This window comes from Paenibacillus radicibacter (genome assembly GCF_024721995.1).
In the GTDB taxonomy this organism is placed as follows: domain Bacteria; phylum Bacillota; class Bacilli; order Paenibacillales; family NBRC-103111; genus Paenibacillus_AM; species Paenibacillus_AM radicibacter.
Genome location: NZ_JANQBC010000002.1, coordinates 346,028 through 402,237 on the forward strand (window position 1 = coordinate 346,028; position 56,210 = coordinate 402,237).

Consider the following 56,210-nt stretch of genomic DNA (forward strand, 5'->3'; position numbering starts at 1 on the left):
TCTCATCTTTGACTTCGTCACATTCATATAAATTTGTGTAGATGAAATATCTAAATGCCCTAACATTTCCTGAACGGATCTTAGATCAGCACCATTCTCCAGCAAATGATAGGCAAATGAATGCCGTAGTGTATGTGGTGTAATTTCACTCTGTATGTATGTTGATTTTGCGTAACCTTTAATAATTTTCCAAAAACCTTGACGAGTCAATCTTGTCCCCAGATGTCCAAAGAATAATGCCTTATCTGGTTTGTCTGATTTCATTAACAGGGGTCTAATTTCTTGTATGTACGTATGTAATCGTTCTTGAGCAAGTCTAGTAAGCGGAATAATTCGCTCTCGATCTCCTCTGCCAACACAGCGTATAGCACCCATGGATAGATGAAGATTGTCCGTATTTAGTGCAATTAGTTCTGAAACACGCATGCCTGCCGCATATAGAAGCTCTAGCATGGTGCTGTCTCGATAACCGCTTGATGAACTAATATCCGGTGCATTTAACAACAGTTCCACTTCTTCAACGGTAAGTACTTGCGGAGCCTTCTTAACGGGTTTAGGCATTTCGATCTGAAAAGTAGGGTCCCGCTCCACATCATGATGCTCAATCAGATATTGATACAACGCTCGCACTGAAACCATCATTCGAAGCAGAGTGGCTGGGGCTTTCTTCTGTTTACGAAGTTCCCGCATGAAACCTGCAATATGTGAACGCGACACGGCCGCGAACGATTCTACAAATTGCAGCTCCAAATACTCTTTAAACTTTCGAAGATCTCGCTCATAAGACTGTAAAGTATTCGTCGCCAGCGTACGACGTGTCCCCATATGGTGTAAAAAAGAAGTAATATGCTCCTGCACAATTCAGCCTCCTATCCTAACCCCCATACCAATAGAAAAGTCGCAATGTCTCGGACATCGAATCCCCTTCTTGCACTACGCCACGATGCTGAAACACCTTCACTGCATTACCGTTTGGATGACGATACTTGTCCAATGGTTCAATCCAGCCTGATATGATCGTCATCACATGATACAGTAAATAGGTAAGAAAAACAAACATCATAATAAACTTCGCACGACCGATCCATTTCCGAATTGAGAATATCATAGGCACGTCCCTCCCTACGACTGTTGTATGACAGATTAGACAGGATTATGACCTTAATTCCATAACACACAAAAAAGAACAGCGCTTTCGCACTGTTCTTAAATAAACATGTATATACACATTAATTTACCCTTGTAATGCTTCAGCCAAGCGAATATAAGGCATATTCATAGCTTCGGCCACTGCATTGTATGTCACATGACCATTGTACGTATTTACACCAAGTCCTAGAGGACCATTCACTTGAATCGCACGAACCGCACCTTTAGCTGCTATTTCAAGTGCATACGGAAGTGTCGCATTCGTTAAGGCGAGTGTTGAAGTACGAGGTACAGCACCTGGCATATTTGCAACCGCATAATGCAAGACATCATGAACAACATAGGTTGGGTTATTATGTGTTGTCACCCGATCCACCGTTTCAATCGTTCCACCTTGATCTACCGCAACGTCTACGATAACCGATCCCGGTTTCATCGTCTTCACCATCGCTTCGGTAACAAGCTTCGGCGCTCTGGCACCTGGAATTAAGACTGCACCAATAAGTAAATCTGCCTTTTGCACAGCTGCTGCGATGTTGTAGGGATTAGACATCACTGTCTGTACTCTTCCACCAAAAATATCATCGATGTAGCGCATCCGATCCACACTTCGCTCAAGCATCGTCACATTCGCCCCAAGACCAACTGCCATCTTCGCGGCATTCGTTCCGACGATACCACCACCTAAGATAACAACATCAGCTGGCGATACACCAGGCACACCACCTAGAAGCACACCGCTGCCACCGTAATATTTTTCTAAAAATTGAGCGCCAACTTGCACACTCATACGGCCAGCGACTTCACTCATCGGCGTAAGTAGGGGTAATCCGCCATTAGGTAATTGAATGGTCTCATAAGCGATACCCGTTACCTTTTGGCGTACCAAATGATCAGCCAAGTCTCCAGCTGCAGCAAGGTGTAGATATGTAAACATGATCAAGTCCGGACGAAAATATCCGTACTCCTCTGGCAAGGGCTCTTTAACCTTCATCACCATCTCAGCTCCGCCCCACACTTCACCAGCGGTTGCTAGAAGCTCTGCACCTTCTGCTACATAGTCTGCATCTGTAAATCCACTGCCAGCTCCAGCACCTTGTTCAACAATTACACGATGACCAGCTGCTCGCATCATCCCTGCGCCACCAGGTGTTAATGCTACACGATTCTCGTTGTTTTTGATTTCTTTAGGTATTCCAATGATCATATTCAAGCCTCCTAGAATTTATCAGACTTATCTACTATACTCTTGGTTACCATTTTTTCACAATCGTAATCATAAAAATAATAAAAAAACCTTCCCTGGGATTAACTCACCGTGGAAGGCTTTTCGGAATCATGGTTGGAAGGAGCTTCTTGCTGAGCCTTTGTCGAACATCGCTTACAAATACCTTGAAAATCTAAACGATGATCAAGTACTTGGAATTGAAATTCATGCAATAAACGCTCTTCAAGCGGAGTCAGCCAATCATCTTTAATTTCATCTACAGATCCGCATTGGACACAGATCAAGTGATGGTGATGATGATGACTGCTATCGCCACGTAGGTCGTAACGAGCTACGCCATCGCCAAAATTCATTTTTTCTAAAACATGCAATTCACTAAGTAATTCTAAAGTCCGGTAGACCGTTGCAAGCCCGATTTCAGGTGCTTTATCTCGTACAAGCATGAATACATCTTCAGCACTCAGATGATCATCTTCATTCTCTAGCAGCACTCGAACCGTTGCCTCGCGCTGCGGAGTCAGCTTATATCCTTGAGATTGTAGCTGCTGCTTGATCTGCTCAATTCTTGCTTCCATACTCCGCCTCCTTAAGTAGCGGCTAATGCTATAACATCGCTAATTTCATTATAGAAGGTGCATCCTGCGAAAGTCAAACATTTGCTTCACAATAAGCCCTACGAACCATTATTTACAATGTATTCAGCATCGGTGTCACCCAGCGCATCAGATAAGGAGATACAAAGCCTTCATATAAGGAAACTAAGGTGACGATTAGGCAACTCGTAACAGCAATTGATGTAAACTTCATGAGTGGCTGCATCACATTGCCTCGACTAGTAAGCAGCCTATTTTTCACCATATAGATAGCAAATGAAATAGCAGAGACCGAACACACGATTAACATGGGTACTACGATCATATTTTGCGGTGCAACGGAGACAAGAGCGAACAAGATGCCTTTCCAAGACAACTGCCCTGCTAAATAACCGACTGTGAAGCCGATCATGACTCCTTTTAGAAAATCCAGAATAAGCAGTAGTGGTATACCTACAATGGACAGCCCTAATACCCAGATCAACACGATCCATTTGAGGTGCATCGTCAGCACGGATATGAACACGTTCTGACCTTCTAAATTCAGACTACCATCATTAATCGAATTAAAGAAGGACGATAAATAATTCATCATCTCTTGCTTCTGCTCCAAAGACAGCGCATTAACCGTCACCGTACCAAAAACTATCCCCATGACAAACAGCACACCGACAAAAATATAAAGGGACAAATGTTCTTTCAAATACGATTTCCAAGTCGGACTCTTCATTCTACCACCCCCAAGGGACATGCCTTTATAGACAAGCTTATGAAGAGGAAGAACAATCTATGACTTTAGAATCTTGCCGTACGTCCCGCCACCGCCTGCATCTACTTCAAGTTTGCCAAGTCTCGCCAGGGTAATATAGCTTGCAATTTCATCCCCTACAACTTGGGCTAAAGCTTCACCTGGAGCCTTATGCAGAACGTTCATCTCTGTGCCAAAATGATCTAACAACTGCTCCAACTTCTTCGGGCCAAGCCCCGGTAAAAACTCCAGAGGTACTTGATAGTGATATTTAGGACGATGAACTGGTAAATACGATTCCTTACGATCCGCGATCTCCATCACTCGATCCATTACACCTCGAATGACTTTACGACTACCGCATGACGCACAATTGTCTACTAGCCACTGCGGATCATCTAGAATTGTCTGGCAGTTCCCACAATAAGTACGATGATATTTACCCAGACGCGGATTGAGTCCGTAGTTGCCAATTACACCACGACCCTCTTCTCGCATCAGTGCACGGCGCAATTCTTCGAAAGATGGCTCTTTCATCGTAATCTGATTGTATTCACGACCGATTTTGGCCAAGGAATGAGCATCTGAGTTCGTTAAGAACGTGTATTCATCTAGTTCACTGATCATACCTGCCATGGCAGAGTCCGCGCTTAAACCAAGTTCGACAGCAGCGATCCCTGATGGATTGAGTAATGCAGACATATGATCGGTACATGCTCCATACAACCCCTTATGCGGTGTGAAAATGTGAGCAGGAACCATGATGCCACCTCGACTCAGTACTTCTTCTTGCAACTCAGCGGCTGTTACATAAATACGCTGTGAACTTAGCTCGATGTTCTTCAAGTGCTTCCTCATCCATGCTGTAAAATCTTGAATCGTCGTGAGATTTGGAAAATAGGCTAACAAATGTGCTGCCTTCATCCCCAGATCTCGCACCTCGATCTCGCTGCCAAGAATGATCGTCGTATCCTGATAACGAATACCGCCGCCCGCTACCTCTTCCATCTCACCTTTATCTAAATAGGCAATAATGTCCTGCTGAACGGATGGGGAATGACAATCAATAATCCCAACCATCTCAATTCCTTTGCGTGCAGATGCTTCATGGGCAATATTGTGGAACGTTAAGTTGTTGGAGCCGCTAATCTTAACCGCTTGTCCAGATTCAGATCTGCCAATATGAATGTGTAAATCTGCGAAAATAGACTTCATCTACTCGAACGATCCTGTAAGTTTATATACCTGCCACGCATAGACAGCTGTAATCGTCTTCGCATCCGAAATGCGTCCTTCACGAATGTATTGCTTCGCTTCTTCTAGTGTAATAGCTTCACAATCTACGAACTCATCCTCATCCAAGTTGACGCTGCCTACTGTGAGTTGATCCGCAACATAGAGATGCAAGATTTCATCAGCAAAGCCTGGTGACGTGTAGAAGGAGCTTAAGTGGCTGACAGATTCCGTTACATAGCCCGTTTCTTCTTGTAATTCACGAATCGCTGCGATATGCGGCTCTTCACCTGGATCAAGTTTACCCGCAGGAATTTCAACCTGACTCTTCTCCAGCGGTTTACGGAATTGTTCCACCACGATCATCTTATTATTATGAATCGCAAGGACTGCAACAGCACCTGGATGCTTCACGATCTCTCGCTTAGCTGTCTCCCCATTTGGTAAGCGTACGTCATCAACTTGCAAGGAGATAATTCTTCCTTTAAAAATGTGCTCCGTATGTAACGTCACTTCTTCGTATTTATGGATGTTTTTCGTCATATACTAAACCTCTTTTCACAAAATAAGGATAACTTACGAAAGTTCTGCATACATCTTTATTATAACAAAGTTATCGATAGAGATGAGGGAACCTTGATGAAAACGTACGTAAGTGAGACAAGCCTTCGAATTGTCGGCAAGAGCTGGCAAGTTCGTCATCGGCTGCGTAGTATGTTAGATCCTAACCGGCCGAATCTGACTGTTGCTGAATACTTAATGAAACGGACGAAAGCGACAGGTCGTGTACAAAAGTTGGATCGCTCCTGAGAACAAACACTTCGTTTCTCGAATCACAATCGGTAAACAAAACGCACCTGCGATAATTTGAACGTTGACGTTCATTTTACCAACAGATGCGTTTTTTGCTAGGACAAGCCTCGCTTATTTTTTAAGAAGAGTTGCTTCCTTCACGATTTCCACAACCACTTCTGTTACTTTTACAAGATCAGAAATTGCGATTCTTTCTTCCGTTGTATGAATATCCAAGTAACCAACAGATAAATTGATTGTCGGGATGCCCATACCGTTGAAGATGTTCGCGTCGCTTCCTCCACCAGAGTGGAATGTGCTTGGCTCACAACCAACGTTACGAAGTGCACGGCTTGTTAATTCAACAACTGGTGCTGAATCTTCATGCATGAACGCCGGGTAAGCAATGAATGAATTAAATTCACAACGCGCACCATTCTCTTCAGCAGCCGTCTCACATGCAGTACGCATTGCTTCCACTTGTGCAGTCAATTTGTGTTGAACGATCGAGCGAGCTTCTGCCTTAATGGATACGAAGTCACATACAACGTTCAAAGGACCTTTACCTGAGAATGAACCGATGTTCGCAGTAGTCTCGCTATCAAGACGACCAAGCGGCATACGAGCTACAGCTTTAGCTGCAACTTGAATCGCGGAGATCCCCTTCTCAGGGCTAACACCTGCGTGAGCTGTCTTGCCATAGAAATTGATGTCAATCTCTGCACGGGAAGGTGCTGCTGTTGCAATGCCGCCGATGTCGCCATTGGAGTCTAGTGCAAATCCATACTCTGCATCAATGGATTTCGCATCCATCGCACGTGCACCGATAAGACCTAGCTCCTCCCCCACTGTGATCACGAATTGAAGCTGACCGTGTGGGATGTTGTTTTCTTTAAGTACGCGAATCGCTTCGAACATAGCAACAATACCTGCTTTGTCGTCCGCACCTAAGATTGTTGTACCATCAGAGCGGATCACACCGTCTTCACCGATTTGTGGCTTGATGCCTTGACCTGGTGCTACTGTATCCATATGGGAAGTAAAGAAAATTGCTGGAACACCTTCCGTATTAGCAGGTAATGTGCATACTAAGTTACCGGAACCATGTCCTGTTTGTGCAGCTGTATCATCTTCAACCACTGTTAGACCAAGTGCTGTAAACTTTTCAGTTAGCACCTTGCTAATCGTGCTTTCATTCTGTGATTCACTATCTACTTGTACCAATTCAACAAATTCTTGTACTAAACGATCCTGATTTATCATAAAAACTTTCCTCCAATGCTCGATATGTCTTACAATAGTATACATGACCCAAGCCTAACATTTCTAATTTTCGTTAAGGAGTTGTTATACATGAAACCAAAACGCCAGAAAATGTGGTTCAAAATCGTCGTTTATATCATGCTAATCAGCATGCTGCTTTCCACCGTTGTAATGTCTCTAAACTTTGTGTTTTAGTAAAGCGACGTTTCGGTATTGAAGCTTTCCAAGTTCTCTTTGACACGCTGTAAGAAGCGTCCACAGATGACGCCGTCAAGGATACGATGATCCAAGGACAAGCATAGATTAACCATGGAACGCACCGCGATCATATCGTTAATCACAACCGGCTTCTTCACAATCGATTCGAAAGTAATAATCGCAGCTTGCGGATAGTTAATGATCGGCTGCGATAGAATCGAACCGAAGGAGCCTGTGTTGTTGATTGTGAAAGTTCCACCTTGCATGTCGCTGAGTGAAAGCTTGCCAGCACGTGCTTTTTTCGTTAATTCGTCAATCTCGCGAGCAAGACCTGCGATATTCTTCTGGTCAGCCTTCTTAATGACTGGCGTAGACACAGAGTCCTCCGTACCAACCGCAAGCGATAAGTTAATATCGCGCTTCACGATAATTTTATCTGCACCCCACATCGAGTTCATAATCGGATAATCCTTAATCGCACCTACAACTGCTTTCAGTAAGAATGCCAAGTAAGTCAAATTCACGCCTTCTTTACGCATGAACTCATCCTTCACCTTGTTACGAAGCACGACTAGATTCGTCACGTCGACTTCAATCATCGTCCAAGCATGCGGAATTTCAGATACGGATTGTCTCATACGAGAAGCAATCGTATTACGAATTGGTGTTACATCAATGACGTACTCACCACGTCCTTCAATCGCATGACCTTCCACTTCAATGTTCGGAAGCGGTGGATATTGCGACAAGTGAATGCCTGTTGAACGCACATCCATTTGAGTTGTAGTCGGTTGTTGCATTGGTGCAACTTGTGGACTCACAGCAGGTGTCGGAGTTACAACAGGTGCAGGTGTTGCAGCTTTACCCGCTCCACCGCTTGCAACGAATTGCTCCACATCTTTGCGTGTAATTCTTCCGCCGATACCAGTTCCCACGATCATATTCAGATCAACACGATGCTCAGCCGCTAACTTCTGAACCGCAGGAGAATAGCGATGACGCATGCTTTGATCACCTGTTAGCTCAATTGGTGCAGCTGTAGATGGTGTCGATGTAGAAGATTGAACAGAGCTTCCTGCACTTGGAGTAGAAACAGTTTCAAATGCACCATCTCCCACCTCTTCCGTCTCGATCATACAAATCGCTTGCCCAACAGCAGCTGTCTCACCGTCTGGAACAAGAATTTGAACAAGTTTACCCGTTACAGGAGAGGGCATCTCCGTATTCACTTTATCTGTAAACAATTCGCAAATGACATCGTATTGCTCGACCTGATCTCCTGGTTGCTTGAGCCACTTTCCGATCTGAGCAGAGACCAATGTTTCTGCCAAGTGGGGAACAGTGACTTCGATCAATTTTTTACTCATTTTCGAACCTCCAAACGTATGCCAGTCGTCCCTGTCCCTCAAGGCGAGGCGGAGGCATATCGATTTATCACATTTATTAGAATAAGGCCAACTTGCGCATAGCTTCTTTCAACTTATCTACGTTTAACATGAAGAACTTCTCCATCGGTGGGTTCATCCCAACTGCTGGTACATCCGGTCCACATACACGCATAATCGGTGCATCCAGATCAAACATGAGCTCTTCACTAATAATCGCAGCTACTTCAGCGCCAACGCCGCCAGTCTTGTTATCTTCATGCGTAATTAGTACCTTCCCTGTCTTCGCAGCTGCTTCAATAATCGCTTCACGATCTAGCGGCTGAATTGTCCGCAAATCAAGAATATGCGTCGAGATCCCTTCTTTCGCAAGATCTTCAGCAGCTTGCAGGGCATAATGAATCGGAAGACCATAACCAATCACCGTTACATCTGTTCCTTCACGCTTCACATCCGCTTTACCAATCGGCACGATGTAATCTTCTTCAGGCACATCAGCCGTTAGAGACAAGTACGCTTTCTTATGTTCAAAATAAAGCACTGGATCTTCGTCGCGAATCGCAGCTTTCATAAGTCCCTTCGCATCATATGGATTGGAAGGTGCAACAATCTTAATTCCCGGTGTACCAAAGAATACGGATTCTGGACATTGGGAGTGGTAAAGTCCACCGCCGCCAGTCGCACCATAAGGTGCACGAATAACGACTGGACAATTCCAATCATTATTGGAACGATAGCGAATACGAGCTGCTTCACTAAGAATCTGATTCGTCGCTGGGAAAATAAAGTCCGCGAACTGGATCTCAGCTACTGGACGCATGCCATGCATGGCCGCTCCAATTGCTACCCCAACAATCGCAGATTCAGCCAGTGGTGTGTCCAAGATGCGATCTTCACCGAATTGGTCACGCAAGTCTTTGGTTGCGTTGTTCACGCCGCCCTTACCTACGTCTTCGCCAAGCAGGAATACATTGTCATCACGCATCATTTCTTCTTTCATTGCAGAACGGATCGCTTCCAAATAAGTAATCACTGCCATGACTAGACCTCCTCCCGATCACCGTAAACATATTTCAACGTATCTTCTGGGGATGGGTAAGGTGCCTTGTCCGCATAATTCGTCGCGTCATTCAGAAGTTGCTTACATTCTTCAGCAAAGCTTGCTTCCTGCTCCTCACTCCATAAACCACAGTCGATTAGATAAGCTTTATATTTAGGCAAACCATCCTTAGCACGGTTCTCCTCAACCTCTTCCTTCGTCCGATAAAGCAGATCATTATCTGAAGTGGAGTGTGGAGAAATTCGATACATGACAGCCTCAACAAGTGTTGGACCTTCACCGCGAAGTGCGCGTTCGTGAGCTTCTTTTACCACACGGTACACTTCAAGCGGGTCATTGCCATCTACACTAACGCCAGGGAAACCGTAACCTAGAGCACGGTCTGCAATTTTACCACCGACTTGCTTATGGTAAGGAATGGAGATCGCGTACTGATTATTTTCACACATGAAAATGACTGGCAGCTTGTGTACACCTGCGAAGTTACATCCTTCATGGAAATCCCCTTGGTTACTGGAACCTTCTCCGAATGTTACGAAAGATACTGTACCTTCATTTTTCATTTTGGAAGCTAAGGCAAATCCAACGGCATGCGGCACCTGAGTCGTAACCGGTGAAGAACCTGTTACGATGCGCAGCTTACGATGGCCGAAGTGACCCGGCATCTGACGACCGCCAGAGTTCGGATCTTCTGCCTTGGCAAATACGGACAACATCAATTCTTTCATTGTCATCCCTACGGACAACACGAAAGCATAGTCGCGGTAATACGGTAAGAAATAATCTTTATCGCGATTCATCGCAAATGCAGCACCTACTTGTGCTGCCTCTTGACCGATACCAGATACGTGGAACGCAATCTTACCTGCACGCTGCAGGAGCAATGAGCGCTCATCAAACTTTCGAGCTAATAACATGTATTTGTACATTTCAACGGCTTGATCATCGGATAATCCAAGCGAACGATGTTTGGTCAATTGACCGATAGACATGGGCAATCCCTCCACATTCTTATTACCTGGTACTAAGACTTGACTCTATTAGTATATTATAATCCAGAAACTTCATGAATACAATTCAAGTGCTTTTAGATTCCGATTGCTTGTCCATCCACCGCCATCATCGCTTCACCTAGTGCTTCAGAGAGGGTTGGATGCGGGTGAATCATGGCTCCAACTTCCCACGGAGTAGCATTAAGCCAATCTGCAAGCGCCGCTTCACCAATAAGCTCTGTCGCATGTGGTCCAATCATATGCACACCTAAGATGTCATTCGTATCTTTATCCGCGATTACTTTAACAAAACCATCCAGCTCCCCATATACATGCGCTTTACCTGCACCCATGAACGGGAATTTACCGATCTTAACACTTCGACCTTGCTCTCTTGCTTGGCTTTCGTTCCACCCGATAGATGCAATCTCTGGACGTGTATACGTACACTTCGCTACACGGTGCGGCTGAATTGGATGTACTTCTTTTCCACAAATATGATCAACAGCAGCGATACCTTCGTGTCCAGCAACATGTGCCAGCTGCAATCCACCAATAACATCACCTACAGCATAAATATGCGGCTCTGCCGTCTGCATAAATTCATTTACAACAATGGCTCCGCGTTCCACCTTCACACCTGTATTATCGAGTCCAAATCCTTCAACATTCGGTTTACGTCCAACAGATACGAGTACTTTCTCTGCTTGTAAAATAACCTTCTCTGCACCTTGCTCAGCTTGCAGCGATATGGCACCATTGTCTTTAAGCAGCGATTCCGGCAATACCTTCGCACCTGTAACCACCTTTACACCACGTTTCACAAGTAGACGCTGCAATTCACGAGAAATATCTTCGTCTTCAGCTGCAACAAGACGATTCTCATACTCCACAATCGTCACTTCCACACCAAAGTCATTGAGCAAAGAAGCCCATTCAACCCCAATGACACCTCCACCCACGATCAACATGGATGTAGGCAATTCATTTAGCCCCATCGCCTCATCACTTGTGAGTACGAATTCGCCATCTGCTTCAAGCCCTGGTAATGTACGCGGCGTTGAACCAGTCGCAATAATAAGCTGCTGCGGCACAAGCACTTCAATCTCGCCATCTGGCAATTCCACCGATACATCTCCTGCACGTGGTGAGAAGATTGAAGCCCCCATAATGCGCCCATTTCCATGGTACACGTCAATTTTATTTTTACGCATCAACATTTGAACCCCTTGATGTAGCTGGTTCACGATACTGTTCTTGCGATCTTGTACTTTATCAAAATGCAGTTCCGCGCGTTCTAGCATGATCCCATAACGCTCACTGTCTTTAATCGTTGCGTAAATTTCCGCTGAACGTAAAAAAGCCTTGCTCGGAATACACCCTGCATGAAGGCACGTCCCGCCAAGCTTGTCCTTTTCAACAATTGCCACCTTCTTGCCCTGCTGTGCTGCACGAATCGCAGCTGTATAACCGCCGATTCCTCCACCAAGTACGACAATATCATAAGGTTTATTACCACTCATACAAACTACCTCCCGTAAATTCGATTGGTTCTATTTCGACCATCCTATTTACTTATTATGTAAGATTTCAATTTTCTAGCTCTATTGTACTCCTTTTCACCTATAGAAATATAGTCATAACTTCATCCAAATAGACAGCTATGCGAATAGACGGTATGATAGAGACATAGCTAATTACACTGAAATTTAAGTCAAATCTGACGTTATTTAAGGAGAAATATGAAACTAACTTTTACACGAATTATAGCCATTATCTTGCTTGTTGTTCCCGGCATTGGTGCAGCTTACGGCTTTCTTGCCATGAAGGATGCTTTCTTTGCCCAGTTTGAACCGACTATTGGTCATATATTATGGGGGAAACTCTTCATTGGTTTCGTGTTATTTCTTGCAGGTGTTGCCTTTATTGGAGGCTGGACATTCTTCCGTGATCGCAAACGCAACTATGTTGCTCCAAGGTTTAAAGCTAAGCGTAAACAACCCTAATACCCCTATTCTGCCCATAAGAACCGCTTGAAATCCAAGACTTTTCCTCTATGAAAAAGGATAAAAGCTCACTTCCAGTTGAATCAGTACGCCTTCATCTATATAATATACACATGTGCGCTTTTCGAAGTGAGTAATAATGACGGGCCACCGCCCGAGGAGGATAATGAAATCTATGGCATACCAACCAATCGTTGTTGAAGCGACTAAAGTAAGTGACAATCCGAAGAATGGATTATTCGAAATCACGGTTGTTCTTAAAGACCGTAACCACTGCCGCGTATTCTTTGAGCGTGATGCAGTAACTGGTGCTCCAAGACCTACTGACATCAACCGTCTATACAAAGAGCCTTGCTACGTATGTAAGAAAGACTTCCAATGCGACTGCATGGATAGCTTCCTACAAACAATTGGTGCTCAAGCATTAACAATGGTGGGCATGTAAGTACTCGATGTTCAAGTAAAAAACCGTCAGGATCACATTACGTGAGCTTGACGGTTTCTTTATTTTCGAGATATGGAATGATTTTATAGAGATGAAGATGAATTCACTTTCAGCCAAGCACGATCATATCTCCATTCCACTTCAACAGGTGATCGGAAAAAATCAGTTAAAGCGCCGCTTGTCAGCACGTCCCTCGTTAAGCCTGACTGATATACTTCGCCTTCTCTAATCAATAATGTTTTTGTAAAATCCGGTGTGATCTCCTCAATATGGTGCGTCACATAGATCAAGTTCGGTGCATCTTTCTCATTAAGTAAATCATGAATACTAGAGAGCAACTGCTCACGTGAGAATACATCCAGCCCGTTACATGGCTCGTCTAAGATAAGGAGTCTTGGTGACGCCATAAGTGCTCTTGCAATTAATAGCTTCTGCTTCTCCCCTTGCGAACAAGTCTGATACTGTCGATCCACGAGATGATCCACACGCAATTGTTTCATTAGCGACAACGCTTGCTCCATATCTGCCTCAGTCGGATTTTCATAAAGCCCAATTGTCGCAAACTTTCCACTAAGTACGATTTGCTGCGTTTTATCTGACATGTAAAGTCGTTCTTGCAGGGAAGAGCTTACCCATCCTATACTTTTGCGAAGCTCACGTAAATCAATCGTACCGAAGCGATCCCCGAATACACTGACATGCCCTTCCGTTGGCCACATATAGCCATTGATCATATTGAGCAGCGTCGTCTTACCCGACCCATTCAGCCCGAGAATCGCCCAGTGCTCACCTTCTTCTACCTGCCAATTAACATGCTTCAACAACAACTTCTGATCCCGTCTCCAAGACACATTCTGAACATCGACGACGAGTCCCATCTCCATCTCCTCCAATCCTAAAAGTTGCACAATCTTCAGACATTCTGCTATGCTTTGTTTTCCTACCACCATGACTTGCAGGAGTCTTAACCACAATGATAAATATTTTCAGACAATTGAGCAATAAGGATATTGATGAACGAGACATACGTCTTTTTACACGAAAAATAAAACAAACCATTCAAAGTGGCAACGAGCAATATCGCAAAGAAAACGGCTGTATGCACCCAGTGACGAAACCGAAGTGGAAATAGTTCCTTGCAAAAAAGGGAATATGTTAGATGTATGGAATAGATTTATGGAATATGATAAATTCCAACTCTTCTGATGCCAGGAGGTACTTATGAACTTAGCTAACAAAATTACATTAATTCGCATTGGCTTCATTCCGCTGTTCATGTACTGTTTCAACCCTTTTCCAAAAATCGCAATTCTGCTGTTCTTACTTGCTTCTGCTACAGACCGATTGGATGGATATATCGCACGTAAATATAATCAAGTTACGAACCTAGGAAAATTGCTTGATCCACTTGCAGACAAGCTGCTAATCTCCGTTGCCCTCATTCTTATGGTGGGCAATCATCAAGTTACAGCATGGGCTGCCTTTGTAATTATTGGACGTGAAATTCTAATTACTGCTATCCGAATGCTGGCTTCAGCCAAAGGTGTCGCCCTTCAAGCCGATAATTGGGGCAAAATCAAGCTTGTCCTGCAGGTCGCTGCAATCGCTGCAGTTATGATTGGAGAGCATATGTTACCAATTATTCAAACTTATTATATCGACGACATCCTTATGCTGCTTGCTGTCGGGCTTACGATCTATTCAGGCTATAATTATATTCGTAATAATTACAAAATGTTGGGGTTGTATTATGAGTAAAAAAGAAATGCTCGATACGTTTACGAAGCAACTGGAATTTATCGATGTACGCAGCCGCGATGAAGTTCATCGCCTTGGTTTATGGCATCAGACGTTTCACTGCTGGTTGTTACAGCAAGAAATGGGAAAGAACTATATCCTTTTTCAAAAAAGATATGCGTATAAGAAAGATTACCCTGGATTCCTTGACATCACGGCTGCCGGACACTTGGAAGCAGGTGAGAAACCACTAGATGGCATTCGTGAACTGCATGAAGAATTAGGTATTGAATTAGAAGTTGAAGAATTAATATCCGTAGGTATCATCCCTTGTCTACTAAGCACTGAAACGATCATCGACAATGAATTTGGTCATGTCTATCTCGTCGATTACTCGAAACGTACAGAGCCTTTCCAACTTCAATCAGATGAGGTCGAGTCCATCATTCGCGTGGAATTCGAAAAGTTTCGCTCGCTTCGTCAAGGCTATTCCGAGGTGATAGTCGGCAGCGATCTGACAACAGGTATTGCCGGGCAAGAAGTTAGGCTAACGTGGGCTGACTTTCTCCCTCATTCAGAATCCTATTACGAGAGTGTCGAGCGAGAATTCGAGCAATTTTTCAATGCCAAGCAAAAGTTGACACACGAAAAATAATGGAGCATGATTAGGGACATACCCTTATAAAGAGAGAGGTTTTCTTTTGCAAATCGAGCATACGCAGCATAATCAACTAGCATGGAATCAAGGTGTTTACCAAGCATGGCTGAATCGCTTTGGTTCTCCACAAGAAATTGCAGTTAAAATCAAACAAAATCCATCCGCACGACTTGGATCACTCGCAAAGCATTTTGGCGATGTGCAAGGTGCGAAAATTATAAATCTAATGGGCTCACACGGTATGAAAGCCGTTGCGCTTGCTCATCTTGGTGCTGATGTGACAGTCGCCGACTTCTCGGAAGGCAATGCACAGTATGCCAATGAATTAGCAGAGGCAGCCGGAGTCCCGCTTCGTTATCTTGTTACTGATGTGCTGAACATGGCAGAAGAAGAGCTCACAGGTGCTTATGATTTTGTATTCCTAGAGCTTGGCATTCTTCACTACTTTACGGATCTCACACCGTTATTCGAGGTCATTGCAAAGCTACTAAAAGCTGGTGGGCGCTTGATTCTTCAGGACTTCCATCCGGTATCTACGAAATTGATCAACTCCAGAGGTACAACAGCGAATATTCGCAAACACAAAGTAAGTGGCAATTACTTCGATATTTCCATCGAAGAAACGGACATTTCTTTCTACAAATTCCTCCCGGAGGAATATCGGGAACAAGCGCAGAAAGTGCGCTTACGCAAATGGACTTTAGGTGAAATTGTGACTTCTGTTGCGAGCAGCGGATTGTTCATTCAGGTGTTGGAAGAAGAAGCGAACAGTTCGTCAGAAGTGTTCGACAAGGAGATTCCGAAGACATTCGTAATTGTTGCAAAGAAAATATAAGATGATGGGATGACCCTCTTCAATGTGAAGGGGGTTATCTTTTCTTTTACAAGGAGGTAAATGATCATGAGTGTAGCTGTAATAGAAACAGAGCGATTAATCTTACGATCGTATACAACGCAAGACGCAGAAATGGCCTATACCTTCCTATCTGACCCCATTACAATGAGCTTCTGGTCGAATCCACTAAACCGTGAGCAAGCTCTTAATTGGGTGAATCGCAGTATGGAGCAAGAACGAGAATATGGATATGGACGTTGGTTAGTCTTATTAAAGGAAACGGGTACTGTAATTGGAGACTGTGGGCTGCTGCGATCTGAGATCAACGGTCAATTGGAAAATGATCTTGGCTACATCCTCCACCATTCGTACTGGAAACAAGGCTATGCTGTAGAAGCGGCTCAAGCTTGTCTCAATTATGGACTGAGTCCACTCAAACTGGATTCCATTTGCACGAACATGCCCTTTGATCACACCGCATCTAGACGCGTTTCTGAGAAGATTGGTATGGAGTTCGAACTAGCGTTCATCAACAAGAAGAATCGGGATATACGCACGTTGTTATATCGCAAAATAAACCAAGCCTAGTGAATCACTACGATTTACTGGGTTTTTCTTTTTTTCATCGATATGTGCGAATGAACCCTTTCTTTCACACAATCTCATAATCTACTCCTTACATATTCTATAACAATCAAGAATTAAAGGAGGAATACGAGATTGAAAAACAAACCAGATCATAAATTGCTAAGCTCGTTAGTAGCTAAAAAAGGGTTGCTTGGCAAAGGGAAAAAAATGAAGCTGATTCGCACAAGCTCCTCGACATCAGAATGTCTAGGCGGTGGATTCCGTCGTGTCACATTCGATCCTATCCCCATAGATCCTCACAGCATCATCTTCATTCCGCTTGTCGCTGCTGCTAACCGCGCTGTTGTAAGCGCTGGATGGTCGATCACAGGCGCTACATCCGCATGGGCAACAGACAGCTTTCCTCTAAGTGCAGATACTTGGATTATAAATCTGGAGAATCCAACAGGCGCAGCTCGCTTGGTAACGCCATATCTCATTACGAAGCGATTTGTTCGTAAAGCTTCAAAGTAATAATAATTACGCAACTAGCTAGTTTCAAAAACAAATAAACCCGACTAATGATATGGATGTTAGTCGGGTTTAGCTTTTTTTCGAAGGGAGGAACATTGCTAGATAATAGATACCTACTACGAATATAAACACAACTGATATGAGCTGCAAGAGAGTTATTGCTAAAGTAATGATGTAATTGAATAAGAAGAACATCCAGTATTCCTTACGTCTTGCTCTTCCAGTAAATCCTATGTAGTTCTTCAATACTGCCAGATACCAATCCAATCTAATCTCTCCTCAAAAAAATAATATTAATTTCTAGTAAATCTACCAATCTTAGTTAAAAAACTCTATATCTCTTCTCACTCCCTCCATATACAAACTAAAAAAGCACCACCCAACATCGCTAAATAAGCCATGTTAAGTGGTGCTTCCACATTAATCATTTCTGTACAGGATTTATTTTACAGGGAGTGTTGCTATTACGCATCAATAAATATCTGTTTTAAAAATTTGACGTTTTACTTATGGTATATATTTACACTCATATCTCGATAGTTTATGATACTCATATTGTTTAGAGTTACTATATGTATAATAAGGAGCTTAGAGACATGAGAAAAAAGCACTTTTTACTTATCCTCCTATGTATTTGCGCAAGCATTCTATTGTCTGCCTGCACGAACAAAGAAGAAAAAATTCAAGTACTAAAAAGCGAAATTGATGAGTTGGTAAGAGCAGAGAAGTACGAAGAAGCTATTCAAAAGTATAGTGATGTGTTAGTAATTTCTGATGAAGATACATACAAAAAAGAACGTGACGTTATTATTAAGAAAAACGAAGATTTGAAAATTGAAAAAGCGAAAAAAGAAGAAGAAAGAAAAAAAGCAGAAGAAGCAGCCAAAAAAGCTGCAGAAATTCCTGAACCTTATAAAAAAGGAATTGACAGTTTCACAAAAGGAGATATGGAAATCGCTTTAAAATATCTTGATATGACCATTTCAGACTTTGGAGACACACCATTTAAACTAAAAGCCTACATATTAAAAAGTCATATTCTATCTGTTCAATACCTAACTAAAGTAGCCACATATGGCAAAGTTGCTACGGGTGCTATCAAATTATTTAATAGTGGTTTAGGCGAAAGTTCAGATCGAAGTAAGGTTAAAACCATGTTGGCAAATTTGGAAACCCAGTATAAAGAGACAGAGGCTAAGCTTACAGAGAGCGTAACATATGTATTAGAGAATTATCACAATTTAAAAGAAAATGAAATGATTAATCCACCTATCACATATCACTCTAGCTTTTCTAACCCTAGTCAGTTAGATTTCTTCACAAAAATTGGATATCCAATTCCTGATGACGATAAAGTATTAGCGCATGAAAAAGACCTTTTTGAGTTAATACTCAACGAAGAAACTAAGAATAATTTTCAAGAAAATAAAATCAATTTTGTTAACTTCTTTTACAATATGTCATTTAAGTCTTCTTCAAAACTATATAAATCCACACGTGAAGTAGTATTAAAACTCACAGAGAATGATAAATACAATGAGATTCGACTTAAAGCTGAAGAAGATTTGAAAAAAATAAAACAATAAACAATCCTAAGTCTCACAGAAAACAACTAATCCCACTTATCCATTGGTTACACCAATAAGTAAGTGGGATTAGTTGTATATCATAAAGTAGCTAACTCACCTTATGCTCAATTCTCAGCTTATCCGCAACCATCGCGATGAATTCCGAATTCGTCGGTTTCGACTTGCTGATATTGATCGTATAGCCAAAAATAAAGCTAATGCTGTCGATGTTGCCGCGGGTCCATGCGACTTCAATGGCATGACGGATTGCTCGTTCGACACGGGACGGTGTTGTTTTGTATTTTTCAGCAATTGCTGGGTAAAGCGTCTTCGTAATGGCACCTAGAATTTCAATATTGTTATAAACCATGGTGATCGCCTCACGCAAATATTGGTAACCCTTAATGTGCGCAGGCACTCCGATCTCATGGATGATAGATGTAATGTTCGCATCTAAGTTCTTCGTCTTCGGCATCGGCACGACATTCGCCTTCGAGAATGGAATCATCGAGGATGTTATTACATTAGAAGGAGTAACAAGTTGACGAATACGGCTAGTAAGTACGTCCATGTCGAACGGTTTAAGTATGTAATAGGAAGCACCGAGTTGAACGGCTTTCTGTGTAATGTTCTCCTGCCCGAATGCTGTAAGCATAATAATCTGAGGTTGCGCTGGAAGATTCATTTCACGTAGCTTTTCCAGTACGCCAAGTCCGTCGAGATGCGGCATGATGATATCTAATATGAGAACGTCAGGTACTTCGCGGTGGTTCTCAATAAACCGAAGAACCTCATTCCCATTATAAGCAACACCAACTACTTCCATATCCTCTTGATGTGAGATGTACTCCGATAATAAGTGCGTGAATTCACGATTATCATCGGCTAGCATAACTGATATTTTTCTCAACGTCATGTCCTCCTCTTTCTTCTACAGCAAAAATGTAATTTTTTACCTCTTTATTAAGTTATTCGACAATGCAAAGCAAACTCCTTCTGTCGAATTATTTTTCTTTTCTTTTTTTGGAAAATATTTTATAATTTAATATTTCTCTTGTAAATCTCTCATCCTTCGACACCAACAAACAAAAAACGAACTGAAGGGCTAGCTAGCCTTCAGTCCGCCTACTCCTGATTTGTTCATAATCCCACTATCTTGAAGCATCCATTCAATGAAACATCCGTACCCTGATGTTGGATCATTCACGAATACATGCGTAACTGCCCCAATAACTTTACCATTCTGGATGATCGGAGAACCACTCATCCCTTGCACGATGCCACCTGTTTTTTCAAGCAGCTTCGGATCGGTCACTTTGATGACTAGACCTTTCGTAGCCGGATAATCTTGACGGGTTACGTGAACAATTTGAATATCAAACTTCTCAACGGTTTGTCCATTAAGAACCGTATAAATCTGAGCTGGACCTTCTTTAACCTCTTCTGCAAAAGCTACTGGCAATGGATCATTGCGCAAGTAATGTCCAGGTGCTTCATTCATTTTCCCAAAAATACCGAACGGCGTATTCTTTTCAATCGTCCCTAAAATGCGGCTGTCTTTCAAAATTTGTGAATGTTTCTCTCCCGGTTCACCGTTACGACTCTTCGCGATGGAAGTCACATTAGAATCCACGATTTGGCCGTCTCCGACCACGATAGGGGTCTGGGTGTCCATATCAGTGATGACATGTCCCAAAGCACCGTATACCCCATACTGAGGCGAATAGAACGTGAGTGTGCCAATCCCCGCCGCTGAATCACGAATATACAGACCTAAGCGATAGGACTTGTCTACCGCATCGTAGGCTGGCGTCAAGGAAACATGGAAATTCTGCTCTCCTCGACGAATGGTCAGATCAAGTGGCTTCTTACCTACCCCAGCTTGATTAACAATGTCTGATACTTTGGAAACATCATTCGATTTCACACCATCAATGTGGGTGATAATATCACCGGTCTGAATTTTGGAATCTTCACCAGGTGATACTTTACGATCATGATCAAGTGCAACAAGATGATGACCGACAACAAGAATACCTACAGATTTGATTTTAACGCCTATGGTCTGACCGCCCGGGATCACTTTAATGTCTGGAACGACATTGACCTTCACCGTCTTCAGTGGAATGGTGCCAAATAGCTTAAGCTTCATCTCGGTTTGACCTTGCTGAGTCGGCGTTAACGATAACGGTTCTTTCAAATCGACTTGAAATGAGTGCTGGGCAATTCCATTTACGGTAAGGACATCAGGATTTGATACAGTGATCTTTGCTGTGACAGGCATCGTCAATTGTAGCTGCTTACCTTGCCCACTAAATAGCCGCAGTTCATTCGGAAATGTTGCAAAGCATTGGAATGGGGCTGAACTTGCGACGATGCAAACGAAGCAAACGAGCAGTAGACCGATCAGTCTTTTTTTCAGGCTGGCTCTCAACGTAAATCACGCTCCTAGGGCTTCCTTTGCAGACAACCATTTTCACTTAAGGAAAGGGTGTCAATTGCGTACCTATAAGTTAACCCCGCACGGCCTGTTTTATAACTGAAAAAGATGCCCTAAGGCATCTTTAAATTCTAGTTTTCTTTTCATTTGCCAACACAAGCATTTCTTGAGAATGATGGAGTGTTGTTTCCGTCACCGCAGCACCGCCAAGCATCCGAGCAAGCTCTTCGATTCGACCTTGTTGATCGAGATCGGCTACCTGTGTATAGGTTCGTTCATTATCGATCACTTTACGGATGAATAAATGCACATCCGCCATGGAAGCAACCTGTGGCAAGTGCGTAATCGAGAACACCTGGCAAGAGCCAGATAACTGCGACATTTTCTCAGCAATCGCTTGTGCTGCACGACCGCTAACACCTGTATCCACTTCATCGAAGACAAGTACAGGAATACGGTCAATTCGCGCGAAGATCGTCTTCATCGCAAGCATAATTCGAGACAACTCACCACCAGAGGCGATCTTCGCAAGACCACGCAGTGGTTCACCTGGATTTGGGGCCATCATGAACTCGACTTGATCAATTCCTTCGCGGTTGAACTTCACGAAGCTACCCGCGCATTCAATTCCATCCGAATCATCAGCAAGATCAATCTGTACGGCGAATTGTGTTCTTTCCATATGAAGATCCCGAAGTTCGCACTCAATATCGCGTGCGAGGGATTCAGATGCTTCTTTACGTCTTGCAGACAACTCCATACCTGCCTCAGCCAGTATAATTCCTTGGGCATCCAGTTGCTGTTGCAACTCTTCATTACGTGCATCTTTATGCTCAAGTGCATCGAGTTCCTGCTTAATCGTCTGATAATGCGCCAAAATTTCCGATACGTCACTACCGTACTTTTTGCGAAGAGAAGAGATCAGATCTAGTCGAAGTTCGATTTCATCCAGTCTGCTTGGATTGAATTCGATATTCTCCCGATAATCCCTTAGCTGATAAGCGGCATCCTCCAGTTGATAATATGCACTTTGCAATTGTTCAAGGAGTGGCTGCAGCTTCGCATCATACGAGACAATATCCTGAATCCGATTCATCGCTTTGTTTACCGCATCCAGCCCACTGCCAGAACTGTAAATCAAATCGTAGGACTCGGATACATTCGTCATTAATTTCTCCGCATAAGCAAGTTTACGACGTTCCTCGAGGAGCGATACATCCTCACCAACTTTGAGCTTTGCAGCTGCAATTTCATCGATTTGAAAACGATACAGATCAATTCGTTGCAATGTTTGCATCGAATCGTCTTGAAGCGCTTTCATTTCTTTCTTTAACGCCATATAGACATCGTAAGCAGCTCGATATGCCGCTTTAACAGGTGCTAATTGTTCGCCGCCATAAGCATCAAGAGAGTGAATATGCTCTTCCACTTTAAGCAACGACTGATGCTCATGCTGACCATGGATATTCACAAGACACTCGCCAACTTCACGAAGCATCGTTAAATTAACCAATTGTCCATTAATACGCGCGGTACTTTTGCCTGTAGATGTAATCTCTCGACGAATAAGCAAGCCCTCATCCATTGATGCTTCAATCCCTAAACGCTCAAGCACTTCCCATACCGGGTGATCAGATTCAACTTCGAACAATCCTTCAATCTCTGCTTTGGAGCTGCCGTACCGAATCCATTCTGCCGAACCTCTGCCTCCGACAATGAGACTCAAGGCATCGATAATAATTGATTTACCTGCTCCCGTTTCCCCAGTTAGTACATGAAAGCCTGATTTGCAGATCACATGTACATGTTCAATAACCGCTAAATTGCGAATCGATAACTCTGTCAACATTTAAGCACGATGCCTCCCCTTTATGTCTCCCATGAAAGTATTACGATAGTAAAGCTAGAATTTGATTCACCATTGTTTCACTTTGCTGCTCTGTACGGCACACCAATAAGAGCGTGTCGTCTCCACCGATCGTTCCCATAACCTCGCTCCATTCCATGCTGTCAATCAGCGCACAGATCGTATTGCCTGTACCTGGCAAGCACTTGAGCACAACGAGATTTCCCGTGTAGTCAATCGATATAAAATGGTCGCTAAGTGCACGTTTTAGCCGCTGAAGCGGATTATAACGCTGGTCAGCAGGCATCGAATATTTGTAACGACCATCATCCATAGGCACTTTTATTAGATGCAGTTCTTTAATATCACGCGAAACCGTTGCTTGCGTAACATGAAATCCGCTGCTGCGTAATGATTCCACTAGATCATCCTGCGTTTCAATTTCCCCATTTGTTATGATCTCTCTAATTTTCACATGTCGTTGACCTTTCAAAGCTGCACCTCAATTTGAAACTTTATTTTTTTAATTTTTTGTTGATACATATCTACATATAAGATCCCTGCTGCTTCTGGATAGAGCAATTGATAAGGAAGCAAGGCATCTCTTAGCGCACTGCCTGTCCAATCAATCGGCTTGCGATCCCGAGCAAGCTTAACCAAATAATATTGATCTTCCTTTTTTACGAAATAATCGACAAAAAGCCGACTCTGCATTGGTTCATCCATATCACTTAATTCAATCATAATCGGAATTCTTGTCTTTGCCGCGACGACATCAAAGCCTGCCCCTTCCAAAAGCTCAACCGCTTCATCTTGGGGTATTTCATCGCTGATTGGGATCATAAGCTTTCCTTTCGGGGTTTCGAGCCAACTGCGCATTCGCAGTGTTATCCATGCAACACAGATTGTAACAAGAAGTATCACAATAATCATGTCACTTTTTTGCATGCTCATCACCTCGTCTTCCTTATTCGAGAATTTCCAGTAAAACCCTCTTTTTTAAGGAAGAAAAGTTACTTACTAACCCTGCAATTTACGTGATGCATCCACTGTATCATGAATCAGTTTCTCCAGGTCCCCTTGGAAAATATCAGGATGCTCTGGGTTACATGTCCAATAAGCTAAGAACTCTACATTGCCTTCTCCACCAGTAATCGGGGAATAGGTCAGTCCAATTAAATGGAAGTCACTGTCTTTAGCATAGCCAAGCACATTCGTAAGCACTTCCCGATGAACAACTGGTTCGCGAACGATCCCAGACTTACCTACTTTCTCACGCCCCGCTTCAAATTGCGGCTTAATGAGTGCTGCAACATGTCCCTCTGTTGGTAATAGAGCACGAAGTGGAGGCAGAATAATGCGCAGCGAGATGAACGATACATCGATACTTGCAAAAGTCGGCTGTGGACCAACCAAATCTGCTGGCTGAGTATAACGGAAATTCGTTCTTTCCATTACATGGACGCGCGGATCATTGCGAAGAGACCAATCCAGCTGATTATATCCAACATCAATCGCATATACGTGCGCCGCACCATTCTGAAGTGCACAATCCGTGAATCCACCAGTCGAAGCCCCTATATCGAGCATAACGGCATCTTGCAGATCAATTTGGAACTCCTTAATTGCCTTCTCCAGCTTCAGTCCACCTCGTGAAACGTAAGGATGGATCGCACCTTTTACACGAATAGTGGCTTTACGTGGAATTTTCGTTCCTGCCTTATCGACAGGTTCCTCATCGACGAAAACAAGGCCAGCCATAATGGCGGCCTTGGCTTTTTCTCTGCTTTCATAATAACCCTGTTCAATCAGGAGGATGTCTAAACGTTCTTTTAGTACTGTCATGCTTGTTGTACGCTCCTAAACTCGCTTTTGTTATGACGGCTTGCGATCATCTTATGAACAGCGGCCACAAGTTCTTCTGTTGTTAAACCAACTTCAAGGCGCTGTTCTGCGACTGATCCATGCTCAATAAAGTAATCGGGAACGCCCATATGATGCATGTGTACATCGAATACTTGCTGCTCCGCATAGTACTCACTAACAGCAGAACCGAACCCACCTAATGTCGCGCCTTCTTCCATTGTAATGACCGGAATGTGTTCCTTCGCAATGGAATTCAACATTAATTTATCTAATGGCTTAATAAAGCGTGCATTCACAACTCGAAGACCAATTCCCTCTTCATTTAAAAATGCAGCTGCCTTCTCCGCTATTTCAACCATCGGACCAACTGCAAGAACGACTGCATCTTTGCCAGCTGTCGTTACTTCCCATGAACCGATTGGAATCGTATGAAGATCATCAGTCATCTCAACGCCTCTACCTGCAATACGCGGATAACGAATACCGATAGGACCTTCATTGTATTCAACAGCTGTCTTCATCATATGACGCAGCTCGTTCTCATCTTTAGGCATCATAAGCACCATATTCGGCAACTGACGCAAGAATCCGATATCGAATATTCCTTGATGCGTCTCACCGTCTGGACCAACAAAGCCCGCACGATCAATCGCGAAAATTACGTTCAATTTCGGACGACAAATGTCATGAACGACTTGGTCATAGGCACGCTGCAAGAAGGTCGAGTAAACCGCATAAATCGGCTTCATACCCTCAGCTGCAAGCCCTGCACAGAGTGTCGCGGCATGCTGCTCTGCAATCCCGACATCGATCATTCGAGTTGGGAACTCCTTTGCGAACTTTAATAAGCCTGATCCTGAAGGCATAGCAGGGGTAACCGCTAAAATTCGATCATCTTGCTTCGCAAGTTCAATTAATGTATTCCCGAACACTTCTGTATAAAATGGAGGCCCTGCGGACTTCAATACTTCACCAGACTCAATTTTGTATGGAGAGATTCCATGCCAAGTTAGGGAGTCTGCTTCAGCAGGAGAGTAGCCGCGACCTTTCTTCGTTACGACATGAACAAGAACAGGTCCATCTACTTTATCTGCACCACGGAGCGTTTCCATTAAGAGCGGCAAATTATGACCGTCAATTGGTCCAATATAATTAAAACCAAGCTCTTCAAACCACACACCAGAGACAACTAAATACTTCAAGCTATCTTTGACTTTCTCCATGCCTTTTGCAATTGAACCGCCGATAGCGGGAATTTTCTTAAGCAAATGTTCAACTTCGTCCTTCGCCTTCTGGTAGTGGCGATCCGAACGAATTTTATTTAAATAGTTATGAATCGCTCCGACGTTCGGAGCAATCGACATTTCATTATCGTTAAGGATCACGATCATCTTTTTCTTTTCATGACCGATATGATTCATGGCTTCTAGCGCCATACCACCTGTCATCGCACCGTCACCAATTATGGCAACAACCCGATTATCTTCACCCTTCAAATCGCGAGCCATAACCATTCCCATAGCTGCGGAAAGTGAAGTCGAAGAGTGGCCGGCTTCCCATACGTCATGTTCACTTTCTGCGCGCTTAATAAAGCCGCACATCCCTTTATACTTACGCAAGGTATCAAATTGATCCATACGTCCTGTCAAAATTTTGTGTACATAAGATTGGTGCCCAACATCAAAGATAAACTTATCTCTGGGTGAATCAAAGACAGTATGTAAGGCCATCGTTAGTTCTACAACACCTAGATTTGGTGCGAGGTGTCCACCTGTAATGGAAAGCTTCTCTATGAGAAATTGCCTAATTTCTTTAGCCAGTTGTTCCATCTCTTCAATCGAGAGTGTTCGCAAATCCTCAGGCTTATTGATCCGTTCAAGTAGCACGGTTTTTCCTCGCTTTCACGATTGCATAATATATTTTCTAAATATTGCCCCGGCAATAATGCTAATTATACCATACATTTGTTCGGGTTCATATGAAAGAACTCTGTTAATGATCGCGTTTCATCAAATAATCTGCAAGTTGAAGCAGTCGGTTTGTGTAAGGAATATCAGAGTTTGTAAGTGCAGATTTCCCTTGCTGCGTCAGCTCATCTACCCGCTGCATGGATGCTTCAATCCCGATAAAGTACGGGTATGTAACCTTTGCTAGTTTCTCATCACTGCGTACAGGTTTACCGAGTTTTGTCTCATCACCTGTCAAATCGAGAATGTCATCTTGAATTTGAAAAGCAAGACCGATACATGTACCGAACTCCGTCAGCGCTTCCAATTGCTCGTCTGTCGCCCCTGCAATTCTCGCACCTGATCGTAAGGAGAATACGATCAAATCACTTGTTTTGCGCAAATGAATGAACTCAAGTTCTTCGAGTTTCGTTAGACCTTGCTCACCTAAGATATCCGCTGCCTGGCCGCCTACCATACCTGGTGCTCCCGCATATTGCGCTAGTTCCTCCACGATGGATAGAACTTGCACCGGGTCAACCTCTGCCGTACGTGCTGCCTGCACCACCGCATAGAATGCATGTGTAATGAGCGCATCTCCAGCTAAGATCGCCATACCTTCGCCAAACACCTTATGATTAGTTAATCTTCCCCGACGATAGTCATCATTATCCATCGCTGGTAAATCATCGTGGATTAAGGAATAGGTGTGAATCATCTCGATAGCACTAGCAACAGGTAAAGCCGCGCTAGTCTCAGCCCCTAATGCTTCGGCAGCCGCAAGTACGAGAATCGGACGAAGACGTTTGCCGCCTGCCATTAAGGAATATTGGATGGACTCACGCAGCACTCCAGGAATGTTCCACTGCTCTGGCATGCCAGCGCGAAGTGAATTTTCGACGACTTTCGCGTGATCCGCAATGTATTGTTCAATACTGCTTGAATGTGTATTCACCAAGAACACCCCTTACTCTACGTTACTTGGTTGAAAAGGTTTCCGAGTGAGTCCCGCTTCTTCTTCAACAAGCATCTCAATTTTACGTTCGACCTGCTCTAGCTTCTGACCGCACAAGCGCGAGAGGAGCATTCCTTCTTGATACAATTCGATGGCTTGCTCAAGTGGCACATCACCAGACTCTAGTCTAGATACGATGATCTCCAATTTCTCCATCGCCGCTTCAAAGCTAACCTCAAGTTTCGCTGCTTCGTTACTCATTGTTCTTCTCCTCCATGGACCAGACGTGACATTGCAATTGTCCGTCGGTCAGTCTCACGTTCACGACATCGCCGATCTGCACTTGCTCGATCGAGTTCACAAGCTTTTGCTCCCTTTCGTCATACACGAGCGAGTACCCTCGCTGCATGACTTTCAGCGGGGAGAGCGCGTCGAGGCTGCGCAGCCTCGACCCGAATTCCTGCCGCTTGCCCTGCATCAAGCGGCTCATCGCCTGACGAAGCGCGCGCCCCGCCGCTTCGGATTGTTGCCGCGCCGCGAGCATGTTTGCACGCGGCGACCTTGCCTCCATGCGGCGGTCTAGCCGCATGTGGGCGTCAGCAGCTCGCGATAGCCGCTGACGCATCCGCATGGCAAGCTCCGCTTCCATGCGGTCGAGCTGCTGTGCCGCCGGCATCAGCAGTTGGCGCTGCGGGCTCACCAGATACGGTGAGCGCCGCAGCCTCTCCAGCGCCTCGCTTCGGCGCTGAAGCGTTCTTTGCAGCGCTTGGTGCAGGCGCTGCTGTCCATCTGCCAGCTGACGCTTTAGCTCCAGCTGGTGAGGTACTGCCAGCTCCGCCGCCGCAGTAGGCGTCGCCGCCCTTAGATCCGCAACAAAATCCGCAATCGTAAAATCTGTCTCGTGACCGACGGCGGATATGATAGGAATATGTGAAGCTGCGATCCCGCGAGCAACTGCCTCTTCGTTGAACGCCCATAACTCTTCCAAGGAACCGCCGCCACGACCGACAATCATCACGTCAACTTCGCGAAGCTCATTCATCTTCGCAATCGCACGCACAATGGAAGGCGCAGCTTGCGTACCTTGTACAAGTACGGGATATAGAATAACAGGAACCATCGGGTATCTACGCTGCAACGTAATCAATACGTCGCGTACCGCAGCACCTGTTGGTGATGTAATGACACCTACAGCACGAGGAAACGTCGGAATCGCCTTTTTACGTTCAGGTGCGAATAGCCCTTCGGCTTCCAGCTTCTTCTTGAGTTGTTCATAAGCTAAATAAAGTCCACCCACACCATCTGGCTGCATTTCACGCGCGTAGAATTGATACTGACCATCACGTTCATAGACTGAAATCGAGCCGCGAGCCAACACACGCATACCTTCTCGCGGCAAGAATGAGAGCTTCTGATTAAACGAAGCAAACATAATACTTTTCAGACGAGAATCTGCATCTTTCAGTGTAAAATACATATGACCGGATGAATGCCGTGTAAAGTTCGAGATTTCCCCTTGCAGCCATACATCCTGCAAGCGGTTATCTCCTTCTAACTTCATCTTGATATATCGATTTAAGTCTTTAATCGAAAGAACTGTTCGTTCACTCATACATTCAACCGCCTTAATGGGCTTTTGACTTGAGGCGCGCCGCGTTCACTGTATTTTGGAGCAGCATCGTGATCGTCATGGGTCCTACACAGCCCGGAACCGGTGTAATCGCGCTACTTACTTCTTTTACAGCTTCAAAATCAACATCGCCGCACAATTTACCATCTACACGATTCATCCCAACGTCCACAACAATAGCACCTGGTTTCACATGGTTAGAACCGATCAGATTCGCTTTTCCTACAGCCACAACCAAGATATCAGCTTGACGAGTAATCGCCGTCATATCCGGTGTGCGAGAATGGACGATTGAGACCGTTGCATTTTCTTGCAGTAATAACATCGCCATCGGTTTACCCACGATGTTAGAACGACCTACAACAACCGCATGTTTACCCGAAATCTCAGTGCCAATACGCTTGAGTACTTCAATGACACCTGCTGGTGTACATGGTTTCATGCCGACCTTCTTACCGATCATTAAGTTACCTACATTAACGGGATGGAAGCAATCTACATCCTTCTCAGGCGTAATACGGTCAACTACTTCTTCCTCGTTTATATGTGCAGGTAAGGGGGACTGAACGAGAATGCCATGGATACGCGTATCCTGGTTTAAAGAGTGAATTAATTGAACTAATTCTTCTTGCGTTGTATCTGCTGGTAAACGATGTACTTCGGAATGAACACCGACTTGCTCACAAGCTTTCTCTTTTGCATTGACATAAACGTGCGATGCAGGGTCATCACCAACGATAACGACAACAAGACCCGGCTGACAACCTGCTGCTGTCAGTTCAGATACCTCTGCCTTAATTTCTTCACGAATGCTTGCCACAATCTCTTTACCGTTAATGACTTGACCTGCCATCAGTACTTCCCCCTCTTATCCCGATAAATGTGCCTTACACCTCTACTTTGGCTCTAAGTGCATCAATATCCTTAATCATTTGACCAAGTACCCCATTCACAAACTTCCCTGATTCTTCCGTTCCAAAATGTTTCGCAAGCTCAATTGCCTCATTGACAACAACCTTCGCCGGAATATCCAGTGTATACAGCATTTCATACGCAGCTAAGCGCAGCACTTCACGATCAATGCGTGACAGTCTGTCCATTTTCCAACCTTTTAAATAGCCGGAAAGCATTGTATCAATGTTTGAACGGTGACGAACAGAGCCCTCCACTAGTTCATACACATACTGTGGGCTTACATTAGAATCTTGAAGCTCAATACCAGCCTCATTGTCATTTCCTGCCTCTTCTAAAGCAATCTCAATTGCTTCTTTCGGCGTTACTTCTGTCATACCCATTTGATAAAGACTTTGCAACGCGATTTCCCTTGCTACTCTGCGCCTCATAGTGATGGTTAGGCCTCCTCATGTTTATAAACCATTGCCTTGCATATGTTACCCTTGCACAATGATAATTCATTTTGTTTCGTCAATACATATCTAATCAGCAAAAAAATCCAAGGAAATACCGAGGATTTTAGCGGAACATTCTCCATTTTTGCGATAAATAATCCATGATCTGAGATATCGGTATGATCTCTTTCTTTTGATCTGCTTTTTTGCCAAAATAATACCCTACCAGGACAATAAAAGCAAATATGAGCGCATCCCAAAACCCACATATGAGATAAATAATACCGACGATAAAGCCTCCGATTAGACCAATCGTTGTTCCTCTGTGCTGCTCCCATAACTCTTTCATATGCCGTCAGTCCTCCTATTCCACCCTACGCGGTGCATTGTTGGACGACGACTGAACAGTGTTCGCTACATAGACGGATACGGACACAACAGGATAACCGGTAATTTCTTCAATATGACCTTTAATCGCTTGTTGAAGTTCTTGTGTAATTTCTGGAATCGTTCGTTCCCCATCTACATAAGTACGAACGGTAATTTCAAGTCCTGGCGGTGTTACATTGACACGAACACGCAAGTCTTTAACACCACGAACTTTACTTGCTGCTTTTAAAGATAAATTCTCAATTGTCTCAACCGAGATACGGAATTCACCAAATTCAGTACGCTCTGAAATCGAAGGTGCATCAGCTTGTCCTCTGCGAAGCGAAATGAATAGAAAACGTAGGGAAATAAGTAGTACAACTGCACATACAGCTAAGACCCAATAACTCACGTATGAATTCGTGTAGATTTCAACCATAAATCGTCCAGCTTGTTCCTTAGGGACCCATGCAAGAACGACACAAATTCCAATAATCGATACGGTAAGAATAAAAAGACTGTATATAAACAACAGTAATTTATCAATAATCTTGCCCACGAATGTCGATCCCCTTCCTATATTTACGCTAAACCCCCTGACATTAGCAGGGGGTTTCAATGGAATAACGCCTACTGCTTCAATTATTTCACGCGAACAGCTACTGGCGCTTCAAGTTCTGATTTCTCGATCTCTTTAAACTGAACATCATGAATGTTCACATTCACTTCAACGACATGAAGTCCTGTCATCGTCTGGATGGCATTCTTCACATTGAATTGAATATTCTCTGATACTTCAGGAATTCGAAAGCCGTATTCAATAATAATCGAAACATCAACTGCTGTTTCTTTCTGACCTACTTCAACTCTAACACCCTTAGAGAGGTTCTTACGACCGAGCATTTCGGAAAATCCGTTAGCAAAGCCACCACTCATTCCCGCAACTCCAGGAGTTTCAATTGTAGCTAGACCCGCAATTACTTCAATCACTTCAGGAGCGATTTGAATCGACCCAAGATCCGTTTTCACATAATCCGGTGTAATCGAGTTCATGTACACACCTCACATCTATTTTAGGATAGGCTGTATTAATTAAATACTATACCATTTCCCTATATTTATGACAAACGACAGTAGCTGCAACAACTCTAACTTAAGAGTTAGGATCATTAATATCGTGTTCTTCTAAGAACTTGATATCAAATTCCCCTTCAATAAATTTCTTGTGTTCTAACAATTTCAAGTGGAATGGAATTGTTGTATGAACACCCTCAATTGTAAATTCATTGAGTGCACGCTTCATACGAGCAATCGCTTCTTCACGTGTTGCTCCCCATACGATTAGCTTCGCAATCATCGAATCGTAGTACGGAGGAATTGTATACCCTGGATATGCAGCAGAATCCACACGTACACCATAACCACCTGGTGGCAAGTAAAATTCAATTTTACCTGCTGATGGCATGAAATTACGCTCAGAATCTTCCGCATTCACGCGGCATTCGATAGACCAACCTTCAATCTGAATCTCATCTTGAGACATAGAAAGAGGGTTACCTTCTGCAACACGAATCATCTCTTTAATAATATCCACTTTCGTGATCATCTCTGTTACAGGATGTTCAACTTGGATACGTGTATTCATTTCCATGAAGTAAAACTGATTATCTGGAGCTAGCAAGAACTCAAGTGTTCCTGCTCCTGAATAATCAACTGCTTTTGCCGCACGCACCGCTGCCTCACCCATCAACCTGCGAGTTTCAGGAGATAGCGTGGAACATGGAGCTTCTTCAACTAGCTTTTGACGTCGGCGCTGTACGGAACAATCACGCTCACCTAAGTGAACAACATTGCCGTGCTTATCCGCTAAGATTTGAATCTCAACGTGCTTCATGCCTGTCAAATATTTTTCCAAATAGACGCCTGCATTACCGAAAGCATTCTGTGCTTCTTGTTGTGCAGTCGTAATTCCTTGAACGAGTGAATCTTCATCGTCAGCAATACGAATACCGCGTCCACCACCACCAGCAGTTGCTTTGATGATTACGGGATAGCCGATTTCACGTGCAAGATCAATTGCTTCTTCCAAGCTTTCGATCAAGCCGTCTGATCCTGGAATAATCGGAACGCTCGCTTCTTTCATCGTCTGTTTGGCCATGGACTTGTCACCCATGCGATTGATCGCTTCTGGAGAAGGTCCAATAAACGTAATGTTGCACCGTTCACAGATTTCTGCGAAATCTGCATTCTCTGCTAAGAAGCCATAGCCAGGGTGAATGGCATCTACCCCAGTGAGCGTTGCGATACTCATAATATTCGTAAAGTTTAAGTAGCTATCTTTGGATGGCGTTGGTCCAATACAATAAGACTCGTCAGCCAAGCGCACGTGCAAAGCATCCCGATCAGCTTCAGAATAAACCGCTACCGTAGAAATACCAAGTTCACGGCATGCACGGATAATTCGAACTGCAATTTCCCCTCGGTTTGCAATAAGTACTTTTTGAAAGCTCATTTTACACCCTCCAACTTACTCTGGTTTAACGAGGAACAAAGGTTGGCCGTATTCAACCAATTGACCATTCTCCACGAGAATATCTACGATTTCACCTTTTATTTCAGCTTCGATTGGATTCATAAGCTTCATCGCTTCCAGAATACAAACAATGGTCTTGTCACTTACTTTGGAACCTACAGACACATATTGTGCTGCTCCTGGTGATGCAGCTGAATAGAACGTACCAACCATTGGTGCCACGATTGTGTGATAGCCAAGATCAGCAGGTTCTTGCGCTTTAGCAGGAGTTGTGTCCACAGTTGCAGATGCAACAGGTTCGATAACTGCTGGTTGTTGTGTATACACCGGCGTAGCTGTGCCTGATACGATAATGGATTCTGTTTTATTGCTTTTACGGATAAATAGGCGTGTGCCTTCATTTGCAATTTCAAGCTCTTGCAGGGAAGTTTGATCCATTAATTTCATAAGCTCTTTAATTTCGCTTAATTTGAACATTTACTTAGGGTCACTCCTTCAAAATGTTGGTTACCGCTGTGTCCGATTCATGAACAGTGATAGTATGTATGTCATAAACAGCTTGTTCACTGTGACGATAGTTATTATAGCATAAACCAAAGAAATGGAAAGAGTCCACTTCAAGGACTCTTCCCACTTCCATATTTGCTATTCTTATTGTGTGTATTGTACGCCAGAAATTTTCTCTGGACCTACATTTAGTTCTTTCATCACGATGTCCATGATGTTGATCGCTTGTGCTTTGTCCAATTTAGCTGCTTGAACAGTCACTTTCCACTTCCCATTAATTTGCTCAAGAATCGCATTATTGAAGCTATTCGCAAGCTGATCTTCGATATTTTCAACCATCACGTTCGTTGCTTCAATTTTTCTGATCTCATTTTGTGCATTTCCTACTGCTTCAGGTGTTTGCGTTTTATCAGCTGCAATGTTCATCCATTTTTCTGTCTCTTTACTTTGAGTTTGAACGCGGTCGATTAATTTCTTTTGAAAGAAATCGTTACCGGACAACGCTTGGTTTTGCATTTTTTGTAAAATTTCGCTGTCAGTTTGAGCCGTTGTTTGCTTCGCTTCTGGTGCTTTTGAAGAAGTAGTTCCTTTGTTCATGTTGCTATTGTTATTCATGTTGCTGTTGTTGTTCATGTTGCCATTGTTCGTTCCACCGTTGTTCATACCACCATTATTCGATCCACCGCTACCTGTGCCAGTACCAGTGCCACCACCTGTACCGCCGCCAGTGCCACCGCCTGTACCGCCACCAGTGCCACCACCTGTACCGCCACCAGTGCCACCGCCTGTACCGCCGCCAGTGCCACCGCCTGTACCGCCGCCAGTGCCACCGCCTGTACCGCCGCCAGTGCCACCGCCTGTACCGCCGCCAGTGCCACCGCCTGTACCGCCACCAGTGCCACCGCCTGTACCGCCGCCAGTGCCACCGCCTGTACCGCCACCAGTGCCACCGCCTGTACCGCCACCATTTCCACCACCTGTACCGCCACCATTTCCACCTTTTTCAGATGGCTTAGGAGTAGAAGACTTTGGACCTTCCGCTGCTAATCCACCATTAACTGTAGGGTCTTGGTTCAGATCAATTTTCATTTCACCTGCAACCGGCTTATCTGTTCCTGCTAGCGTATCAAGCTTGCTCGTATCCTCTGAAACTAAGTAGTAAGCGGACAAAATAACGAGTAAACTGAGCATCGAAACTAACCAGATCGTTTGTCTTTTTGAATTCATTGCTAAAATTCCTCCTCTAAAATTGTTCTTTTATTTATTGCTTGCGGGGCAGTACCGATATGCGATGTGCAGGTACGTCCAAACCGCGTTCAACCGCTTCAAGAATCATCCGTTTGACCGTCAAATCCTCAGCACCGCGTGCAACGACGATAACCCCTCGTGCTTTTGGCTTTATCGTTTTGATCACGAGTGGATTCTGGTTACCTTCTACTTGATAAATGACAACCTCGCCTTTACGTGTTACGGATGAAATATTTCGAGTGGCTCCGCCAGTATCTCGTTCAACCGTATTATCCTGCGAATCCTGATAGTTTTTGTCGACGACTATTTCTTCTGTAGATTCAATTTCAACTTGTACATCTACATCGCCAACACCGACTATTTTCTGTAAAATTTCTTTTAGTTTTCTTCCACTTATTTCCTCATACTCTCCGAATTTTGATAATTCTTTCCCTCCTGATGCCATTGTTGTTGTATGATCACTTGCTGGTGAAGCCCGTGGTCCAATAGAAGCTGGCGGGACTGGGGTGACGCTTAGAAATGAATTCATAATCATTAATGCAGCACCCAGAAGTCCAGCCAATATTAACCATAAAAACGTACGAAATCGTTTAGGTCCAGAAGGACCACCACCGAACATTTTTTCCAATTTGTTCATCCATTTCGCCAAGGGCTCACCTCCCTCCTAGAATGTTTTACCCATTATTCCATTGGCTTATGATTTTTCAGCTTGATTTAAGAAAATAATTTCAATTTGTTTGTTATTTACTCCCCAATTACGCTGCAAAAGCTGCTGTACAACTCTTTCTGCTTCCAGCATTGCTGGAGTACGTTCCTTCGCTCCAACAGCTTGGACCCCATTTGATGATTTTCCAATGTTCACTTTAATTTCCACCGGCTTTACAGATGGAATTGGCTTCTTAGTTGCAACCCCTGGAGTAGGTGACGGTGTAATCGTTAAAGGTTTGAGAATAATTGCTATCGTTTGAAGGTTTGGTTTATCATTCGTATCGAGCGTAGCTGTAACTTGTACGTTATCCACATCAAAAGCAATCTCCCGTGACACTTCTTGCTTAATGGCTACTGCCATTTCTTGTTCAGCGAGCTGTTTTGCTTTAGCTGAATTCATCGCCCGCAATTTGTCTGATTGCTGCAATATCGCTTCGAGCGAGTCTACATTCCCTCCCGCTCCATTACCTTGTTTCATTCGCATTGCAGCAGTTGCTTGCTGCTTTTCAGCTGCATTTAGAAGATTCTCTACATTCCAATTTTTCGTTAATAGTTGAAGAACAGGAGTTAGTAAGGTCAAGAGAATGAATAAACTAACGACTGTCTTCACGTATCGGTGCATCTTAGCACTAGGGAGCAGTAAATCAATGAATGAGGCGAACAGAATAATGATAATGACAGTTTTAAGCCAATTATTCAGCCATTCCATCACTCACCTCCCACTACCGAATCATGACGGATAAATTCCCCGCTGTTATCATCATGGTTATGGCAAAAAAGAACATCATTCCCACTACGGCTAAAGCGGCGAACACATAAATCATGCTCTTACCTATTGTTGCTAAGCAGCTGATCATCGGATTATCTCCAATAGGCTGCATGATCGCGGCAGACAAGTTGTATATGATGGCGAGAGTCAAAATTTTAAGCGCTGGAAACAAACACAGCATGATGATGATGACAACGCCGGATAACCCGATAGCATTTTTCACTAATAAAGAAGCTCCAATAACGGTCTCTGTAGCATCTGAGAACATTCTTCCTACGACAGGGACGAAATTTCCCGTGATGTATTTCGCTGTGCGAATGGTGATCCCATCCGATACGGCACCAACAGACCCTTGTACTGAGATGACGCCGAGGAAGATGGTCACGAACACCCCTAATGCCCCGACACCGATATTACGTAGCAATTTCGCAAGCTGAGTTACTTTGTACTTGTCTGTGATCGAAGAGACGATATAGAGAACAGCCGAGAAGAAGAGTAGTGGAAACACGAAGAAGTAAATCATTGTCCCAACTGCGTGAATCATAAATACAATTAACGGATGAAGTACGGCAACTGTAGTTAAATTCCCCATCGAAGCAAGTAAGGTGAGTAGCAGCGGTACGACTGCAATCATGAAATCAATCATGGAGGTAATTGCATCTTTCGCATAACCAATGGCAGAAGAGAAAGAATTGACTGCAATAATAATTAGCACCATATAGGAGATAACGAAGGCAACTTTACTCACATTGTTTTTTTCAAAAGAGCTTTGCAGCGTCTCTAAAATCATTGCGAATACAGCTAGTACAACAATCGTCGCAAGCAGCTTCCCATTAGCTAACACTTCATGAAAGAAGTAACGCAGCAAACCTTTAAATATGCCTGAGATCGAGAAACTTTTACCGCTTACTAACAGTTCTTGAAAAGTGGGCGATTGTAATTCTGGAAAATAATTACCATTCTGTTGCATTAATTTATTCCAAAATTGTTCCACACCATCAGTTTGCAGCAGTTTTACTTGTTCGGTCACGACTTGATCAGCAGGTGTCTGACTTGCCTGTGCTTCTACCGATCCAAACCCTAGAGACATCATCATAACGAGAATTCCACAGCAGATCAGCTTCGATAAGTATTTCCATGTATGTTGCAGCATCAAAGGTTCAACTCCAAGCGCTCTAGTCATTTCTGCTGAAGACAATACTTAAGCTGGAAGCAGCTTAATGACCGTCTCGATGATGACTGTAATGATAGGAATTGCCATGACCATAATGAGAATTTTTCCTGTAAGTTCTATCTTGGAAGCGATTGACTCAAGTCCAGCATCTCGTACGATCTGAGCACCAAATTCTGCAATGTACGCAATGCCGATGATCTTGAGAATCGTTTTGAGAAACACCATATTGACGCCCGATTTCAGTGCTAGATCCTGCAACACCTGAATGACTGACGATATTTTATCAATGAGAAATAAGAAGATGATAATACCGGTAAAAGTAGCAAGCAGGAAAGCAAATATCGGTTTTTGTTCTTTGATGATTAGTATGAGGATCGTCACAAGTAGACCGAGCCCTACAACTTGAATAATTTCCACCGGTTTCACCTGCTTATTGGAAGAGGAAGATCGTTTTGATTTCTTTGAACAACGTATTGAGCAAGGATACAACCATGAACAGAACGACGACAAATCCGATCAACGTGACCCAATGAGCCATATCTTCTTTCCCCATCTGCTTGAGCACCGTATGCATCATTGCGATAATTATCCCGATGCCGGCGATTTGGAAAATGGTGTTAACATCAACGTTCATTAACGGCACCTCACTAATACATTAGAATGACGATGAGTGCTCCCATTAGAACACCGAGACTGCGCCACATTTTCTCATATCGTCCTTGTTCATCTCTAGCAATGTCTTCTTCGACTTGAAGTTGACTTATTGCAAGGCGCATATGCTTGACTTGATCGATACGATCTGTCGCACCGAGTGTGCTTCCTAGTTGCAATAGAATGTCCAGTTCGTTACGCTTCATTGAAGAACGTCCCCATGCTCGCTTAACGGCTTGTCCCCAGATCTCTTGCGTAGATTTGCCGTCAGGTGCATGAAGCCCGTCCGCCGCTTCTGCAAGCATACTCGCATAAGGTTCAGCAAATGAGCTGGAAGCATGCGCAAATGCATCTGGAAGAGGTGTAAACCCATACGATATTTCAGTTTCAAGGCGCTGAATCATGCCAATGGCTTGACGGATCTGCCTTGGTCTTCGCGCATATTGCAGTGCTTGATAAAATCCGAATATCGTGCCGGCAGATAATATGACGACCGATCCAAGCATCTTCGCAATCATCCGTCATCCGCCTTTCCAAGACGATAGAAACGACCTGTTGTCGCTCGATTTCCATGCTCGTCGAGCACTTGAATCGTCTGTTCATCTCCACGCCTTATTCCAAGAATGACATATCGTTTAAACAACTTTTCCTCAATTAGCTCTCGAAGTACAGGACGTTTACTCACGTCAGATAAACTGCTTCCGTGTGCAGTAGCAATAACACGTATCCCTGCATGCAGAGCCTCGTACATCGCTGTTGCATCTTCGGGTCTGCCAAGTTCATCAACGACAAGCACATCTGGTGACAAGGAGCGAATCATCATCATCATGCCCTCTGCCTTCGGACATCCATCCATCAGATCCGTACGCGGACCTAAATCAAAGCGAGGCACACCATGCACACTTGCTCCAATTTCAGAACGCTCATCTACAATTCCAACTTTGAGTCCATTTAAGGGTTGAGATACATGAGGAGAGATCATCCACTCCCCATACGAGAGGCTTCTCGCTAAATCTCGAAGTAATGTCGTCTTTCCTTGCTGAGGCGGTGAAATTATTAAGGTATGATAGGGTCTGCCCTCATCCGTATCAAGCAGATAAGGAATCAGCTTAATGCCTGTGCCACGTATTTCTCTTGCAATCCGGATATTAAATGAGCTAACATCTCGAATTGATTTCACTGTACTTCCTTCTAGAACCGTACGCCCTGCTAGTCCGACACGATGACCGCCGCTGCATGTTATGTATCCTCGGCGTAATTCCTCTTCGAAGGAGTATACCGAGTGATTCGTTAACAGTTCCAAGAGCATTCGGCAATCTTCTCGAGTTGGCCGGTAGGCTTGCTGTGAATCTCGTAGCAGTGAGGAATCAGGTGCTACGAATGCATAATTCCCGCTACTTAACACCTCAAGTGGTCGATCCTCCCGAATTCGTATCTCTTCGAGTTGTTCTTTAAGCTTCGTCGGTAGATTCGATATGATGATTCTAAGAGAGTTCGGCAGATAAGCTAGAATTGAAGTCAACATGCGGTTATACCCCCAGGTTGTCCAGTCTCTTACCTTATTTGTATGCGGACTTGTACCAAATATGACTTGAATTATTTTTTTAATATCCCTATAAAAAGACAGCTAACACCAGCGAGCAACCACAACATTTTCGAAATTGATAGTTTCTCTGCAATGCCTACTAGACCGATTGTTGTCGTAGTTAATAGAACGAGCGGCCCGACGATGGCTAATGTTGAGTTAACAAGAAGTGCTTTCTCGACCTGTGCCAGTCTTATCATGATCAAGGCTGCAACAATTTCAATACAACCCGATAACACTCGTAGTGATGCCATACTTAGGACAATTTTGTTCACCACAACACACCTTCCCCCTTCCTGCCTAACTTGTACAATCCATCCTATGCACCTTCTTATCGTTTTAGGATACAAGCCTTCTCATCTATCTAGGATTTCATGATAGCTGGGCACCACCCCAGTTCCACCTGCATATGATGACTCAGGCTTATCACTATTTAAGAGAATAGCGGGGAGATTCGTATGACTTTACCAACCTCAGAACCCTTATGGAACGAACGACTTTGTGACCCATCCGGGAACAGGGAAAATAAACCGAGACAACTCGGCAAAACCATGGTGATCGATAAGGGTCTTGGGATACAGGCATTTGAAGATTTCGTTATTTCGGCGGGCGCTCATATCGATATGATCAAAATTGGATTTGGAACATCACCACTTTATCCCACGTCCATTCTAATGCGTAAGATTGAGCTTGCGAAAGAACACGACATACTCATCTATCCAGGTGGTACCTTCCTAGAGATTGCCGTCTTGCAAGATGCGGTGGACTCCTACTTTGATTCCGTCTGTCAATTCGGGTTCAATGCCATTGAAGTATCGGATGGAACCATCGAATTGCCTCGTAACTTGCGGAGTGAATTAATTACACGGGGGCTGGATCGGGGACTACGTGTTAACACGGAATATGGGAAGAAGACATGGGGTTCTTCTATTGAAATCGAAGAACTCATCGAAACCGTTCACATTGATAGTGGACTCGGGGCAGACTACATTACGATTGAAGCTCGTGAATCCGGTGTTGGTGTTGGTATTTTTGATGGTGAAGGCAAGTGCATGGATGCAGAACTAGATAAAATTATGAGCAGTATTCCCAGCCACAATCTCTTACTCTGGGAAGCACCCCTGAAAGATCAGCAAGTAAGGCTCATTCAAGAGCTTGGAACAGGCGTCCATCTCGGTAATATCCCGCCTCACGAAGTCATTACACTGGAAGCCATGCGCAGAGGATTACGCTCAGATACGTTAGTACTTGCGCAAACGATGCGCGAGCGAAAGGAAATAATATGCAAATCGATATCATCTCTAGCGTAAATGAAGCTAGAACGGAAGATTTTATCCGAAAAACAGTAATCGTCATTGATGTCTTGCGAGCGACAAGTACGATTGTTACTGCATTCGAACATGGGTGTAAGGAAATATTGCCCGCTGAAACGATCGGTGAGGCGAAATCCATGTATCAAGAAGGTGACATGCTCGGCGGGGAACGATTCTGTCGAAAAATAATTGGTTTTCAGCTTGGCAATTCGCCGTTTGAGTACATGACATCAACCATTAATGACTCACGCATCGTGATGACCACGACAAATGGAACGAAAGCCGTGAGAAGGGCGCAGAAAGCCGAGCATATCTTAATAGGTTCTTTCCTCAATGCACGTGCTTGCGCAGAGATGGCTGCTGAATTACAGCGAGATATTGCCATTCTCTGTGCTGGAACGAATACGCAGTTCGCACTCGAGGATGGGCTTGCAGCCGGTTGTATTGCCGACCACCTTATGCAGATGAAAGCAGATGCTGAAATCAATGATTTCGGAAGATCGATGATCGCTGCATTTAAGCACGAAGCCTCTAATCTTACAGAAGTGATGGCTCAAAGCGTAAATGGACGTAAACTCGCTCGCAATGGCTTTGGAACGGACATTGCTTACTGTGCCAAAAAGGATGTTTCCGCAATCGTTCCGATATGGAATGGGCTCTGCCTACATGTGAGTATCCCGACAGCTCGTTCTAAAACGATAGCCCTCTCATAAAATAACAATATATCTAATGAGACAAGGGGTTCTCTTATGAACGGTGAATTATTGCTCGTGATCTTAATCATTATCGGACTTATTGGTCGTTCGCCGATTATTACGACGGCGGCGTGTGTCCTGCTCATTCTCAAATTAATATCCTTGGATCGCTTTCTGCCGACGGTTGAGCGTCGAGGGTTAGAGTTGGGGCTATTGTTCTTAACGATGGGAGTACTCGTACCATTTGCTAGCGAGCGTATATCAACGAAAGATATAGTAACCGTGTTTACGAGTTGGCCGGGGATTATCGCCTTGACTGGCGGGGCGGTAGCTACCTATTTGAACGGAAAAGGTTTGGAGTTATTAAAAATAGACCCACAACTTATTGTGGGTCTAGTTATTGGTTCGATTATCGGAATTGTGTTTATGCGTGGCATTCCTGTTGGTCCATTAATGGCCGCTGGCGTCACCGCATTCCTGCTCAAGCTGTTCACCTTCATATTCGATAAACTTAGGTGAAACAATTGGACAAGCTTCTTGTTTATAGCTTAACGACGATCAGCAGGTCCACCAACGAACACTTGCTCATGTGTATCAAGTCCATATGCGGTATGCAAGCCTTTTACAACATCCTGCAAGTATTCTAGATCAATGACGCAAGACATCTTAATCTCAGATGTACTTACCATGTTAATGGAAGCACCTAGTCCTGAGATGACTTCGAACATTTTCGCTGCAACACCTGGTGTACTTACCATACCCGCTCCAACAATGGATACTTTCACAAGGTTGTCTTCGGAAGTCACTTCGCGGAAACCAATCTCATCCTGGATTCCCTCAATCACTTGAACAGCTCGCTCACGCTCTGTCAGTGTTGTGGAGAAGGAGAAGTCTGCAACTCCGTTTAATACGCCAGATTGTACGATAATATCAACATCAATTTGTGCTTGTGCAAGCGAAGTAAATACTTTCGCTAGTTGACCTGGACGTTCAGGCACTCCTAGAATACTTACTCTTACTACATTTTTATCAAACGCTATTCCACGGACTACTAAGCCTTGCTCCATGACCGCTTCCTCCTTCACGTAAGTACCTTCATTGTGTGTAAAGCTTGAACGCACGACAAGTGCAACGTTGTAATTCTTCGCATATTCTACTGCGCGTGGGTGAAGGACAGCTGCACCCAAGTTCGCAAGTTCTAACATCTCATCGTAAGAAATTTCGTTTAATTTACGAGCGCAATTTACGATACGCGGATCTGTCGAATAAATACCATCAACGTCCGTGTAGATTTCACATAGATCTGCTTCAATAGCTGCAGCTAAGGCAACAGCAGTTGTATCTGAACCACCGCGTCCAAGTGTTGTGATCTCACCATCTTCGGACATCCCTTGGAATCCTGCAACGATAACCACTTTGTTGGCTTCTGCAGCTTTCAAAACACGATGCGGCTGAATATCCGTAATTCGCGCTTTACCATGTGTTGTATCCGTTAGCATACCTGCTTGCCATCCTGTATAGGAAACCGCTTCTTGACCTAGAGATTGAATAGCCATCGACAGTAGCGCCACTGACATTTGCTCACCCGTTGTAAGCAGCATATCCATCTCCCTCGGCGGAGGGGTATCATCACAAATTTGTTTACTTAGATCAATCAGCTCATCTGTTGTATCTCCCATAGCCGATACGACAACAACACATTGATGTCCTTCCACTTGGCGATCAACCACACGTCTTGCAACTCTTTTCATGCGCTCTGCATCACCGACAGAGCTGCCTCCAAATTTCATAACGATAAGAGACAAAGCTGTTCACTCCCCACCCATGCATATTCTATTCTTTCATTCCATATGGCATAATAATAGTCGATTATATCACATGTTTTTTGAATTGTGCTACAAAAAAGAGCAGCTCCGAAAGTCTTCCAGACTTTGGAACTGCTCTTTTACCTGCACATTTACGCGCGGGAGATGTATTTACCTTCACGTGTATCGATTAGAAGCACGTCTTCATCGCTAATGAACATTGGTACTTGAACGTTAAGACCCGTTTCAACCTTAGCATTCTTCGTAGCGCCTTGAGCTGTATTTCCTTTAACACTTGGCTCTGTTTCGATAACTTTAAGCTCAACAGAGTTCGGTAAGTTAATTCCTAGGATTTCACCTTGGTAGCTCATGATTTGAATCATCATGTTTTCTTTTAAGAAGTTAAGTTCCCACTCCAATTGACTTGCTGGAAGCTCAATTTGGTCATAAGTTTCTGTATCCATGAATGTATATTCAGAACCGCTTGCATACAAGTATTGCATTTCACGGTTTTCGATATGAGCACGACCAACGTTCTCACCTGCACGGAACGTCTTTTCTACTGTGTTACCATTACGCAAGTTTTTAAGCTTGGAGCGAACGAAAGCCGCACCTTTACCTGGCTTAACGTGTTGGAAATCAAGAACTGTGAATAGATCATGTTCCACTACAATTGTAAGACCTGTCTTAAATTCGTTTACTGAAATCACTAAAAATTACCTCCTGAAAATTAATCGATTATGAGTAGTTCTTTGGTTGAATTCGTTAGAATATGAATGCCTGATTCTTGAATCACTACATCATCTTCGATACGTACTCCACCGAAACCTGGCAAGTAAATACCTGGTTCAACTGTCACGACCATTCCTGGTACGAGTACAGTGCTATTACGTTTAGCAAGACCTGGAGCTTCGTGTACTTCCATACCTAGTCCATGTCCTGTTGAATGTCCAAACTGATCACCATAACCATATTTAGTAATGATATCACGAGTAAGAGCATCCCCTTGCTCACCAGTCATACCTGCAGTCAAATTGTTTACACAGTTCAGCTGTGCTTCAAGCACGATGTTATAAATCTCTTTGTGCTTGTCTGTTGGTTGACCGAGAACAACCGTACGCGTAATATCGGAACAATATCCTTTATAATACGCTCCAAAGTCCATTTTTACAAATTCATTATTACCCAACAAGCGCTCACTCGCTCTACCATGTGGCAGTGCGGAACGTTCACCAGAAGCAACGATTGTATCGAATGATGTAGAAGTTCCTCCGTTTTCACGAATGAAAATTTCGATGTCTAGTGCAATTCTTTGCTCAGAAACACCTGGCTTTAATTTTGTCAAAATGTAAGAGAACGTGCGATCAGCTAGATCTGCTGCCTCTTGTATAATTTGAAGTTCACCCGCGTCTTTAATCATCCGCAAGTTCTCTACATATCCAGAGCAAGGAACAAGCTCGATGCCTTCCAAGTCTCCATCATACGTCTTAAATGTAGCAAATGTCATATGGCTTTGCTCAAATCCGAGCTGCTTAATACCATGTTGATCCAAAATTTCTTTGATTGTAGCCGTAACACCTTTTACATGCTCAATCACTTCAAAGTGAGGAGCCTCACTACCAGCTTGAATCATATAACGGAAATCCGTTAATAAAATAGCACGATCCTGTGTTACAAGAACATACCCAGCAGATCCGGTAAATCCTGACATATAAGAACGGTTATACGCATTCGTGATTAATAGAGCAGGTAATTCTGCTTGCTTCATCGCTAGTCTCAAACGCTCAATACGTTTTTCTTGCATCACATTTCCCCATTTCCTATGAATTCAAATGTTGATTTAAAGCAAGTAAGCCGAGTTCGTAGCCGTATGGTCCAAATCCTGCAATTTGTCCAATCACAACAGGTGCAGTTACAGAAGTGTGACGGAATTCCTCACGCTTATGTATGTTGGATAAATGAACTTCAACTACCGGTACATCAACTGAACTTAGTGCATCGCGAATCGCATAACTATAATGAGTAAAAGCACCTGGGTTAATCACAATTCCATCCATCGCTGCATGTGCAGCATGAATCGTATCAATGATTACGCCTTCATGATTCGACTGCATGAAAGTAAGATCAATTCCAAGCTCCGCAGCTTTTACTTGTAAGTTCTGCTTGATCATCTGCAAAGTTACCGTACCGTATACACCCGGTTCGCGAATACCAAGCATGTTCAAATTCGGTCCATTCATAATAAGTACTTTTTTCATTAAGGACCTCCAAGGCAAATCAATCTGCCCACAAAATGGAATTGCACACTTTACCGTAGACATTTTACCATAAGTCTATCACTTGTGTACAACGTCTTTTTTGTTAGCAGAATCTTGGGCAGGAGTACCTTTCTTAGGTTCTCGCTCACTCTCATTGTTGTATTCGAAGGAGATCGAATAGCCGATAAAGAGCCCCCATAATAAGAACAAACAAATCTCTGTAATAATCGTCGTAAGTCCATATTTCCAAATACTATGTTCAATCATCTTCGACATCGGTGCAATCATTAAGTATACAAGACACCATACGAGTGCTCCAAATACAAGACCTGGCCATGGACCGATTAATTTAGAGGCGATCAGCATATATACAAAGGAAGCGATAATCGAGAATATAATAAAGCTGCCCAGACCAACTAGAAAACCTTTCCACTGCATGAGAAATTTATGTGGAAGGAAAGGGTCTACCATATAGCCAGGTACGATGTCCGTAAATTTAAAGTAATACTCTACTATCTTGACGAGTCCCCAAATTAACCCTGCAAAAAAACCAATATACAAGGCGTACAGCCACCGATTCGTATTCGTATGTTTGTCGGATTGTTTTGTTTTGTTTGCTTTTGAATTGTGATTCAAGTTTTGTTGCATGATTGTTCCTCTTCTCTGCACGAATTTCTTCATAGTATGTGCAAACTTTCCTGCCATTATCGGTAGCTTTCCAAAGCTAATTCCGCTACAATAAAGGGAAAAACCTCGAAATATACGAGAGCTTAGAGAAGGTGATACGTTTGTCGCAAAACAATGCCGTATATGGCGGTCAAGCTGTAATTGAAGGTGTCATGTTCGCTGGGCAAAAGGTGAATGTAACTGCAGTACGTGCTAAGGACGGGTCCATTCAATATTTAGAAGTGCCCAAGAAAGAAATTCAGTGGGTCAACACCCTCAAGAAAATCCCCTTCCTGCGTGGTATCGTTGCTATCGTCGAATCCAGTGCAAAGGGCGCAACGCATATGAATTTCGCAATGGAATCTTTTGCTGATGAAGAACCTAAAGATGAAAAAGAAGAGAAAAAAGGGATCATGTCCTCTTTATCCATGATTCTAGGAGTTGCCGTAGTCGGTGTTCTTTCCTTCTTGTTCGGTAAGTTTGTTATGACGCTCGTGCCTGCAGCAATTGAAGGTTTTATTTTTGGAAAAATGTTCGAAAACCAAATCGGTCATAACTTAATAGAAGGTGTTATCAAAATTGCACTTTTAATCGGTTATATTTATGCCATCTCGTTAACCCCAATGGTGAAGCGCTTGTTCCAATACCATGGGGCTGAACACAAAGTGATCTCCGCCTATGAAGCTGGTCTTGAGCTTACTGTGCAAAATGTACAGAAATTCTCGACACTGCATTATCGCTGCGGTTCATCCTTTATCGTGTTTACTGTTATTATCGGTGTCATTATTTACTCGTTCTTCTCGTACGATGGTTTGGTAGAGCGTTTAATACAACGGATTGTCTTAATCCCAGTCGTACTTGGTGTCTCCTATGAAGTTCTTCGCGTTACGAATTCGATGCGTGAAATTCCTGTACTTCGACTTCTTGGTTACCCAGGGCTATGGATGCAGAAACTGACAACAAAAGAACCAACCGATGATCAAGTGGAAGTCTCCATTGCTTCATTTAACCGGATGCGTGAAATTGATAAACAAACTGTCTTGTAGGAGGAAATACAAATGAAGCGAATGCCCAGAAATGTATCTTGGATCGGACTTATTCTCGCCGTATTCATTCTAATTGGAGTCATCTCGATGTTAGCTTTCTTAGCGATTCCGCTGATTTTGATTGCACTTATTGCCTACATCGTTTATCGTAACCCACGGATTTCTTGGTGGTTGAAAAGTAAGATGCAGTCCAGAGCAAAATCTACTTATACGCAGTCAAAATCTACGAAACATCGCAAGAGTCATCTTCGTGTTATTACAATGGACAAAGAAGATTCGAACGACGATATTCCGAAATATCATTAATTCAAAAAAGTACCCTATCGAGATGATACTTAAAAAGTCTCTCGATAGGGTACTTTTATTTATCGCATAGGATTGTTACATTTTCTTAAACTTTAAAACGCATCACAGCTCCGTTAAGCTGGGTAGCCAATATGTTCAATTGTTGGGAAGCGCCTGCTACTCCCTCGACGGAAGCAAGTTGTTCTTCGGAAGCGGCAGCTACTTCTTGCGCATTGGCTGCCGATAATTGGGCTGTACTTTCCAAACCTTCAAGCGACGCCGCGATTTCTTCGCTGCCTGCAGACATCTGTTCAGCAGCAGCCGAAACTTCCTGCACCTGACTGGATACTTGCTTGACCGATTCAAGAATCGAGCGGAACGATTCACCGGAAGCATTCGCAAGTTTCGTTCCTTCACGTGCCTCCTCCACTGAGACGGTTAAAGATCTTGCTACTGTCTGAGAGCGTTCTCCAATCTCGCTCAGGATGGTAGAAATCTCCCCGGACGATGTCTTCGACCGCTCGGCTAGTTTACGAATCTCTTGCGCGACAACCGCGAATCCTTTCCCGTGTTCGCCCGCTCTTGCTGCCTCGATAGACGCATTGAGGGCAAGCAAATTTGTCTGATTGGCAATATCTGCAATGTGCGCAAGAATATCGACAATCCGCTTGCTGGACTCGTTCAACTCACGCATCGCATCCGTTGCACTCCCCACATGCTCTTCAATTGTCCCCATCTGCTTCACTGTATGCTCCATCACACCTTCACCATTGACGGCAAGATCAGCCGTATCCATTGCAAGTTCCGAAACAACCGATGACGATTCGGCAATTCGCTGAATACCTATCGCCATCTCCGTCATCGCTCGTTGGCATTCATTCGAGCTGATAAGCTGGGACTCCGCTCCAACAGCGACCAGGGAGATCGAATGGGCAATCTCATTGGTTGCAGCCTCTGCTTGACTTGCTGTTTCTTTCAAATGAAGAGACGAACTCGCCACTTCACTTGACGTTTCTCCGATTTGAATGGCCAACTCGCGCAAATTCGTTATCATTTCGTTAAACGCGATTCCAGCCTGTCCAATCTCGTTCTCGGTCGTGATCGGAACATGAACAGTCAGATCACCCATCGCTGCTTCTTTCGCGCGAGCAGCCATCAATTGAAGCGGCTTCAGTGCTGTGAGCAAGAGCACCACGACAACTAAAATGCTAATGAGAATGGCGCCAGCGCTAAGCCCAATCGTTTTCCATATCAACTCCGTCATCCGCTGCTGAACTAGATGATAATTAAAGTCGATACCATATACACCAACGACTTTGTCATTCGCATCCTTGATGGGACCCAGATAAGTGAGCCACTCTCCATATTCATCTGCAAAAACATCCGTTAGTCCGGCTTCCCCTCCCAGTGCTTTCGCATACGCCTGACTAAAGCTGCCATGGTCCTCGTATTCGCTTCCTGCCTCGATATCCAGCTTTTTCAGCGACTCGCTGGCTTGCAAATAGCGATAATAATGTTTATCGCCTTCTTGTCTATACTCCGCAAGCAAGTAATAAGCATTCTCTACGAGATAATCGTCTGTTGTACCGCTCAACAGCATTTTCATTAAGCTCATTTGCTCCTCGGGTGGCTTTTGCCCCGCGATCATGGCCGGAGCCGTTTTTTCGATCAGATTGACGTTGGCTTGAGCAACATCTCTGAGCTTATTTCCAACATCATTAAATTTACGATAAACTTCATTTACCGTCGAGTTGTATGTCACTAAGGAAATGACACTCACAACTGCAATTAACAAGATAGACAAAACAATGGAACAACTGAGTACAAGGCTTTGTCTTTTTATCCATCTGCTCAACGCAATTTCCCCCCTTGTTTAAAGAATGGCAGAACAAATCGTAAGTGATCCGCCAGACTATAATACATCGACAGCCTGCTTGCAAAAATGAAGCCCTAGGACTTGCAATTATTTAGAATTGATAATTTACTCTATCATCTGTAAAATGGTAGAAACACTACATAAGGAGACTTCCCCATGATTCAACGTACCGTACTACTTAAATTTGCCGATACAACGACGAAAGAGCAAATGCTAGAGGTTGCTAGCCGCTATAAAGCCTTGAAAGACAAGCTTATCGGTATTGTCGAAATTCAGGCAGGACTCAACCTCGCTGAGAAAAGTAAAGAATACCAGGTAATCCTAATGATCCGCTTCGAGAATCAGCAAGCGCTTGACGCGTATGCTGTCAACGAAGATCATCAAGCTATTATAACGTTTATTCGCGAGTCAGGCCGACTCGACAGCATTGGCGTGGATATTGAAATTTAAAAGCAAGAAGACCTTCCAGCGTTGTTCTGGAAGGTCTTCTTTTACTACTATATGCACACCTACTTAAGTTTTTCGAAGTACAAACCTTTCGTAATCGACTAGGTATGCAGCCTTAGACCAACTATTAAAAAAGTAGTCTGCCGCTGCATGACCAGCAAGAAACAGCTCCTCACTTTTCGCTGGCGCAATATCAAAGTCAGTTGTTTGTACGCCTAACGTCGGAATTTTTACAGTACGAAATAAATTATGTTTCTCAATATACCTTTCATCATGTGCACTCATCATGGTTGAGAAGAGCGCTTGGAGCATTGAGATCGGCCCTTTAATCGGGTTAACTGAGATTTCATTCTTTCCGACAAGCTGAAAACCAATTGTGGGTGAAAAATTCAACTTCGTATTTTCCTGATCAAACAGCCACAAGGGAAAATTACTTAACAACCCCCCATCTACAATATAAACACTTTGGTTTTGCAGTGTTTTAGATGCATGCGTACTGCCAAGTGATTTACGAATCATCACAGGATCAAAGAAAAATGGGATTGAGCAACTCATACGTACTGCTTTTGCAACTGAAAATTTCATTGGATCAATGCCATAATCACGAATATCTTCCGGTAGAACGAGCAGCTTTCCTTGCGTTATATCCGATGCAATAATACGCAATTGTCCTTGCGCTAAATCACCAAAAGTCCGAACACCTTTGGCTGCAAGAACGTCTCGAACCCATTGTTCGAGCGCTTCCCCAGGGTACATCCCTTTCTTAAATAGCAGTCTTATGATAGGACCGATATACTTGGTTTCAAAAAACCAATTTCTTTTTAGGAACGTATGAAAAGGAGTTGCCAGAATTAGTTGTTTCAATTCTGCTCCTGTATAACCAGCAGCTAGGCATGCTGCAACAATCGAACCCGAAGAGGTCCCGGCTACATGGTGAAATTCATAACCGCGCTCCTGTGCAGCGTTCACAGCTCCAGCAAGTGCGATCCCCTTCATTCCACCTCCTTCAAATACAGCATTAATGCGCATCCAAGTATCCTCCTTCCCCAAAACTGCCATCAGTTATATGTATACGGGAGAGGATTGTACATATGTGAAATTGGTCGAAATAAATAAAGATTAAATTAAAAAAACATGCAACTAGGCTTTACCTAATCACATGCTTGCTTGTTTACTTATTATGCTTCTAGTTCTGCGCGTAAACTGCGTAGTTGTTCCAGTCGCTCGGGATCCTGCTTGAAATATTCAACCAATGTTTCGATACAAGTAATCGAGTCCCAACTCAAATGGTGCTCAATACCTTCCACATCTTTATAAATATTCTCATCTTGAACGCCAATCACTTCAAGAAAGTCTTCCAACAATGCATGACGATCAACGAGCCTTTTCCCCATTTTCTTACCCTTAGGCGTTAAGATCAATCCGCGATATTTTTCATAAACTAGATACTCGTCTTTATCTAATTTTTGAATCATTTTGGTAACCGAGGAGGGATGCACTTCCAGTCCTTCGGCAATGTCAGATACGCGGGCATAGCCTTTCTCATCGATCAGCTTATAAATCCGCTCTAAATAATCCTCCATGCTCGGTGTTGCCATTTGCCGTTTCCTCCTCCGAAATTCATTACTGTTAAATTATATTAACTTTTCTACCTCTATAAAGCAAGTTTACGGCTTCCAATTTACTTTAGAACTTCAGCCAATCTGGTGTCTGAGAGTTCAGCCAATTTGTGATCTGTGACATCTTATCTGTATACAATAATACCGAAATGATGATCATGACGGCACCACCAATTTTCATCAGGATACTCGAGTAACGCATAATCCAGCGAGTGGACCCGATAAAGAATGATAGAATAAAGAATGGAATCGCAAATCCAAGCGTATAAGCCGTAATTAGCCCAAACCATGAGCCTGGCTCAGTCGTTGATAGAAGTAAGATGGAAGATAGAATTGGCCCAACACACGGGGACCATCCAGCTGCAAAACCCATACCAATTACGATCGAACCTAAGTACCCAGCAGGCTTAAGCTTGATGTTGAATTTACGCTCTTTCATTAACCATTGTGGTTGAAAAATACCGAGTAAGAACAAACCCATTAAGAAAATTAATAACGCCGCAATTTGTCTAAGCAATGCACCGTTGGAGATGAAGAAGTCGGACACAAAGCCCGCCGTCCATCCCAAGCTGTAGAAAATAATTGAAAATCCGGCGATAAAACTTAATGTATGCAGCATCGTCGTACGCCGTGCTTGCTTCGAGCTGTTCCCCGCCTTTAATTCGTTAACCGATATCCCCGTTATGTACGATAAGAATGAAGGGTAAAGAGGCAAGCAGCATGGTGATATAAACGATGCAAATCCTGCCCATAGTGCAATCCATAAATTAAGTGACGACAACGAAATCCTCTCCCTGTACCCCTAGAACTTTAAGCTCTTTTTGACCGATAAAATCACAATTAAGATCAGCAGTAAGCTCATCACAATCGATGCCCCTGGAGCAGCATCCCATACACCGGCAACGAACAGCCCGAGAATAACAGCAAGCTCAGACACGATAACAGCGATGATGACAGATTGCTTGAAACTACGAGAGATCATGAGTGAACATGCTACCGGAATCGTGAGTAGTGCCGATACGAGTAGCGCGCCTACAATCTTAATTGCCACAACAATGACAAGCGAAGTTAGAATCGTGATCATAATATTGTACGTTCGAACTGGAAGTCCACTTACGCTCGCCGCTTCTTCGTCAAAAATCATCAAGAAGAACTCTTTGAAGTGCGTAAATATCACAACGAGAACAAGCAAACAGACAATAAGCACAACCCACAAGTCCGTACGATCAAGTGTGTAGACATTCCCGAAGAAGTAGCTGTTCACATCCATATTAAAGCCGCGGCCTAATGTAAACAAGAAGGTTGCAAGTGCTACCCCGCCTGACATGATGATCGCAATCGAAAGCTCCGCATATGACTTATATGCTTTACGTAAATGCTCAATGGCGAACGAGGCTACAATTGCAAACACCAAGCCAACTGCAAGTGGATATACGTTGATTAGAAAACCAAGTGCTACCCCTGCAATAGACACGTGAGCCAGTGTATCCCCAATCATTGACAACCTACGCAAAACAAGAAAAACGCCCATGAGTGGGGCGGTTATTCCAATGAGTACCCCGCCAATCAACGCACGTTGAAAGAACGGTTCTAAAAAGATATCGAACATTTCCATATAAAAATTTACCTCTCTTATCTAACTTCAATCATTTCGGAAATTGCTTTCGTCGAGTGAAGCAAATTCGTCTCTCGGCAATCCTCAGGATCATGTGTATGTTTCACATGAAATTTAAGTCCACCCGATTGATGCATCGGTTCTGTTCCAAGGAAGGAGTCCACCATATCAATATCATGGGAAACCATAATGAACGTCATGTGATGATGATCGTGCATATGACGAATCATACGGAAGAAATCTTCTTGGGTCTGCGCATCAATTCCGACTGTAGGCTCGTCCAGAATGAGTAATTCAGGGTTGTTCACAAGTGCTCGCGCTAGGAATACACGCTGCTGCTGTCCCCCTGATAACTCACCAATCTTACGATCCCCCAAATCGGTAATACGCATGACTTCCATGGCGTCTAGACATTTCTGATGATCCTCTGCACTTAATTTACGGTACAAGCGTTTACGTCCGTACATGCCAGATGTGACCACTTCGCGAACGGTTGCTGGGAACAGCGGGTTCAGTGAATTTTTCTGTGGAACATATCCGATACGGTCCCAATCCTTGAATGTATTCAGAGGTTCATCGAACAAGCGAATCTCCCCTTGTTTTACTTTAAGTAATCCGACTAACATCTTGAGTAGCGTGGTCTTTCCTGCACCATTGGAGCCGATTAAACCGACGAAGTCTCTCTCGAGTACGTTAAAGCTCAGATTATCAATTACTTTCTTGTTGTCATATGAAAAAGAAACCCCGTCGATCGATACAATCGAACGATGACATCCAGCTTGAAGCCTGCTTGACATCTCGCACCTCCTGATATTTCTGAGTAACTGTAGTCGTAATAAAGCGGGACACTACGTAGGAAAGAAACACTTACGGTCTCCGTGAAATCGTGAACTCTGAATTGATTATAAGGTATGTTCACTCTTTCAAAGTCGAACGCTCCGCTCCTCCAGTGCATCTTTCCTACTTCGTTCCGCTCTATGATCAACTTTTCTTAAAAGATACTCGTCACTGTTACTCTCTATTGTAATGCTTTGAGAAGATTATTCAAATTTAATTCCATAACAGAGAAGTAATCCTGCCCTGCGTTTAATTGTTCCTCCGTAAGACCCTCTAAAGGGTTCAATACCAAGGTTTGGATGCCTGCGTCATTGGCTAAAGTCTTCGCTAATTTATCAGAAACCAATTCCTCGAAGAAGATATAAGTCACATTATTGTCACGGATGAACTTGTTGATGTCCTTCATTTGCTGTGCAGTTGGCTCTGCATCTGCTGTTAGTCCCATGATGGATTTCTGAGTTAAACCGTAATCGTGCGCAAGGTAACCGAACGCTTGGTGAGAGACAACGATGTCTTTACGAGCAGTCTTTGCAATCTCAGCCTTGAATTTCGCATCTAGATCATCAAATTGCTTCGCAAGCTTTGCATAGTTTGCTTCATAATCTGCTTTATTTGCACCATCAATCGCAACTAGCTGATTCTTGATATTCTCAGCCATTTTCTTGGAGTTCTTTACAGATAACCATGCATGTGGATCATATTGTCCAACTCCATGATCATGACCATCATTGGCATGAGCCTTCTCTTCTTCTTTACCGTGGTCGTGACCTTCGTGGGGATGATCATGTGCCTCTTCCTTGCCATGGTCATGACCATCGTCATGGGAGTGACCGTCAGCATCGATAAGTGAGATGCCTTCACTTGCCATTAGCGGCTTCACTTTCGCATCTTTGCTAAGTGATTTCAAGAATTCATCCACCCAGCCCTCGAATCCAGCACCTTGATAAACAAACAGGTCAGAGTCCGTAACATTCTTAATGTCACGACTCTTCGGAGACCAGTGGTGCGGCTCTACACCTGCAGGTACTAAGTTGATGACATTCACATGTTCGCCGCCAATCTTTTTCGTAAAATCGTATAAAGGGTAGAACGATGTGACGACGTTGATTTTATCTTCGGCAAGTTTTGCTCTATTGGACGTACCACATCCTGTCACGAAGACAAGCATCATGATTGTAAGA

69 protein-coding genes (2 of these 69 running past the window's edge) are annotated in these 56,210 nt (G+C 43.6%); 17 read left to right on the forward strand and 52 right to left on the reverse strand.

Annotation, left to right across the window (positions count from 1 at the left end; genetic code table 11):
• The 7 genes from xerD to NV379_RS06885 form a co-directional block, all read right to left on the reverse strand.
• Positions 1 to 858, reverse strand: partial view of a site-specific tyrosine recombinase XerD gene (gene xerD, locus NV379_RS06855; protein ID WP_258206544.1) — the 5' portion only. It extends 39 nt beyond the left edge of the window; only the first 858 of its 897 coding nucleotides appear in the window; it begins with the start codon at positions 856 to 858; the stop codon falls past the left edge of the window.
• A gap of 16 nt (positions 859 to 874) precedes the next feature.
• Positions 875 to 1,108, reverse strand: a complete 234-nt coding sequence (locus NV379_RS06860; protein ID WP_258206545.1) for a DUF4227 family protein — start codon at positions 1,106 to 1,108, stop codon at positions 875 to 877.
• A 126-nt stretch (positions 1,109 to 1,234) separates the two neighbouring features.
• Complete coding sequence (gene ald, locus NV379_RS06865; protein ID WP_258206546.1) at positions 1,235 to 2,356, reverse strand: alanine dehydrogenase; 1,122 nt, start codon at positions 2,354 to 2,356, stop codon at positions 1,235 to 1,237.
• Between the two features lie 101 nt (positions 2,357 to 2,457).
• Positions 2,458 to 2,952 carry a ferric iron uptake transcriptional regulator gene (fur, locus tag NV379_RS06870; RefSeq protein WP_258206547.1) on the reverse strand — a complete coding sequence of 165 codons (495 nt, stop codon included), beginning with the start codon at positions 2,950 to 2,952 and terminating at the stop codon, positions 2,458 to 2,460.
• Positions 2,953 to 3,064: 112 nt separating this feature from the next.
• Complete coding sequence (gene spoIIM / locus NV379_RS06875; protein ID WP_258206548.1) at positions 3,065 to 3,700, reverse strand: stage II sporulation protein M; 636 nt, start codon at positions 3,698 to 3,700, stop codon at positions 3,065 to 3,067.
• Positions 3,701 to 3,757: 57 nt separating this feature from the next.
• Positions 3,758 to 4,933, reverse strand: a complete 1,176-nt coding sequence (locus tag NV379_RS06880) for an endonuclease Q family protein (protein ID WP_258206549.1) — start codon at positions 4,931 to 4,933, stop codon at positions 3,758 to 3,760.
• A complete protein-coding gene (locus NV379_RS06885) occupies positions 4,934 to 5,494 on the reverse strand; it encodes an NUDIX hydrolase (protein WP_308860257.1) in 561 nt (186 codons plus the stop codon). It abuts the gene before it with no gap.
• 96 nt (positions 5,495 to 5,590) lie between these two features.
• Between NV379_RS06885 and mciZ the strand changes: the two genes are divergently transcribed.
• The gene (gene mciZ, locus NV379_RS06890) at positions 5,591 to 5,761 is read left to right on the forward strand and encodes a Z-ring formation inhibitor MciZ (RefSeq protein ID WP_258206550.1); all 171 of its coding nucleotides are present in this window, start codon (positions 5,591 to 5,593) and stop codon (positions 5,759 to 5,761) included.
• 114 nt (positions 5,762 to 5,875) lie between these two features.
• On the opposite strand, the gene NV379_RS06895 is transcribed toward mciZ, so the two are convergent.
• On the reverse strand, positions 5,876 to 7,006 hold the full coding sequence (locus NV379_RS06895; RefSeq protein WP_258206551.1) for a M20/M25/M40 family metallo-hydrolase: 1,131 nt from the start codon (positions 7,004 to 7,006) through the stop codon (positions 5,876 to 5,878).
• Positions 7,007 to 7,096: 90 nt separating this feature from the next.
• Between NV379_RS06895 and prli42 the strand changes: the two genes are divergently transcribed.
• Positions 7,097 to 7,201, forward strand: coding sequence for a stressosome-associated protein Prli42 (gene prli42 / locus NV379_RS06900; RefSeq protein ID WP_258206552.1), 105 nt, complete (start codon positions 7,097 to 7,099; stop codon positions 7,199 to 7,201).
• Here the strand turns inward: prli42 and NV379_RS06905 are convergent.
• From NV379_RS06905 to lpdA, 4 genes are all read right to left on the reverse strand, one after another.
• On the reverse strand, positions 7,198 to 8,571 hold the full coding sequence (locus tag NV379_RS06905; RefSeq protein ID WP_258206553.1) for a dihydrolipoamide acetyltransferase family protein: 1,374 nt from the start codon (positions 8,569 to 8,571) through the stop codon (positions 7,198 to 7,200). The two genes, prli42 and NV379_RS06905, sit on opposite strands and share 4 nt — an antisense overlap.
• Positions 8,572 to 8,647: 76 nt before the next feature.
• Positions 8,648 to 9,628, reverse strand: coding sequence for an alpha-ketoacid dehydrogenase subunit beta (locus NV379_RS06910; RefSeq protein WP_258206554.1), 981 nt, complete (start codon positions 9,626 to 9,628; stop codon positions 8,648 to 8,650).
• 2 nt (positions 9,629 to 9,630) lie between these two features.
• Positions 9,631 to 10,641, reverse strand: coding sequence for a thiamine pyrophosphate-dependent dehydrogenase E1 component subunit alpha (locus NV379_RS06915; RefSeq protein ID WP_258206555.1), 1,011 nt, complete (start codon positions 10,639 to 10,641; stop codon positions 9,631 to 9,633).
• 95 nt (positions 10,642 to 10,736) lie between these two features.
• The gene (lpdA, locus tag NV379_RS06920) at positions 10,737 to 12,164 is read right to left on the reverse strand and encodes a dihydrolipoyl dehydrogenase (RefSeq protein ID WP_258206556.1); all 1,428 of its coding nucleotides are present in this window, start codon (positions 12,162 to 12,164) and stop codon (positions 10,737 to 10,739) included.
• A gap of 219 nt (positions 12,165 to 12,383) precedes the next feature.
• Between lpdA and NV379_RS06925 the strand changes: the two genes are divergently transcribed.
• Positions 12,384 to 12,647 (forward strand): DUF2627 domain-containing protein, encoded by a 264-nt coding sequence (locus tag NV379_RS06925; protein WP_258206557.1) that lies wholly within the window; start codon positions 12,384 to 12,386, stop codon positions 12,645 to 12,647.
• A 175-nt stretch (positions 12,648 to 12,822) separates the two neighbouring features.
• The gene (locus NV379_RS06930; protein WP_258206558.1) at positions 12,823 to 13,092 is read left to right on the forward strand and encodes a hypothetical protein; all 270 of its coding nucleotides are present in this window, start codon (positions 12,823 to 12,825) and stop codon (positions 13,090 to 13,092) included.
• 83 nt (positions 13,093 to 13,175) lie between these two features.
• On the opposite strand, the gene NV379_RS06935 is transcribed toward NV379_RS06930, so the two are convergent.
• Positions 13,176 to 13,970, reverse strand: coding sequence for an ABC transporter ATP-binding protein (locus tag NV379_RS06935; RefSeq protein ID WP_258206725.1), 795 nt, complete (start codon positions 13,968 to 13,970; stop codon positions 13,176 to 13,178).
• Positions 13,971 to 14,065: 95 nt separating this feature from the next.
• Between NV379_RS06935 and NV379_RS06940 the strand changes: the two genes are divergently transcribed.
• From NV379_RS06940 to NV379_RS06965, 6 genes are all read left to right on the forward strand, one after another.
• Positions 14,066 to 14,224: a hypothetical protein gene (locus NV379_RS06940; protein ID WP_258206559.1), complete on the forward strand. Its 159-nt coding sequence runs from the start codon at positions 14,066 to 14,068 to the stop codon at positions 14,222 to 14,224.
• A gap of 89 nt (positions 14,225 to 14,313) precedes the next feature.
• The gene (gene pgsA / locus NV379_RS06945; protein ID WP_258206560.1) at positions 14,314 to 14,850 is read left to right on the forward strand and encodes a CDP-diacylglycerol--glycerol-3-phosphate 3-phosphatidyltransferase; all 537 of its coding nucleotides are present in this window, start codon (positions 14,314 to 14,316) and stop codon (positions 14,848 to 14,850) included.
• Positions 14,843 to 15,484, forward strand: coding sequence for an NUDIX hydrolase (locus tag NV379_RS06950; RefSeq protein WP_258206561.1), 642 nt, complete (start codon positions 14,843 to 14,845; stop codon positions 15,482 to 15,484). Before pgsA ends, NV379_RS06950 begins: the two co-directional genes overlap by 8 nt.
• A 46-nt stretch (positions 15,485 to 15,530) precedes the next feature.
• Entirely contained in the window at positions 15,531 to 16,322 is a 792-nt protein-coding gene (locus NV379_RS06955) for a class I SAM-dependent methyltransferase (protein ID WP_258206562.1), read from the forward strand.
• Positions 16,323 to 16,388: 66 nt separating this feature from the next.
• Positions 16,389 to 16,910, forward strand: a complete 522-nt coding sequence (locus NV379_RS06960) for a GNAT family N-acetyltransferase (RefSeq protein ID WP_258206563.1) — start codon at positions 16,389 to 16,391, stop codon at positions 16,908 to 16,910.
• Between the two features lie 132 nt (positions 16,911 to 17,042).
• Entirely contained in the window at positions 17,043 to 17,423 is a 381-nt protein-coding gene (locus NV379_RS06965) for a hypothetical protein (protein WP_258206564.1), read from the forward strand.
• 69 nt (positions 17,424 to 17,492) lie between these two features.
• Here the strand turns inward: NV379_RS06965 and NV379_RS06970 are convergent, their stop codons facing one another.
• Complete coding sequence (locus tag NV379_RS06970; protein ID WP_258206565.1) at positions 17,493 to 17,690, reverse strand: DUF805 domain-containing protein; 198 nt, start codon at positions 17,688 to 17,690, stop codon at positions 17,493 to 17,495.
• Positions 17,691 to 18,019: 329 nt separating this feature from the next.
• Between NV379_RS06970 and NV379_RS06975 the strand changes: the two genes are divergently transcribed.
• Positions 18,020 to 19,009, forward strand: coding sequence for a hypothetical protein (locus tag NV379_RS06975; protein ID WP_258206566.1), 990 nt, complete (start codon positions 18,020 to 18,022; stop codon positions 19,007 to 19,009).
• 91 nt (positions 19,010 to 19,100) lie between these two features.
• Here the strand turns inward: NV379_RS06975 and spo0A are convergent, their stop codons facing one another.
• The 26 genes from spo0A to NV379_RS07105 all read right to left on the reverse strand — a co-directional run bounded on the left by spo0A (position 19,101) and on the right by NV379_RS07105 (position 40,845).
• A complete protein-coding gene (gene spo0A, locus NV379_RS06980) occupies positions 19,101 to 19,901 on the reverse strand; it encodes a sporulation transcription factor Spo0A (protein ID WP_258206567.1) in 801 nt (266 codons plus the stop codon).
• A 195-nt stretch (positions 19,902 to 20,096) separates the two neighbouring features.
• Positions 20,097 to 21,425: a SpoIVB peptidase gene (gene spoIVB / locus NV379_RS06985; RefSeq protein ID WP_258206568.1), complete on the reverse strand. Its 1,329-nt coding sequence runs from the start codon at positions 21,423 to 21,425 to the stop codon at positions 20,097 to 20,099.
• A 130-nt stretch (positions 21,426 to 21,555) separates the two neighbouring features.
• Positions 21,556 to 23,280: a DNA repair protein RecN gene (gene recN, locus NV379_RS06990; RefSeq protein WP_258206569.1), complete on the reverse strand. Its 1,725-nt coding sequence runs from the start codon at positions 23,278 to 23,280 to the stop codon at positions 21,556 to 21,558.
• 40 nt (positions 23,281 to 23,320) lie between these two features.
• Positions 23,321 to 23,770, reverse strand: a complete 450-nt coding sequence (gene ahrC / locus NV379_RS06995) for a transcriptional regulator AhrC/ArgR (protein ID WP_258206570.1) — start codon at positions 23,768 to 23,770, stop codon at positions 23,321 to 23,323.
• Entirely contained in the window at positions 23,767 to 24,231 is a 465-nt protein-coding gene (locus tag NV379_RS07000) for a hypothetical protein (RefSeq protein ID WP_258206571.1), read from the reverse strand. Before NV379_RS07000 ends, ahrC begins: the two co-directional genes overlap by 4 nt.
• 66 nt (positions 24,232 to 24,297) lie before the next feature.
• Entirely contained in the window at positions 24,298 to 25,122 is an 825-nt protein-coding gene (locus NV379_RS07005; RefSeq protein WP_258206572.1) for a TlyA family RNA methyltransferase, read from the reverse strand.
• Complete coding sequence (gene dxs / locus NV379_RS07010) at positions 25,119 to 27,029, reverse strand: 1-deoxy-D-xylulose-5-phosphate synthase (protein ID WP_258206573.1); 1,911 nt, start codon at positions 27,027 to 27,029, stop codon at positions 25,119 to 25,121. The genes NV379_RS07005 and dxs overlap by 4 nt, the downstream gene beginning before the upstream one ends.
• A 106-nt stretch (positions 27,030 to 27,135) precedes the next feature.
• On the reverse strand, positions 27,136 to 28,023 hold the full coding sequence (locus NV379_RS07015; protein ID WP_373426088.1) for a polyprenyl synthetase family protein: 888 nt from the start codon (positions 28,021 to 28,023) through the stop codon (positions 27,136 to 27,138).
• A 33-nt stretch (positions 28,024 to 28,056) separates the two neighbouring features.
• Positions 28,057 to 28,305, reverse strand: coding sequence for an exodeoxyribonuclease VII small subunit (gene xseB, locus NV379_RS07020; RefSeq protein WP_258206574.1), 249 nt, complete (start codon positions 28,303 to 28,305; stop codon positions 28,057 to 28,059).
• Positions 28,298 to 29,656 (reverse strand): exodeoxyribonuclease VII large subunit, encoded by a 1,359-nt coding sequence (gene xseA, locus NV379_RS07025; protein WP_258206575.1) that lies wholly within the window; start codon positions 29,654 to 29,656, stop codon positions 28,298 to 28,300. Before xseA ends, xseB begins: the two co-directional genes overlap by 8 nt.
• Before the next feature lie 13 nt (positions 29,657 to 29,669).
• Positions 29,670 to 30,527 (reverse strand): bifunctional methylenetetrahydrofolate dehydrogenase/methenyltetrahydrofolate cyclohydrolase FolD, encoded by an 858-nt coding sequence (gene folD, locus NV379_RS07030; RefSeq protein ID WP_258206576.1) that lies wholly within the window; start codon positions 30,525 to 30,527, stop codon positions 29,670 to 29,672.
• 34 nt (positions 30,528 to 30,561) lie between these two features.
• A complete protein-coding gene (gene nusB, locus NV379_RS07035) occupies positions 30,562 to 31,017 on the reverse strand; it encodes a transcription antitermination factor NusB (protein WP_258206577.1) in 456 nt (151 codons plus the stop codon).
• A 130-nt stretch (positions 31,018 to 31,147) separates the two neighbouring features.
• Complete coding sequence (locus NV379_RS07040; RefSeq protein WP_258206578.1) at positions 31,148 to 31,372, reverse strand: DUF2273 domain-containing protein; 225 nt, start codon at positions 31,370 to 31,372, stop codon at positions 31,148 to 31,150.
• Between the two features lie 15 nt (positions 31,373 to 31,387).
• The gene (gene amaP / locus NV379_RS07045; RefSeq protein ID WP_258206579.1) at positions 31,388 to 31,951 is read right to left on the reverse strand and encodes an alkaline shock response membrane anchor protein AmaP; all 564 of its coding nucleotides are present in this window, start codon (positions 31,949 to 31,951) and stop codon (positions 31,388 to 31,390) included.
• Positions 31,952 to 32,034: 83 nt separating this feature from the next.
• Positions 32,035 to 32,445: an Asp23/Gls24 family envelope stress response protein gene (locus tag NV379_RS07050; protein WP_258206580.1), complete on the reverse strand. Its 411-nt coding sequence runs from the start codon at positions 32,443 to 32,445 to the stop codon at positions 32,035 to 32,037.
• Between the two features lie 100 nt (positions 32,446 to 32,545).
• Positions 32,546 to 33,904 carry an acetyl-CoA carboxylase biotin carboxylase subunit gene (accC, locus tag NV379_RS07055; RefSeq protein WP_258206581.1) on the reverse strand — a complete coding sequence of 453 codons (1,359 nt, stop codon included), beginning with the start codon at positions 33,902 to 33,904 and terminating at the stop codon, positions 32,546 to 32,548.
• Between the two features lie 15 nt (positions 33,905 to 33,919).
• Entirely contained in the window at positions 33,920 to 34,402 is a 483-nt protein-coding gene (gene accB / locus NV379_RS07060) for an acetyl-CoA carboxylase biotin carboxyl carrier protein (RefSeq protein WP_258206582.1), read from the reverse strand.
• Positions 34,403 to 34,576: 174 nt separating this feature from the next.
• Positions 34,577 to 35,659, reverse strand: a complete 1,083-nt coding sequence (locus NV379_RS07065; RefSeq protein ID WP_258206583.1) for a SpoIIIAH-like family protein — start codon at positions 35,657 to 35,659, stop codon at positions 34,577 to 34,579.
• 34 nt (positions 35,660 to 35,693) lie between these two features.
• Positions 35,694 to 36,329, reverse strand: a complete 636-nt coding sequence (gene spoIIIAG / locus NV379_RS07070; RefSeq protein WP_258206584.1) for a stage III sporulation protein AG — start codon at positions 36,327 to 36,329, stop codon at positions 35,694 to 35,696.
• A 45-nt stretch (positions 36,330 to 36,374) separates the two neighbouring features.
• Complete coding sequence (gene spoIIIAF, locus NV379_RS07075; protein WP_258206585.1) at positions 36,375 to 37,097, reverse strand: stage III sporulation protein AF; 723 nt, start codon at positions 37,095 to 37,097, stop codon at positions 36,375 to 36,377.
• A 13-nt stretch (positions 37,098 to 37,110) separates the two neighbouring features.
• Entirely contained in the window at positions 37,111 to 38,253 is a 1,143-nt protein-coding gene (spoIIIAE, locus tag NV379_RS07080) for a stage III sporulation protein AE (protein WP_373426089.1), read from the reverse strand.
• Positions 38,254 to 38,358: 105 nt separating this feature from the next.
• Positions 38,359 to 38,748 (reverse strand): stage III sporulation protein AD, encoded by a 390-nt coding sequence (gene spoIIIAD, locus NV379_RS07085; protein WP_258206586.1) that lies wholly within the window; start codon positions 38,746 to 38,748, stop codon positions 38,359 to 38,361.
• A 13-nt stretch (positions 38,749 to 38,761) separates the two neighbouring features.
• Positions 38,762 to 38,965 (reverse strand): stage III sporulation protein AC, encoded by a 204-nt coding sequence (gene spoIIIAC / locus NV379_RS07090; RefSeq protein WP_258206587.1) that lies wholly within the window; start codon positions 38,963 to 38,965, stop codon positions 38,762 to 38,764.
• Positions 38,966 to 38,978: 13 nt separating this feature from the next.
• Complete coding sequence (spoIIIAB, locus tag NV379_RS07095) at positions 38,979 to 39,500, reverse strand: stage III sporulation protein SpoIIIAB (protein ID WP_373426082.1); 522 nt, start codon at positions 39,498 to 39,500, stop codon at positions 38,979 to 38,981.
• Positions 39,497 to 40,507: a stage III sporulation protein AA gene (spoIIIAA, locus tag NV379_RS07100; RefSeq protein WP_258206588.1), complete on the reverse strand. Its 1,011-nt coding sequence runs from the start codon at positions 40,505 to 40,507 to the stop codon at positions 39,497 to 39,499. Before spoIIIAA ends, spoIIIAB begins: the two co-directional genes overlap by 4 nt.
• A gap of 71 nt (positions 40,508 to 40,578) precedes the next feature.
• Positions 40,579 to 40,845, reverse strand: coding sequence for a YqhV family protein (locus NV379_RS07105; protein WP_258206589.1), 267 nt, complete (start codon positions 40,843 to 40,845; stop codon positions 40,579 to 40,581).
• Positions 40,846 to 41,025: 180 nt separating this feature from the next.
• Between NV379_RS07105 and comA the strand changes: the two genes are divergently transcribed.
• Genes comA through NV379_RS07120 form a run of 3 tightly spaced genes read left to right on the forward strand, consistent with a single transcriptional unit; the run spans position 41,026 to position 43,094 of the window.
• The gene (comA, locus tag NV379_RS07110; protein ID WP_258206590.1) at positions 41,026 to 41,877 is read left to right on the forward strand and encodes a phosphosulfolactate synthase; all 852 of its coding nucleotides are present in this window, start codon (positions 41,026 to 41,028) and stop codon (positions 41,875 to 41,877) included.
• Positions 41,850 to 42,593: a 2-phosphosulfolactate phosphatase gene (locus NV379_RS07115; protein WP_258206591.1), complete on the forward strand. Its 744-nt coding sequence runs from the start codon at positions 41,850 to 41,852 to the stop codon at positions 42,591 to 42,593. The genes comA and NV379_RS07115 overlap by 28 nt, the downstream gene beginning before the upstream one ends.
• A 36-nt stretch (positions 42,594 to 42,629) precedes the next feature.
• A complete protein-coding gene (locus tag NV379_RS07120) occupies positions 42,630 to 43,094 on the forward strand; it encodes a DUF441 domain-containing protein (RefSeq protein WP_258206592.1) in 465 nt (154 codons plus the stop codon).
• 29 nt (positions 43,095 to 43,123) lie between these two features.
• Here NV379_RS07120 and NV379_RS07125 read toward each other — a convergent pair whose 3' ends face one another.
• The 5 genes from NV379_RS07125 to NV379_RS07145 all read right to left on the reverse strand — a co-directional run bounded on the left by NV379_RS07125 (position 43,124) and on the right by NV379_RS07145 (position 47,286).
• Positions 43,124 to 44,380: an aspartate kinase gene (locus tag NV379_RS07125; protein WP_258206593.1), complete on the reverse strand. Its 1,257-nt coding sequence runs from the start codon at positions 44,378 to 44,380 to the stop codon at positions 43,124 to 43,126.
• Positions 44,381 to 44,532: 152 nt separating this feature from the next.
• Entirely contained in the window at positions 44,533 to 45,090 is a 558-nt protein-coding gene (gene efp / locus NV379_RS07130) for an elongation factor P (protein WP_258206594.1), read from the reverse strand.
• Positions 45,091 to 45,110: 20 nt separating this feature from the next.
• Complete coding sequence (locus tag NV379_RS07135; RefSeq protein ID WP_258206595.1) at positions 45,111 to 46,184, reverse strand: M24 family metallopeptidase; 1,074 nt, start codon at positions 46,182 to 46,184, stop codon at positions 45,111 to 45,113.
• A 16-nt stretch (positions 46,185 to 46,200) separates the two neighbouring features.
• Positions 46,201 to 46,638 carry a type II 3-dehydroquinate dehydratase gene (aroQ, locus tag NV379_RS07140; RefSeq protein WP_258206596.1) on the reverse strand — a complete coding sequence of 146 codons (438 nt, stop codon included), beginning with the start codon at positions 46,636 to 46,638 and terminating at the stop codon, positions 46,201 to 46,203.
• Between the two features lie 78 nt (positions 46,639 to 46,716).
• Positions 46,717 to 47,286, reverse strand: a complete 570-nt coding sequence (locus NV379_RS07145; RefSeq protein WP_258206597.1) for a YqhR family membrane protein — start codon at positions 47,284 to 47,286, stop codon at positions 46,717 to 46,719.
• A gap of 191 nt (positions 47,287 to 47,477) precedes the next feature.
• Between NV379_RS07145 and NV379_RS07150 the strand changes: the two genes are divergently transcribed.
• Complete coding sequence (locus tag NV379_RS07150) at positions 47,478 to 48,350, forward strand: DUF1385 domain-containing protein (protein ID WP_258206729.1); 873 nt, start codon at positions 47,478 to 47,480, stop codon at positions 48,348 to 48,350.
• Positions 48,351 to 48,362: 12 nt separating this feature from the next.
• Positions 48,363 to 48,656 carry a hypothetical protein gene (locus tag NV379_RS07155; RefSeq protein WP_258206598.1) on the forward strand — a complete coding sequence of 98 codons (294 nt, stop codon included), beginning with the start codon at positions 48,363 to 48,365 and terminating at the stop codon, positions 48,654 to 48,656.
• Between the two features lie 85 nt (positions 48,657 to 48,741).
• On the opposite strand, the gene NV379_RS07160 is transcribed toward NV379_RS07155, so the two are convergent.
• The gene (locus NV379_RS07160) at positions 48,742 to 50,490 is read right to left on the reverse strand and encodes a methyl-accepting chemotaxis protein (protein WP_258206599.1); all 1,749 of its coding nucleotides are present in this window, start codon (positions 50,488 to 50,490) and stop codon (positions 48,742 to 48,744) included.
• Between the two features lie 177 nt (positions 50,491 to 50,667).
• Between NV379_RS07160 and NV379_RS07165 the strand changes: the two genes are divergently transcribed.
• Complete coding sequence (locus NV379_RS07165) at positions 50,668 to 50,961, forward strand: Dabb family protein (protein ID WP_258206600.1); 294 nt, start codon at positions 50,668 to 50,670, stop codon at positions 50,959 to 50,961.
• 63 nt (positions 50,962 to 51,024) lie between these two features.
• Here NV379_RS07165 and NV379_RS07170 read toward each other — a convergent pair whose 3' ends face one another.
• The 6 genes from NV379_RS07170 to NV379_RS07195 form a co-directional block, all read right to left on the reverse strand.
• Positions 51,025 to 51,987 (reverse strand): patatin-like phospholipase family protein, encoded by a 963-nt coding sequence (locus NV379_RS07170; protein WP_258206601.1) that lies wholly within the window; start codon positions 51,985 to 51,987, stop codon positions 51,025 to 51,027.
• A gap of 149 nt (positions 51,988 to 52,136) precedes the next feature.
• Complete coding sequence (mntR, locus tag NV379_RS07175; protein ID WP_258206602.1) at positions 52,137 to 52,556, reverse strand: transcriptional regulator MntR; 420 nt, start codon at positions 52,554 to 52,556, stop codon at positions 52,137 to 52,139.
• Positions 52,557 to 52,644: 88 nt separating this feature from the next.
• Complete coding sequence (locus tag NV379_RS07180; protein ID WP_258206603.1) at positions 52,645 to 53,358, reverse strand: cytochrome c biogenesis CcdA family protein; 714 nt, start codon at positions 53,356 to 53,358, stop codon at positions 52,645 to 52,647.
• Positions 53,359 to 53,379: 21 nt separating this feature from the next.
• Complete coding sequence (locus tag NV379_RS07185; protein ID WP_258206730.1) at positions 53,380 to 54,186, reverse strand: metal ABC transporter permease; 807 nt, start codon at positions 54,184 to 54,186, stop codon at positions 53,380 to 53,382.
• Positions 54,187 to 54,209: 23 nt separating this feature from the next.
• Positions 54,210 to 54,989: a metal ABC transporter ATP-binding protein gene (locus NV379_RS07190; protein WP_258206604.1), complete on the reverse strand. Its 780-nt coding sequence runs from the start codon at positions 54,987 to 54,989 to the stop codon at positions 54,210 to 54,212.
• A 221-nt stretch (positions 54,990 to 55,210) separates the two neighbouring features.
• Positions 55,211 to 56,210 carry the 3' portion of a metal ABC transporter substrate-binding protein gene (locus tag NV379_RS07195; protein ID WP_258206605.1) on the reverse strand. 29 nt of this gene lie beyond the right edge of the window, so the window shows 1,000 of its 1,029 coding nt (coding positions 30-1,029); its start codon lies off the right edge, out of view; it ends in the stop codon at positions 55,211 to 55,213.

Bases quoted from the DNA above. Each gene is read 5' to 3' on its own strand.
- NV379_RS07170 (WP_258206601.1), bottom strand. From the start codon at position 51,987: ATGCGCATTAATGCTGTATTTGAAGGAGGTGGAATGAAGGGGATCGCA.
- NV379_RS07135 (WP_258206595.1), bottom strand. From the start codon at position 46,184: ATGCAAGAAAAACGTATTGAGCGTTTGAGACTAGCGATGAAGCAAGCA.
- spoIIIAE (WP_373426089.1), bottom strand. From the start codon at position 38,253: ATGATGATGTCTCTAGGGTTTGGATCGGTAGAAGCACAGGCAAGTCAG.
- lpdA (WP_258206556.1), bottom strand. From the start codon at position 12,164: ATGAGTGGTAATAAACCTTATGATATTGTCGTACTTGGTGGAGGAATC.
- spoIIIAA (WP_258206588.1), bottom strand. From the start codon at position 40,507: ATGTTGACTTCAATTCTAGCTTATCTGCCGAACTCTCTTAGAATCATC.
- xseA (WP_258206575.1), bottom strand. From the start codon at position 29,656: ATGAGTGAACGAACAGTTCTTTCGATTAAAGACTTAAATCGATATATC.
- NV379_RS07185 (WP_258206730.1), bottom strand. From the start codon at position 54,186: ATGTTCGATATCTTTTTAGAACCGTTCTTTCAACGTGCGTTGATTGGC.
- spoIIIAB (WP_373426082.1), bottom strand. From the start codon at position 39,500: ATGATTGCGAAGATGCTTGGATCGGTCGTCATATTATCTGCCGGCACG.
- pgsA (WP_258206560.1), top strand. From the start codon at position 14,314: ATGAACTTAGCTAACAAAATTACATTAATTCGCATTGGCTTCATTCCG.
- fur (WP_258206547.1), bottom strand. From the start codon at position 2,952: ATGGAAGCAAGAATTGAGCAGATCAAGCAGCAGCTACAATCTCAAGGA.
- folD (WP_258206576.1), bottom strand. From the start codon at position 30,527: ATGGCAGGTCAAGTCATTAACGGTAAAGAGATTGTGGCAAGCATTCGT.
- NV379_RS06910 (WP_258206554.1), bottom strand. From the start codon at position 9,628: ATGGCAGTGATTACTTATTTGGAAGCGATCCGTTCTGCAATGAAAGAA.
- NV379_RS06930 (WP_258206558.1), top strand. From the start codon at position 12,823: ATGGCATACCAACCAATCGTTGTTGAAGCGACTAAAGTAAGTGACAAT.
- NV379_RS06895 (WP_258206551.1), bottom strand. From the start codon at position 7,006: ATGATAAATCAGGATCGTTTAGTACAAGAATTTGTTGAATTGGTACAA.
- NV379_RS06975 (WP_258206566.1), top strand. From the start codon at position 18,020: ATGAGAAAAAAGCACTTTTTACTTATCCTCCTATGTATTTGCGCAAGC.
- NV379_RS07165 (WP_258206600.1), top strand. From the start codon at position 50,668: ATGATTCAACGTACCGTACTACTTAAATTTGCCGATACAACGACGAAA.
- recN (WP_258206569.1), bottom strand. From the start codon at position 23,280: ATGTTGACAGAGTTATCGATTCGCAATTTAGCGGTTATTGAACATGTA.
- mciZ (WP_258206550.1), top strand. From the start codon at position 5,591: ATGAAAACGTACGTAAGTGAGACAAGCCTTCGAATTGTCGGCAAGAGC.
- accB (WP_258206582.1), bottom strand. From the start codon at position 34,402: ATGTTCAAATTAAGCGAAATTAAAGAGCTTATGAAATTAATGGATCAA.
- NV379_RS07005 (WP_258206572.1), bottom strand. From the start codon at position 25,122: ATGACAGTACTAAAAGAACGTTTAGACATCCTCCTGATTGAACAGGGT.
- NV379_RS06860 (WP_258206545.1), bottom strand. From the start codon at position 1,108: ATGATATTCTCAATTCGGAAATGGATCGGTCGTGCGAAGTTTATTATG.
- NV379_RS07145 (WP_258206597.1), bottom strand. From the start codon at position 47,286: ATGCAACAAAACTTGAATCACAATTCAAAAGCAAACAAAACAAAACAA.
- NV379_RS06940 (WP_258206559.1), top strand. From the start codon at position 14,066: ATGATAAATATTTTCAGACAATTGAGCAATAAGGATATTGATGAACGA.
- spoIIIAF (WP_258206585.1), bottom strand. From the start codon at position 37,097: ATGGAATGGCTGAATAATTGGCTTAAAACTGTCATTATCATTATTCTG.
- NV379_RS07050 (WP_258206580.1), bottom strand. From the start codon at position 32,445: ATGAACTCGATTACACCGGATTATGTGAAAACGGATCTTGGGTCGATT.
- accC (WP_258206581.1), bottom strand. From the start codon at position 33,904: ATGAGCTTTCAAAAAGTACTTATTGCAAACCGAGGGGAAATTGCAGTT.
- xseB (WP_258206574.1), bottom strand. From the start codon at position 28,305: ATGAGTAACGAAGCAGCGAAACTTGAGGTTAGCTTTGAAGCGGCGATG.
- aroQ (WP_258206596.1), bottom strand. From the start codon at position 46,638: ATGAAAAAAGTACTTATTATGAATGGACCGAATTTGAACATGCTTGGT.
- NV379_RS07115 (WP_258206591.1), top strand. From the start codon at position 41,850: ATGCAAATCGATATCATCTCTAGCGTAAATGAAGCTAGAACGGAAGAT.
- ald (WP_258206546.1), bottom strand. From the start codon at position 2,356: ATGATCATTGGAATACCTAAAGAAATCAAAAACAACGAGAATCGTGTA.
- NV379_RS06960 (WP_258206563.1), top strand. From the start codon at position 16,389: ATGAGTGTAGCTGTAATAGAAACAGAGCGATTAATCTTACGATCGTAT.
- NV379_RS07120 (WP_258206592.1), top strand. From the start codon at position 42,630: ATGAACGGTGAATTATTGCTCGTGATCTTAATCATTATCGGACTTATT.
- NV379_RS07150 (WP_258206729.1), top strand. From the start codon at position 47,478: ATGTTCGCTGGGCAAAAGGTGAATGTAACTGCAGTACGTGCTAAGGAC.
- spoIIIAC (WP_258206587.1), bottom strand. From the start codon at position 38,965: ATGAACGTTGATGTTAACACCATTTTCCAAATCGCCGGCATCGGGATA.
- comA (WP_258206590.1), top strand. From the start codon at position 41,026: ATGACTTTACCAACCTCAGAACCCTTATGGAACGAACGACTTTGTGAC.
- nusB (WP_258206577.1), bottom strand. From the start codon at position 31,017: ATGAGGCGCAGAGTAGCAAGGGAAATCGCGTTGCAAAGTCTTTATCAA.
- prli42 (WP_258206552.1), top strand. From the start codon at position 7,097: ATGAAACCAAAACGCCAGAAAATGTGGTTCAAAATCGTCGTTTATATC.
- NV379_RS06885 (WP_308860257.1), bottom strand. From the start codon at position 5,494: ATGACGAAAAACATCCATAAATACGAAGAAGTGACGTTACATACGGAG.
- NV379_RS07190 (WP_258206604.1), bottom strand. From the start codon at position 54,989: ATGTCAAGCAGGCTTCAAGCTGGATGTCATCGTTCGATTGTATCGATC.
- NV379_RS07040 (WP_258206578.1), bottom strand. From the start codon at position 31,372: ATGAAAGAGTTATGGGAGCAGCACAGAGGAACAACGATTGGTCTAATC.
- NV379_RS06880 (WP_258206549.1), bottom strand. From the start codon at position 4,933: ATGAAGTCTATTTTCGCAGATTTACACATTCATATTGGCAGATCTGAA.
- NV379_RS06905 (WP_258206553.1), bottom strand. From the start codon at position 8,571: ATGAGTAAAAAATTGATCGAAGTCACTGTTCCCCACTTGGCAGAAACA.
- spoIIM (WP_258206548.1), bottom strand. From the start codon at position 3,700: ATGAAGAGTCCGACTTGGAAATCGTATTTGAAAGAACATTTGTCCCTT.
- mntR (WP_258206602.1), bottom strand. From the start codon at position 52,556: ATGGCAACACCGAGCATGGAGGATTATTTAGAGCGGATTTATAAGCTG.
- NV379_RS06915 (WP_258206555.1), bottom strand. From the start codon at position 10,641: ATGTCTATCGGTCAATTGACCAAACATCGTTCGCTTGGATTATCCGAT.
- NV379_RS07000 (WP_258206571.1), bottom strand. From the start codon at position 24,231: ATGAGCATGCAAAAAAGTGACATGATTATTGTGATACTTCTTGTTACA.
- NV379_RS06935 (WP_258206725.1), bottom strand. From the start codon at position 13,970: ATGGGACTCGTCGTCGATGTTCAGAATGTGTCTTGGAGACGGGATCAG.
- NV379_RS06925 (WP_258206557.1), top strand. From the start codon at position 12,384: ATGAAACTAACTTTTACACGAATTATAGCCATTATCTTGCTTGTTGTT.
- NV379_RS06950 (WP_258206561.1), top strand. From the start codon at position 14,843: ATGAGTAAAAAAGAAATGCTCGATACGTTTACGAAGCAACTGGAATTT.
- NV379_RS07155 (WP_258206598.1), top strand. From the start codon at position 48,363: ATGAAGCGAATGCCCAGAAATGTATCTTGGATCGGACTTATTCTCGCC.
- NV379_RS07065 (WP_258206583.1), bottom strand. From the start codon at position 35,659: ATGAATTCAAAAAGACAAACGATCTGGTTAGTTTCGATGCTCAGTTTA.